This window comes from Janthinobacterium pasteuri, assembly GCF_051380775.1.
Lineage (GTDB): Bacteria > Pseudomonadota > Gammaproteobacteria > Burkholderiales > Burkholderiaceae_D > Janthinobacterium.
Window position 1 is genome coordinate 110,720 of sequence record NZ_JBNYXS010000009.1, and the last position, 57,060, is coordinate 167,779.

Below are 57,060 nucleotides of genomic sequence, written 5' to 3' on the forward strand. Positions count from 1 at the left end.
CGTGACGCTGTCAGGATCGCTGGTGCCGGCCACCAGCACGCTCTTGCCGACGTGGTTCGCATGGGCGATGCCCAGGGCCACGTTGGTCAGCGCCGTGCCGGCGCCCATTTCGCCCAGCAGGGCTGGCGTATTGAAGGTCTGTGGCAGGAAGTCGAAGTCCGGCACTTCCAGGGTCAGCGCCTGCGCCAGCTGACCCAGCCGGTCGGAGGAGGTGGGCAAGGTCTTGTTGTCGTCGTGGATGACGTAGCCAATATCGGCTTCCGTCTTGCCGCCATGGCGCGCCGCCTCGGCAAATACCGCCTGCCACGCCTGCACGGCGCGCGGCGGCTTGTCCTTGGCCAGTTCAAAGTCCGCCACGCTTTTCGTGGCCGGCTAGCCTATCCACGCCAGCGCCGCCCGCTCCGTCTTGTAATCAGGGCCGGCCAGCACCAGCAGCACCAGGTTTTTATTGATCTGCATGGTTTTCGGCCGGCTCGGCGCATCCCAGTTCATGACCCACACGGTTTGCTGCGGATGCACTTCCAGGTAGGCCAGCGCCGCTTGCAGGGAGACGAAGCCCGCATTGTTGCCACCCAGGGTGATGCGCACGTCGGGTGGCGTGGCGCGGGTCCAGAGGGTGGGGGAGCGGGGGTTGCCGATGTTGAAGGTATCGGTGATGCGTTCGCGCGTAGTGTTTCTTGCCTCTTCTGGGTCCAACTTGCCCGCAGGAAGGGCATATTCGACGCGGATGCCTGCCAGTTCGCGCCAGTTCTGTTTTTGATCCTTGGGATAGACCCGATAAAAGTAGGTGGGGCTGGAGTAGTAAATGTCATGAAATAGGCTGGTTAATTTGTGCACATATTTATAGTGATAGCCCTTGAACGTTTCCGTGCCATCGAGATCGTGAGCCATGGGGGCGACTGCCTGCAAGGTGCTGAACCCCCTGGGATCTGTCCTGACCATATCGTCATTTTTGTTGGGCTTGGCCAATCCCACCGTCCATAGCAGTTGCCACTCGGTCGGATAGTCGAGCCGCTGCAGTGGATTGAGCCACTGCAGGCCCACGACTTGTGCCCGGAAAGGAGCATGGGCCGTGATTTTCGGGAGATCGTCTTCTTTCTGCGCAGGCTTCACGGCGCAGGCCGTCTATAGCGCAAACATGGCGGCGCGGTCCTTGTGCAGGGAGTCGGCCAGGGCATCGCAGCCTTCATCAAACTGATCGCTGATGTCGGCAAAGCGCTTCGAGTGCGGCGGGAATGCCTCAGGCAGCTTGGGCGCCTTCATCGGCAGCCGCCAGGACTTGGGTGGCAGGGCATTGATGCGCGTGCCGGCAGTCTTGGCGAGAATGATGACGATGGGCGCGAACAAAAAGGTCAGTATCTTGCGCCCGATGCCTTTGCTGGTCCGCATGCCCTTTTCGATCGAGTACTCGGCGACCAGTGAACGCGGGTCTTCATCTGCCCGCCGGCCGGGCCAGGTATCACCAGGTCCTCATCGCGGCGTTTCAGGCGCGCATTCAGGCCGTCACACAGGCCTTGTTCGGCCTGCTCATACCATTCGCCGTCGGAATTGACGCCGTGCACAAAGATGATGATGCCGGGACGCGGCATTCGCGTGACGGCCTGGAGCAACGCATGGCTGAACAAGGTCGTGCCTTCGGCTTCGGCGAGCAGGATGCAATTGGTATCGAGCGTAGGGTCGGGCGACATGCGGGCGCTCCGTCAGCGTTAAGCAGGAAAAGGCGGCGCCAAAGTGAACTCAGGCAATCTGCACTGTATGCCGATTGCCTGAGGTGGAACTTGCGTGGGGTCAAGAAAGGCGGTGCGAGGGGCGGGGAGTGCCGGGGAAAATCAGATCGCGTTCAGCGGTATTTTGAGGTAGCGCACGCCGTTGTCTTCCGGCTCGGGCAGCTTGCCCGCGTTGATGTTGACCTGGATGGCGGGCAGGATCAATGTCGGCATGTCCAGTGTGGCGTCGCGGCCCGTGCGCATGGCCACGAACTGTTCTTCCGTAATGCCGTCGCGCAAGTGGATGTTGCTGGCGCGCTGTTCGGCCACCGTCACTTCCCAGCGCGGCGCGCGGCCGTTGGGTGGGTAGTCATGGCACATGAACAGCCGGGTTTGCGGCGGCAGCGACAGCAGGCGCTGTGCGGAGCGGTACAGCAGGGACGCGGAGCCGCCTGGAAAGTCGCAGCGGGCCGAACCCACGTCCGGCATGAACAGGGTGTCGCCCACGAAGACGGCGTCGCCGATCTGGTAAGCCAGGTCGGCTGGCGTGTGGCCGGGCACGTGCAGGGCGCGCACTTCCAGTGCGCCAATATGAAACACCTGGTCGGGCGCGAACAGCTGGTCGAACTGCGAGCCGTCGGCCCGGGCGCCATCCTGGTGGTAGACCGCGGCGAAGGCTTGCTGCACTGTCTGGATGGCGGCGCCGATGGCCACGTCGCCGCCCAGCTGCTGCTGCAGGTAGGGCGCGGCGGACAGATGATCGGCGTGCGCATGGGTTTCCAGCAGCCAGCGGCACTGCAAGCCGTGTTCGCGCACGAAGGCGATCACCGTGTCGGCCGACGCGGTCGAGGTGCGGCCCGCCTTCGGATCGTAGTCGAGCACGGAATCGATGATGGCACAGTCCTGGCCATCCGCTTCGTACACGACGTAGGTGACGGTGGCGGTGGCGGGGTCGAAGAAAGCTTGGATTTGTGGAGTCATCGCGGCGGCAGGGGACGGGCAAGGAAGGGCATTATATCGCCAGAGCAGGCTAAAAAAATGCTGCGAACTCATATTTAATATGCGGAAAACAGATAAGCAGGCAGGCCAGGCACGCGACTACCGTGCGCACCCTGTGCCTTGCCGCGTGCTAACCTCATTCTTACAAGGAGGAATTCATGAACGATATCACTGCACGCAGCGAACAGTACCGCGGTTTTACGATTTCGGTGACCGCGCAAAAAGACAACGACGATTTATGGGATTTTACCTACCGCCTGCAACGCGAGGGCGAGAGCGCGGTGCAAGCGATTACACGCAGCCGCACCCTGGGCGGCTATGCGGCACCTGAAACGGCTTGCACGGCCGGCCTGGAAGTGGCCAGGACGGAAGTCGATAATCTGCTGCGCCCTTGAGCCAGCGTAAATCGTTTAGCCGGAAAGTCAGCCTGACCGCGCGCTGGCACCTGAAACACGTCGCTAGCGGCCGCGCTTCATGCTACGATTTCCACTATTGAGTCAGTCACGAAGGAGGCACCGCATGGAAAACAATTCTAAAATTCACTATAAAGGCTGGGAAATCGTTCCCCTGGCCGTGCCCACCACCGATGGCAAATGGTCGGCCAGTTGCGACATCGAACGCGCCACCGCAGAAGGCCTGGAAGTGTTTGAAGGCTCGACCATGCAATTCGTGCGCGACGACGAGGATGGCGCCATTGCCGCCGCCTGCGAAGAGGCCGTGCGCCAGATCGACAACATCATTGCCAATCCGCTGGTGCGTCTGGCCTAGTGTGGTCTTGTAGTTTCAGTTGTATCAGTTGTATACATCAGCCGGCGCCCGCCGGCTGTTTTTATTGTTGCGTCTTGCTGCTTGTTGCATGTTTCAAAAAATGTTTCAAAATGGAGTGGATGAAACAGACTTGAAACGTTTTTGACGGCAAACGTGATGTCGCTGTTGCCTGGCGGGACATCCCTGGTGGGCGTCTTAGCTCCTGTTTTCACTCTGCCGTCAGGTGTTTTTCGCAGCGCCGCGCGGCCCTGGCACGGCATTTGCAATACTGGTACTCATAGCCACTCCGTGAAACATTCGGGACCATCCGAAACCCATAAGGTGAACACATGACTCAATACTCCGCAGGCGCAGCGTTCCGCAAGGCCGTCCAGGAAGAATCACCGTTGCAAGTCGTCGGCGCCATCAATGCCAACCACGCCTTGCTGGCCAAGCGCGCCGGTTATAAAGCCATTTATTTGTCCGGCGGCGGTGTCGCGGCCGGCTCGCTGGGCTTGCCCGACCTGGGCATTTCCAGCCTGGACGACGTGCTGACCGATATCCGTCGCATCACCGACGTGTGCGACCTGCCGCTGCTGGTCGATGCCGACACGGGCTTCGGTTCGTCCGCCTTCAACGTGGCGCGTACCGTGAAATCGATGATCAAGTTCGGCGCTGCCGGCCTGCACATCGAAGACCAGGTGGGCGCCAAGCGCTGCGGCCACCGTCCGGGCAAGGAAATCGTGAGCAAGGAAGAAATGGTTGATCGCATCAAGGCCGCCGTCGATGCGCGCACGGACCCCAACTTCGTCATCATGGCGCGCACCGATGCGCTGGCCGTCGATGGCCTGGAAGCGGCACTGGAACGCGCCGTCGCCTGCGTCGAGGCGGGCGCCGACATGATCTTCCCGGAAGCGATCACGGACCTGGAGATGTATGCCACGTTCGCCAAGGCCGTCAATGTGCCTATCCTGGCCAACATCACGGAATTCGGTGCCACGCCGCTGTTCACGCTGGACGAATTGCGCAGCGCCCACGTGGGCCTGGCCCTGTATCCGCTATCGGCCTTCCGCGCCATGAACAAGTCGGCCGACAACGTCTACCGTGCGCTGCGCCGCGACGGCACGCAAAAGAATGTCGTCGATACCATGCAGACGCGCATGGAGCTGTATGAATCGATCAACTATCATGATTTTGAACAAAAACTGGACGCGCTGTTCGCCGCGCAAAAGAAATAAGTAAAGAAGCGGGGACCGCATGGCGGTCCCGCAGTGACGCACCCGAGACTATTCAATCTGGAGAACACAATGACCGCACCGCAAGTCGCTACTTTCAAGCCTAAAAAATCCGTCGCCCTGTCTGGCGTTACCGCCGGCAACACGGCGCTGTGCTCGGTCGGCAAGACCGGCAACGATTTGCACTACCGCGGCTATGACATCCTGGACGTGGCCGACAGCTGCGAATTCGAGGAAATCGCCTATCTGCTGGTGCACGGCAAGCTGCCGACCGCCGCAGAACTGAAAGGCTACAAGGCCAAGCTGAAATCCCTGCGCGGCCTGCCGTCGGCAGTCAAGTCGGCCCTGGAAGCGCTGCCGGCCGCCGCCCACCCGATGGACGTGATGCGCACGGGCGTGTCCGTGCTGGGCTGCACCTTGCCGGAAAAAGACGACCATAACGCGCCTGGTGCGCGCGATATCGCCGACCGCCTGATGGCGTCGTTCGGCTCCATGCTGCTGTACTGGTACCACTACAGCCATAACGGCAAGCGCATCGAAGTGGAAACGGACGACGACTCGATCGGCGGCCACTTCCTGCACCTGCTGCACGGCGAAAAACCGTCCGCATCGTGGGAAAAAGCCATGCACACCTCCTTGATCCTGTACGCGGAACACGAATTCAACGCTTCGACCTTCACCAGCCGCGTCATCGCCGGCACGGGTTCCGACATCCATTCGGCCATCACGGGCGCCATCGGCGCGCTGCGCGGCCCGAAACACGGCGGCGCGAATGAAGTGGCGCTGGATATCCAGAAACGCTACGACAATGCCGATGAAGCGGAAGCGGACATCCGCGAGCGCGTGGCCAACAAGGAAGTGGTGATCGGCTTCGGCCACCCCGTCTACACGATTTCCGACCCGCGCAATAAAGTCATCAAGGAAGTGGCCCGCTCGCTGTCGCAGGAAGCCGGTTCCACGAAAATGTTCGACATCGCCGAGCGCCTTGAATCGGTCATGTGGGAAATCAAGAACATGTTCCCGAACCTGGACTGGTTCTCGGCCGTGTCCTACCACATGATGGGGGTGCCGACGGCGATGTTTACGCCGCTGTTCGTCATTTCGCGCACTTCGGGCTGGGCTGCCCACATCATCGAGCAGCGCATCGACAACAAGATCATCCGCCCGAGCGCCAATTACGTAGGCCCGGAAGACCTGGAATTCGTGCCGATCAAGGACCGCAAATAATGACCTCTAATATGAACACCCTGCATCGCAAGCCCTTGCCGGGAGCCCAGCTAGACTACTTCGACACGCGCGCCGCCGTCGATGCGATCCAGCCAGGCGCCTACGCCACCTTGCCCTATACCTCGCGCGTGCTGGCCGAAAACCTGGTGCGCCGCTGCGATCCGGCCACCTTGAACGCTTCGCTGAGCCAGTTCATCGAACGCCGCCGCGACCTCGATTTTCCATGGTTCCCCGCCCGCGTCGTTTGCCATGACATCCTGGGCCAGACGGCCCTGGTCGACCTGGCCGGCTTGCGCGACGCCATCGCAGCCCAGGGCGGCGACCCGGCCCTGGTCAATCCTGTCGTGCCGACGCAGCTGGTGGTCGACCATTCGCTGGCCGTCGAATGCGGCGGTTTCGATCCCGATGCCTTCGCCAAGAACCGCGCCATCGAAGACCGCCGCAACGAAGACCGTTTCGACTTCATCGACTGGACAAAGAAAGCGTTCAAGAACGTCGATGTGATTCCGCCAGGTAACGGCATCCTGCACCAGATCAATCTGGAGCGCATGTCGCCCGTGATCCAGGTGCAAAATGGCGTGGCCTATCCCGACACCCTGGTCGGCACGGATTCGCACACGCCCATGGTCGACGCGCTGGGCGTGATCGCCATCGGTGTGGGTGGCCTGGAAGCGGAAAGCGTGATGCTGGGCCGCGCCTCGTGGATGCGCCTGCCCGACATCATCGGCGTCAAGCTGACGGGCAAACCGCAGCCGGGCATCACGGCCACCGATACCGTGCTGGCGCTGACGGAGTTTCTGCGCAAGCAGAAGGTCGTCTCGTCCTACCTGGAATTCTTTGGCGAGGGAGCATCGCACCTGACCCTGGGCGACCGTGCCACGATTTCCAACATGGCGCCGGAATTTGGTGCCACGGCCGCCATGTTCTACATCGATGCGCAAACCATCAAGTACCTGAAACTGACGGGCCGCGACGATGAGCTGGTGAAACTGGTCGAGCTGTATGCCAAAGAAACGGGCTTGTGGGCCGACAGCCTGGTCGACGCGCAGTACGAGCGCGTGCTGACGTTTGACCTGTCGTCCGTCGTGCGCAATATCGCCGGGCCATCGAATCCGCACAACCGCGTGCCGACGTCGGAACTGGCTGCGCGGGGGATTTCCGGCGTGGTGGAAAATGAGCCGGGCAAGATGCCCGATGGTGCCGTCATCATCGCGGCCATCACCAGCTGCACGAATACGAACAACCCGCGCAACATGATCGCTGCCGGTTTGATCGCGCGTAATGCGAATCGCCTGGGCCTGACGCGTAAACCGTGGGTGAAATCCTCGCTGGCACCAGGCTCGAAAACCGTGGAACTGTATTTGCAGGAAGCGGGCCTGATGACCGAGCTCGAAACACTGGGCTTCGGCGTGGTGGCATTTGCCTGCACATCATGCAACGGCATGTCGGGCGCGCTCGATCCTGTCATCCAGGAAGAAGTGGTGTCGCGCGACCTGTACGCCACGGCTGTCCTGTCGGGCAACCGCAACTTTGACGGCCGCATCCACCCGTACGCGAAACAGGCTTTCCTCGCCTCGCCGCCGCTGGTGGTGGCCTACGCGATTGCCGGCACCATCCGCTTCGACATCGAAAAGGATGTGCTGGGCATCGCCCCGGACGGTAAGCCTATCCAGTTGAAGGATATCTGGCCATCGGACGAGGAAATCGACGCCATCGTCGCGTCCAGCGTCAAGCCGGAGCAGTTCCGCAAGGTGTATATCCCCATGTTTGCCGCGCAGGCGGACGACGGCATCAAAGTCAGCCCGCTGTACGACTGGCGACCGAATACCACGTATATCCGCCGTCCGCCGTACTGGGAAGGCGCGCTGGCTGGCGCACGCCCCTTGAAAGGCATGCGTCCGCTGGCCGTCCTCGGTGACAACATCACGACCGATCATTTGTCGCCATCGAACGCCATCATGCTCGATAGCGCGGCTGGCGAGTATCTGGCGAAGATGGGCTTGCCCGAGGAAGACTTCAATTCCTACGCCACGCACCGGGGCGACCATTTGACGGCGCAGCGCGCGACCTTTGCCAATCCGACCCTGAAGAACGAGATGGTGATCGAAGATGGCAAGGTGAAGGCCGGTTCGCTCACGCGCATCGAGCCGGAAGGCACCATCTCGCGCATGTGGGAAGCCATCGAGGTGTACATGGAGCGCAAGCAGCCCTTGATCATCATCGCCGGCGCCGACTATGGCCAGGGTTCCTCGCGCGACTGGGCCGCCAAGGGCGTGCGCCTGGCCGGCGTGGAAGCCATCGTGGCCGAAGGTTTCGAGCGCATCCACCGCACCAACCTGGTGGGCATGGGCGTCTTGCCGCTGGAATTTTTGCCTGGCGTGAACCGCAAGACCCTCGGTCTCGATGGCAGCGAAACCTACGACGTCGTGGGCGAGCGCATGCCGCGCTCCACGTTGACCTTGCTCATCCATCGCAAGAACGGCGAAACGCTCGACGTGCCCGTCACCTGCCGCCTCGATACGGCGGAAGAGGTGTCGATTTACGAGGCCGGTGGCGTCTTGCAGCGCTTCGCCCAGGATTTCCTCGAGTCGTCCAAGGCAGCGTAAGCAGTTCGTCATTCACCGGGTGGCGCGCAAGCGCGCGCCGCCCGGCTTTTCAGGAAATCTCATGACCCACGTACCCCAAATCAAAATCCCCGCCACCTACATGCGCGGCGGCACCAGCAAGGGCGTGTTCTTCCGCCTGCAGGATTTGCCCACCAGCGCGCAAGTGCCTGGCGCGGCGCGCGATGCCTTGCTGCTGCGCGTGATCGGTAGTCCCGACCCTTATGGCAAGCAGATCGACGGCATGGGCGGCGCCACCTCCAGCACCAGCAAGACGGTGATCCTGGCAAAAAGCGCCAAGCCGGAGCATGACGTCGATTACCTGTTCGGCCAGGTTTCCATCGACAAGCCCTTCGTCGACTGGAGCGGCAATTGCGGCAACCTGTCGGCGGCCGTCGGCTCGTTCGCCATTGCCAGTGGGCTGGTGGATGCTGCGCGCGTGCCGCAGAACGGCGTGGCCACGGTGCGCATCTGGCAAGCCAATATCGGCAAGACCATCATCGCCCACGTCCCCATGACGCATGGCGAAGTGCAGGAAACGGGCGACTTCGAGCTCGATGGCGTGACCTTTCCGGCCGCCGAAGTAAAGCTGGAATTCATCGACCCGGCAGCCGAGGAAGAGGGCGGCGGTGGTGCCATGTTCCCTACAGGCAACCTCGTCGATGACCTCGACGTACCCGGCATCGGCACCTTGAAAGTCACCCTGATCAACGCCGGCATCCCGACGATTTTTGTCGACGCGGACGCCATCGGCTACACGGGCACGGAACTGCAGGACGCCATCAATGGCGACCCGGCCGCGCTGGCCCGCTTCGAAACCATTCGCGCGCACGGCGCGCTGCGCATGGGGTTGATTTCCCACCTGGATGAAGCGGCGAAGCGCCAGCACACGCCGAAGGTGGCCTTTGTCGCCAAGCCGGCCAGCTATGTCTCGTCCAGCGGCAAACAGGTGGAAGCGGGCGAGATCGACTTGCTGGTGCGCGCCATGTCCATGGGCAAGCTGCACCACGCCATGATGGGCACGGCGGCGGTCGCCATCGGCACGGCGGCAGCCATTCCCGGCACTCTGGTCAATCTGGCGGCGGGCGGCGGGCCACGCAATAACGTGCGCTTCGGCCATCCGTCCGGCACCCTGATGGTGGGCGCGGAAGCGGCGCTGCTCGATGGCCAATGGAGCGTCACCAAGGCCATCATGAGCCGCAGCGCGCGCGTGCTGATGGAAGGGGCTGTGCGCATTCCCGGCGACGCGTTTTAGGAAGAAATACGCAGGCAGATGGTAGGTAGATGGCACACAGGCCACACACATAAAGTGGTGGCCAGGCCAGTTCGCCCAGGCCCGATACAGATTGCACGCATACCGGAGGAGATATGAATTTCGCAGCATTTTATCAACGCTCGATCGACACGCCAGACGCTTTTTGGCGCGAAGAAGCGGACAAGATCGACTGGCATACCCCGTTTTCGCAAGTGCTCGATTATTCGCGTCCGCCGTTCGCCAAATGGTTCGTCGGCGGCACCACCAATTTGTGCCACAACGCCGTTGACCGCTGGGTGGACAGCCAGGGCGATGCCGCCGCGCTGATCGCCATTTCCACCGAGACCAATACCGAGCACACCTACAGTTTTCGCGAGCTGCAGCGCGAAGTGGAGCGCTGCGCCGCCATCCTGCAGTCGTTGGGCGTCGTCAAGGGCGACCGCGTCCTGATCTACATGCCGATGATCGCCGAGGCGGCCTTCGCCATGCTCGCGTGCGCCCGCATCGGCGCCGTGCATTCCGTGGTGTTCGGCGGCTTTGCCGCCAACAGCCTGGCCAGCCGCATCGACGATGCACAGCCCAAACTGGTGTTTTCCGCCGATGCCGGTTCGCGCAATGGCAAGGCGATCGCCTACAAGCCGCTGCTTGACGAAGCCATCCGCATTGCCGCGCACAAGCCGCAGCAAGTGCTGCTGGTCGACCGTCATCTGGTGCCAATGGAACTGACGCCGGGCCGCGACGTCGATTACGCGACCCTGCGCGAGCAGCACCTGGACGCGCAGGTGCCCGTCACCTGGCTCGAATCGAACGAGCCGTCGTATGTGCTGTACACCTCGGGCACGACGGGTAAGCCGAAGGGCGTGCAGCGCGACGTGGGCGGCTATGCAGTGGCGCTGGCGTCGTCGATGCAGTACAACTTCTGCGGCAAGCCCGGTGAAACCTTCTTTGCCACCTCGGATATCGGCTGGGTGGTGGGCCATTCCTACATCGTGTATGGCCCGCTGATCGCCGGCATGGCCACCATCCTGTACGAGGGTTTGCCGGTCTGTCCCGATGCGGGCATCTGGTGGAGCATCGTTGAAAAATACAAGGTCACGCGCATGTTTTCGGCGCCCACGGCGATCCGCGTGCTGCGCAAGCATCCTGTGGAACTGATGCGCAAGCACGACCTGTCTTCCCTGAAGGCGCTGTACCTGGCGGGTGAGCCGCTTGATGAAACCACCTCGCAATGGATCGCCGATGAACTCAAAGTAGACATCATCGACAACTACTGGCAGACGGAGACGGGCTGGCCGATTTTGTCGGTGGCGAAAGGCGTGGCCGATACGCCGACGCGCCTGGGCAGCCCGGGCCTGGCCATGTACGGCTACCAGGTCAAGCTGCTCAACGAAGCGACGGGCGAGGAATGCGGCACCAACGAGAAGGGCGTGCTGGTGCTGGAAGGCCCGCTGCCACCGGGCTGCATGCAGACCGTGTACGGCGATGACGAGCGTTTCGTCGACACCTACTGGTCCACCTTCAGCGGCCGGCAAGTGTATTCCACCTTCGACTGGGGCGTGCGCGACGCGGACGGCTATTACTTCATCCTGGGCCGCACCGATGACGTGATCAACGTGGCCGGCCACCGTCTGGGCACGCGCGAAATCGAGGAAAGTATCACCAGCCATCCGAACGTGTCGGAAGTGGCGGTGGTGGGCGTGGAAGACAAGCTCAAAGGCCAGGTGGCGATGGCCTTCGTGATCCTGAAGGACCCGCAGGGTTTCGACAGCTTGGACGCGAAAGCGGCGCTGGAACGCGAAGTGATGGCCGTGGTCGACCGCCAACTGGGCGCCGTGGCGCGGCCCGCGCGCGTGCTGTTCGTAGCGCAGTTGCCGAAGACGCGCTCGGGCAAGCTGCTGCGCCGCTCGATCCAGGCCATCTGTGAAGGGCGCAGCCCGGGCGACCTGACGTCGATGGACGATCCGGCATCGCTGCAGCAGATCCAGGCAGCGCTGGCTTAAGCGGCGTGGCGAGAACGAAGTTTATCAATCGGTAAATTTCGTTCTCAAATCCGGTCGCTTTCCTTGCGCACGACCCTGCCCACGATCAGGCATTCATTGCCGCGGCACAGCTTGCGGTGGTATTTGCGCTGGTCCGGGTTGTCCGAGGTCAGCCACCATTCGCCGATATCGCGCGCCATGCGCTTGACCACGGCTTCGCCTTCGTAATTGATGGCAAACACGATGCCGTCGGCCGGCCGCTTGTCGGCTGTATTGATGATCACCACGTCGTCCTCGTACAGGGCCGGCTCCATGCTCTCGCCCTTGACCTTGATAGCCACCAGTTTTTCAGGATAGTAGCCATTGCGCTCGACCCAGCTGCGCGGCACGCTGATGGTGCTGCCGTCGTGCGTTTCCGGCTCGATCGCAAAACCCGTGATGCCGGCCGAGAGGCGCAACTTGACCTTGCGGATCGGGTAAAAGCGCGCATCTTCGCCATCGACCACCACCACCGGCCGCGCGTCACCCAGCGCACGTGCCGCCAGCGCCGCCTGGTCGGGCGCCGCACCCTGGTCGAAGTACATGCTGTCCAACTGCAAGTCCGCTTCCAGCTTGCGCGCGATTTTTTCACTGAAAGCGCGTCCCTCGCGGTACGTGGGTGAGAGGATTTGCGAGATGCGCGCCTCGCTCCAGCCGCTGACATCGGAAATTTTCTTGCGCGTGTTGTCGTAGTGCTCGCGGATCAGGGCCAGCAGGCGGTCGCGTCTGTATTGATACATATTCATCTCCACATTAAACCTGAAATTTACCGTTTGATAAATTACCAAATGCTTGACTTTAACATTAGCGATTGATAAAGTCCACTCGTTGCCTGTCGCAAACGCACTACAGCGTCTGCCGGCGGGCAGCACCATGGGAGATCAGGCAGATGTTGAACAGCAGTCAGTGGGTGGAAAGCAGGGCGGCGCCACGGCAGGGGCGCCAGTTACAGGGACGCAGCAAGAAGTCGCAGCTGCATATCGCCCGCATCGCGCAGTACATTCGCGAGCAGGGCCAGGCCAGCGCGGCGCAATTGTCCGCCTTGCTGGGACTCGATGCGGGCACCATGAGCCGCTATTTGCGGCACATGTGCGGCATGGGACAGATCCACCTGGCGCAGCGCCACCTTACGGAGCCGGGACGCCAGCGGCCCGCCCTGTACGCGCTGGGCGAACAGGATGAGCAGGTCGATGGCTGGGCCGAACTACCGCCGCAGGTGCGTCGCACGGCCAATTGGCCACGCGGCACGGCGCACCGCGATCCGCTGGTGGCGGCGCTGTTTGGCCCGGCACAAGTTTAGGGCGGCAAGCCGCCCTCCCAAATGAATGACAGCAAGCTGCCAAGCGCAGTTCTTTTTTTCCGCAACTGAAAGCACATCATGCATATCGATATCACCGCCGCAGGGGCTGCCTGGATCAAGCTGCTGGGCGTCCCCTTGCTGGCCGCCTTTTTTGCCACCTTGCTCAGCTTCATGGTCATGTGGCCACGCAATTGCAAGGAGGCGCTCATCCGTATTTGTTCCAGCATCATCATTGCCACCTTTGCCGGTCCCGTCCTGGTGTCGGCGGTGCTGGCGTGGTGGCCCGGCTTGTTTGACAGTGCGCAAACGGTGGCGGCGCTGTATGGCTGTGATCCGGCCACGGGTTTCCTGTTCATTGCCGCACCGCTGATGGCGCTCGTCGGTTTGCCGGCGTGGTGGCTGGTGAGTGCCAGCGTGCGCTGGTTCGACCGGCGCCGCGACAAGGATATCGGTGAACTGGCGGCGGACGCTGCCGCTGCCGTCAAGGAGGTACGGACGCGACGTTGACGGCGCTGGCGTCCTCTTTTAGTGCATGGACCAAGCGGCGCGCCTGAAATCGGTGCGAAGGGGGGGGCACCATGCACAGTCATGGCAGCGATTGAGGATGCGCCGCGCGCCGCATGCTGATCAGCCATCGGGCAACACCTTGAGCACCGCGCAATTGCGCCCTGCATCCTTGGCGTGGTACAGCGCGGCATCGGCCAGGCGCAGCAGGGCATCCGGATCGGCTGCACCCGGTGCCGAATGGATCGCGATGCCGACGCTGATCGTCACTTGCAGCGCATCCGCACTTTCATGTGGGATGCCCAGTTCTTCGATGGCGCACCGCAGCGCTTCGCCGATCTGGCACGCTTCGTCCGCGCCAGTGTTCGGCAACACGATCGAAAACTCTTCGCCGCCGTAGCGCGCCGTCAGGTCGCCCGCGCGCCGCATGCCGGTCGCCAGCGCGTGCGCGACACGGATCAGGCATGCGTCACCTGCCTGATGGCCGTAGCGGTCATTGAAGCGCTTGAAGTAGTCGACATCGAGCATGATGACGGCAAGCGGCTGGCCGACGCGCGTGGCACGTGCACATTCGGTGCGCAGCACATCGTCGAAATGGCGCCGGTTCGCCAGGCCGGTCAGGCCATCGGTGATGGACAGGGTTGCCAATTTTCGGTTGGCGTCTTCCAGCTGTTCGGTGCGTTCTGCAACGCGCTGCTCAAGGCTGTCATGCAGCCTGGCGCTGGAGATCGAGATCATTGCCTGTACACCTAGCATGCGCAGGAACGCGACGCGCTCCTGCGTGAACGAGGCTTCGGCGAGCCGGTTCTCGAAGTACAGGATGCCCTCGATCTGACCGCCGTGCCGTATCGGCAGGCACATGACGGCACGCGGCCGCTGCAGCTGCACGTACGGGTCGGCGGCAAAGCGCGAGACGCCTGTGATACTGTCTTCGATCACCTCCGCGCCAGTGCGAATCACATAGCGCAGCAGCGACAGCGGGAACTGCGGGTCGCTGGCGGCGTTCAGGTCGAGCCGCCGCGCTTGCAGGACGGTGGTGACATCGCCATCGATATCTGCTTCCAGCTGGTAGCTGCCCTCGGACAGCAGCAGCAGGCGCGCTACCTGCCCGCCAGCGTTTTCGCACACGATGGAAATCAGGCGCGTCAGGACATTGCGCAAGCCGACCTCGTTCGACAGGATCTGCGCCGCTTTCAGCAGCGACACCAGGTCGAGCGCGGAACTGCCGTGCGTGTTGAGGCCCACATGCGACAGTGTGGCGCGGCCATCCAGCCTCGGCAGCAGCGCAGCGTGTCGTGCCCGCAGTTGCTCCACTTTGCCCTCTGCGCCCCACTGGCCGTAGTGCGCGATGGCGTCCTGGATGAATATGGCGGCCACGCGCGCGTGACCCTGTTCGCACCAGTATTCGCCGCACAGTTCATTGCCCAGCGCTTGCACGTTGACGTAGCCAGCCAGGCCGGCAGCGTCGATCGCCTGCCGGTAATGGCGCGTGGCCAGCTGCAGATTGTCCCGGTAGCGTGCCATTTCAGCCATCACCAGCAGATGCTTGGCTGCGCTATTGTCCGAGCCTTGCCTGGCCCACTCTGTGAGGCTGGCCTGCAGCGCGTCGATCACGGCAAGCACAGCGTTTGCATCTGAGCGCTCCGGGTCGCGCCGCAAGGCGCGGATCAAAATCAGCGCGGCGTAGAAGCTTGATTCGGCGACCTTGGCCTGGCCGCGCATGATCTGGGTGACGATGCCGAGCTGGCTGGCCAGCAGCTCGGCGTCGGCGCCGTCGAACAGGTAGGCGTTGCGGATTTTCCCTTGCAAATAGTAGGCGCGGTATAGTTGCGAGTCGCCATAGTGTTCGAGGAAGCGCGCCTCGCTGAACGTCGCATCATCGTAGCTGTCGTGACGGGGCAGGAGGCCCATCAGGCATTTGATCGGCTGGATCGCCGCGGCGACGCAACAGTCGGCCATCGCCTGCTGGCCGTTGGCGCGCATCAGCGCCAGGTCGTGCTCGATGTCGTGCATCAGATGCGGCAGGTAGTCGCCGAGGATCACCCGCTCGGTGGCGCGCACGGCCACCACCACGCCAACCTGCACGAAATCGGCAATTTCCAGTGCCCAGCCAAAGGCTTCTTCGTACAGGGCATCGGAGCTGCGCAGGGGCTGCGTCCAGTGGCTGATGAGCGCACCGAACATCAGGCCCGTGAGTGTGCGCGTCTGCAGATTGGCACGCCGCCTGGCCATTGCCATCGCCATCGCGCCGAAGTCGTAGCCGCGCGCGACGTCGCCGCCGTACAGCGCCAGCATCATCGCGTAGCCGACATAGGCGACGGCGCTGAAATCGCTGTTCCCCCGCTGCATGGACAGCCGCGTCATCGATACCACCATCAGCGCGCTGAGGTCCTGCTGGCCGGCGTAATAGCTGGCCATCCACAGGCCCTGCATCATCTGCATCGCGGCCACCGCGTCCGGCTCGCCCATGTCGCCGGCCGCCAGCAGGGTGTCGGGCGCCTGCGCGCCAGGCTGCCGCCCGATGTCGGCGAGGATATCGTCGAAGTGCGCCTTCATGTGCGCGACATCGTGCGGAATGGCGATGTTCAATTGCGCCAGGCCTTCGCGCTGCACGGCGATGGCGTCGAGCAGGCGGCCCTGCAATTGATACTGGTGGGCCTGGATGGCAATGCAGCGTACCTGCAGCAGCGGGTTCAAGCTGCGGGCGCGCACCAGCGGATAGATCGCCTCGGCGGCATCGAACTGCCCGCACAGGTAAGCCGCTTCGGCCGCGCCGAGCTGCAGGTCGAGCCAGAGTTCGGCCTGGACGCTCCATGCTTCGGCCGGCAGCAGGCCCAGACCAATGCGCATGTGCTCCAGCGTGGCCTGGAATGCGGCAGAACGTCGTGCCTTGACGCCGGCTTGCAGATTGAGCGTCGCCAGATGCACGCGCTCGCCGGCATCGTCGATCAGCACGCGACCGGCGTTGAGCTGTTCAACGATTTCAAACAGTGCGCCATCCTGACGCTCCGGCGTCGCATGCCGCAAGAGCAGGCGGCCGATGCGAAGATGGCTGGCCGCGCGGGTACCGGCATCAGCGATCAGGTAGGCTGCCTGCTGCACGCGGTCGTGCAGGAATCGGTAACTGACGCCACTTTGGCCGGCGCGGGTGTCGCCGTTGAGGTATTTATAGCGTTCGTCGAGCGGCTGGATCAGTCCTGCATGGAGCGCCGGCCACAAGGCTTGCTGCGTGTGCCAGGGCGCGCGGTCCACTGCCAGCGAAAGGGTGTCGAGCGTGAAGCGGTTGCCGCTGGAGGCGGCCAGTTGCAGCAGGTGCTGCGTTGCCGTGGGCAGACGGCGGATTTTCTCCAGCAGTACCTCGACCACGTTGTCGGTATATTTGACCTGTTGTATCGCGGGCAGGTCCCAGTCCCAGCAATCGTCGACGGCCCGGTAGCGCAAATGGCCCGTCTCATTGAGCGAGGCCAGGAACTGGCTGAGGAAAAATGGATTGCCGGCCGTCTTGCGGTAACAAATGCGGGTCAGGGGGGCGCAGTCAGGTGCCGCCACGCGCACGGTGGCCGACACCATTTGCGCAACCTGCTGCTCGCTTAGGGGACCCAGTAACAGCGTGGACAGGCGCACCTCGCGCGCGCGCAGCTTGTCGTGCAGCGCGATGAGTGGATGCGTGGTGCCCACTTCGTTGTCGCGGTACGCGCCGATGAACAGCAGGCAGCACTTGTCACAGGAGAGCATGAGCAGTTCGATCATCCGCAGCGTGGCCGCATCGGCCCATTGCAGGTCGTCCAGGAACAGCACCAGCGGATGCCCGGCGCAGGCGAAGACTTCGACGAAGCGGGGGAAAAGCCTGTCCAGGCGGAGCTGGGCCTGTGCCGGCGCCAACGCGGGTATCGCCTCGGTGGGGCCGACGATCAACGCCAGCTGGGGAATCAGTTCGACCAGCACGCCGATGCCGCTGCCCAGGGCGTCGTGCAGTTTTCCGGCCCATTGCCGCAGCGATTCTTCGGGCTGGCCCAGCAACTGGTGCACCAGCCCCTGGAAGGCCTGGATCAGCGAGGCATAGGGTACGTCGCGCTGGAGCTGGTCAAACTTGCCAGACAGGAAACAGCCGCGCCGGGCGATGATCGGTTTCTGCACCTCGTTGACGACCGCCGACTTGCCTATGCCCGAGTGGCCCGCCACCAGCAGCATTTCGCAGGTGCCGGCCGCACTGCGCTCAAATGCCGCCAGCAGCATGGCGATGGCATCCTCGCGCCCATGCAGCGTTTGTGGTACAAGGAAGCGGCCGTTATGGTCGGACAGCTTGAGCGCCTGCGCCGGCTTGTCTGCGCGGCATGCTTCGAGGTCGCTGCGCAGTCCTTGCAAGCTCTGGTAGCGTTGATCGGCATTTTTTTCCAGCAGGCGCTGGATGATCGGCAGCAGATGACCAGGCAAACCTGCGAGCGCCGGGTGCGACCAGTCGGGACTGAGGGCAATGTGGCAATGCACGAGTTCCATCTCGTCGCCCGCCTCGAATGGCGCCTGACCGACCAGCAGTTCGTACAAGGTGGCGCCGAGCGCATAGAAATCGGCACGCCAGTCGACGCGCCGATTCATGCGCCCGGTCTGTTCCGGCGCCATGTAGCGCAGCGTACCTTCCAGTGACTGGAGATTGACGATGCCATGGCTTTCGTAGGGCAGTTCACAGGCAATGCCGAAATCGATCAGCTGCAGCAGACGTCGATCGGCATTCCACACCAGATTGGATGGATTGATGTCCTTGTGGATCACGCCATGACGATGCACCTCTTCCAGCGCCGCGCACAGCTGCAGCGCGATGTCGAAAAAATCGTCCAGCGCCAACGCGGGCTGTGCCGGCGTGCTGCGCGCCGCCACCTGCGTGCGCAGAATCTGGTCGAGCGCCTGGCCACCGGCATCTTCCTGGATCATCGTCCAACATCCTCCGTGCCGCTGCAGTGCAAGCGGACGTACCACGCCAGGATGGCGGCAGCGGCGCGCGATTGCATACTCGCGCTTGAATTGTGCCAGTTGCTGGAAGGAAGGGAACTGCTGATTGGGTTTCTTGACGATCAGCGTGGTGCCATCGGTAGCCCTGGCGCGGTAAACGCGTGAGCGGTCACCGCTGTGCAGCTGTTTGAGGATCTCGTGGTCGAAAAGGGAGCGCATAGGCTGGGCTTGGCGGTACACAGACGGTTGCGGGAGCCTTGAGGCACACATTTCGAACGATTACTTGATTGTTAGTATTGTATCAGTAGGTAGTCGCGGCAGAGGGACGGGGCGATGGGGGATGTTGCAAAAATGTCGGCACTGCCGGGCATTCTGCGAGCGATGATTGGCGCGCTCCCCGCTGGGCGCCGAAGTGCGCCACTAGCGTGCACAAACCAAAGGTTCCGGGCTGTCTCACAGGCCTGAGTTTTCCGCCATCAAGCCAGCGGCTCGGCCGCCAGACATCATCGCAGGCCGGCTTGATGTACTCTTGCCGACGCTGCGTGCGATAGTTAAAGAGAGTACTTTCCTGGCATCATAAGTAGCGCAGGCCGTACTTTTCCTGGAGCTGGCTCAGTTGCTCCGGCGTGGGTTTTTCCGGCGCAATACTGCGTATCAATTCACCTGCGTCCTTAAAGAAACCTTCTGCTCCTCCAGGAGTAAAGGTGGTAAGAAAGCGACAATCGCTGTCACTCTCGTTCTTGAAGTACTGTTCGACGCCCCTCGGCGCGACGACATAGCTACCTGGTACAGCCAAGTAGACAGCCTCGCCAATGTGCATGGTGAGTTGCCCTTCCAGAATGAAGTTATTCTCATCCTCTTCCTTGTGGATATGCTTCGGCACGACTCCTCCAGGGGGGAGCACCGTCTCCATCAGCGAATAGACTCCCCCTGTCTCGCTTGCAAACACCTTGATGCTCATGTGCGCGCCAGTCGGGTGCAAAACATGATGGCCACCCTCTGGGCTAATCATGCGTGCCGTGATCGAATTACTACTCATGCTTCCTCCGAAAAAATTCAAGAATGGGATGGCGTGATAGCCATCTCGGGTCTGCGGAAGATTTTACTTGCATCAGACATGGCAGGATTTATAATTCAGGTCAAATTATCTGTAAAAAAGGTCAAAATGTCACAGCATCTGTCTGCGCCTCACGCGCAGTCAGCAGAAAGCGTCACTGGGATAGGCTTTACTGCCCTGAGTGAGGGACTGGCGGCAGCCAAGGCTCATCGTCATGATCAAGGACAACTGGTGATGTCTTTGGAAGGCGTCGTTTCTTGCGAGGTGGGCGATAGCCATTGGATAGTGCCACCACAATGCGCGCTCTGGATTCCGGCCGGCCTCCATCACGCGAGTCGCGCCTCTGCCAATGCCCGAGGTTATTTCCTGTTCATCGCGCCTTCAGCAGCCCCGCTTCCAGACGATTGCTGCACGTTCCGTATCACGGCCATGCTTCGAGAAATGATCATTGAGCTCTGTGCAGGTCGCAGTGACCGCAGTACGCGTAGCAAAGATCTCTTCGCTCAATTACTGCTTGAAGAGCTTGGTGCTATGCCCAAGGTGAATACACATTTCCCAATACCAAGCGACTCGCGATTGCAACGCATAGCCAAAGCCTTAATCCGGGATCCTGCTGACAGACGAACGATTGGGCAATGGTCAAGTTTTGCAGGGATGAGCGAACGTACACTTGCTCGTCAGTTGTTTAAGAAAACCGGAATGTCTTTCGGAAAATGGCGTCGACAGCTCCATCTGATGGTGGCGCTGAATTTATTGGCTGAAGGCAAAAGCGTTCAACAGGTCGCAGGAGAACTTGGGTATGTGGCTGTGACGAGCTTTATCACGATGTTTAAATTAGCATTAGGCACTACACCAGCAAAATATGTCTCATTGATGGACGTGGTACAAATGCGCAAGAAGCATCAGGAGCGACGCTAGGGAAGCGCTGATCAATTCGGGTTTCTGGCAAGGTTCCCGTGCGCCCAGGATGGCGATCTCCGCCCGCCAGCCGCCAACCCGTTTCCTGAATGAAGCCATGCATCCCTATCGTTGAGGCGTCATCATGGCGTAAATTTGGCGTAGTCGCCACTGGTTATCGTCGGGTTTAATCTGGACTAAGAGAAATGACTGGACGTAAAAAAAGCCACTAACCCGTTGATTGTATTGGATTTAATGGCTTTTTTGATGTTTCTGAATTCTGTGCGCTGGTGCCGGAGCCGGAATCGAAATCCAGCCTACAGCCCGCATGAACCAACGGCTTCAGAGGAATTGCTTTTCTCTATACCGTCAAATATACCGTCAAACGAAAATCCTACCCTATCTTGTGGCTCGCCTGCGCGATACCACCGGCATCAATATATCACTACAAGCCAGCCTTTGCCATTAGCTCGGCCAAGGATAGGCTCAATGCTTCCGCTATACGGGTAAGGTGCAGGAGGCCCGCATTCTGGTCCCCGCGTTCGATAGCGCCAAGGTATGAACGATCGATTCCACTTTTATGAGCAAGCTCCTCCTGCGAAACGCCCCGCTCCGACCGCGTCGCACGGACAGCACCACCGAACGCGACCAGGGGAAATTCTTTGGCATTTGGAGAAGTAATTGGCATCTGCCGATGTTCGGGGTATCATCGCCGTCACGCCACGGGTAATCTTCCTCATCCAGGTGTTTGCCGACTTTTCAAAATAAGGAACCCACTTGAACAAGACTTTTTTTGCTTCTCTAGCTTTGATCCTAAACGGCTGCGCATCCACCACCGGCGTTGTATCCATCGGCAAGGACGCCTACATGATCGCCCGCGAAGACAACGGCCCAGCCGCGTCGCTTGGCGCCATCAAAGCCTCCACGTTCAAGGAAGCCGGCGCGTTTTGCTCGGGTCAGGACAAGACAATGCAGGTGACGAAGGAAAGCGACACACCACGCTCATTCGGCCAGTTCCCGCAGACGACATTGCAGTTCACCTGCGCAAAGCTTTAGGCGGCCCGACCGACTAGACCATGTTTGTACCACAACATATCTCGCGCAAAGAAGCCCAAGAGCAGGGGCAGAGTCGGTACTTTACTGGTAAACCGTGCCGGTTCGAGCATGTTGACTATCGCTGCGTCTCCAGCCGCACTTGCCAAGCTTGTATACTGGCTCGTTTTGTCGCCTCTCAAACCGACGATCCAGCAACTGTCCTCAGTCTCTTGCTACGCGGAAATCATGAACGGGCAGGTGAATACATCCGCATCGTAGGTACAAAACTTCTGGTTGATCGGAGCTTCTTGCCTTGTCTCCCTTTTAGTTCGCGCTTAAAGTTACCTAACTTTATCGATGGCGAGCCTGTGACTTGGGGGCAATCGTACGGTCGGATAATTTACTTCACCAATTTTATCGAGGAAAGATTATCAAATCATCACCTTGTGCATCGGGCAACGCCGAAGTGGGCCAACAAGAAATTGATCCAGGCGTTTTATGAAGAAAGGAATCGTCGTCGAGCACAAGACAATGTCACATGGGTTGTTGATCACATCATCCCGCTGCACCACCCCAGAGTATGCGGACTGCATGTCCATAACAATTTACAGGTTATTACGATGCTGGAAAATACTCAGCGGCGAGGAATGTTTGTCGAAGAAACGACAGTCTTCAGCTATTCTCACTCGGGATGGAACAACCTGATCAAAAGGATTGTACCGAGTGACTGACTCACTGTGGACACGGACGAAGTACTGGGCCTCTTTGCACCTATTCAAGCAACCCGTGCGCCAGCAGCCCCGCCAAGCGTGCACGCACCATGCCGCCGGATGCTACCTGTGTCCACGCGAATATTGCTGCGGCGCGTTGAATGACCGTGACGACCCGGACCTTACCAAGCCTAGGCCGTCGTCATCCGGGCACTGCGTTTATCTGGGCGGTGCCAATGGCGGCTTGGGCCTGCGCCTGAGCATGACCGCTCGGGGTGCGAATGACCACTACGCGCGACAAGCTGCCGAACGGGGGTATTCAGACATCTCGACCCGCGAGATGTGTGCGGCGGACATCGACCGCGACGGTTCGCTGGAGTTGCCCTTATAACGGAAGGCCCCAATCGTGTTAAGTGGCGTGCCCGTCTGAGCCGCATACTCTCTGATCTGCGCTGGAAGCTGTTCGGGCGTGGCCATAGCGACTACCGCTGTCTTACTTGCCGGATGCCAGCCGAAAGTGATGTCGTTAATGACGGTCCGCAGCTTCCCCTGCGCGATACTCTTCGACGCAGCCGCAGCCGCAGCCGATGACTTGCTGAGCGCCGCCCTGGGATGCAGTACGCACAGGATCGATGCAACCGGTAACAATAGTGTTCAGCAATGGCTGGAGAAACATGCCGAGGACGTAAATCAACGCCATCGAATAGACGAAGAATGTGCACAGCAGAACGATTGTCATCGCGTCGATGGGTGCCATCGCACTTCCTTTTTCTTGACTGGTGAAGCCATAATCATGGCGCACCCCAATCAATTCGACCGCTCAAATATGCACTCGATGCTTTGCATGCGATAAGGCTGACCACGATTGCTTAGATGCGGCCAATGCCATTACGCCGGTTAAGGCACCGCGATGCTTTGCTTGAGACCGAGGAGGGTTCGGGTTGATGCTCCATTTTGAACGCGCTCAGCAGGCTCTGGCCAACCGACAGGCCCGACGCTAATATCGTTGGGTTAACCGATTCCTGCCAATGAAGCGCGCCGAAAATTTTTTTGATTTTCTACCGGCGAAAAATTTTGAGGCGCGAACCGATTGATCATACAGGAATGGCGGGGCCACCTTCGCCGCCCCCCCCCCGGGGGGGCGCTCCCACTCATTGGCCTAAGTGTGGCGGCTCGCGTTTGAAACCGGCCGTGCTCGCATTCGACGCCGGTTTTAGCTCGAATTAACTGCAAATGACGGAAGGCACGTGCTCACGCTATCTGCAAATGAGCTTGAAATCGAAGGCCCCGGCTCGCACTCCATGGCCGCCGCCTGAAGCTAACTGTTTAGTTTCGTGCGATCATATTCCTCGTCGCAGCATGGCCCTGTTCCGGGCCAACGCTGTGCTTGACGAGTTGATCGGCGGTTTGCCACCGAGATCGTCCCACCGGTTACAGCACATCGCATAAACTTCAGTCCATGAGCTCACGCATTCATCCCCAAGCCCGCACCATCCCGAAGATCCGGCAGGAAATCAAGGACTCCGGACTGTCTGACCGCGAAGCCGCCAAGGTCTTCAATATAACCCGTGCCACGGCTGCCAAGTGGCTCAAGCGGGACGATGTGCAAGACCGTTCGCACCGCGCCCATACGCTGCATACGACCCTGAGCGCGACACAGGAGGCCATCGTGCTGTCACTGCGCCAATCGCTCTATCTTCCGCTCGACGACCTGCTGTACATTACCCGGCAATACATCAATCCCGACGTCTCGCGCTCGGGCATTGCCCGTTTGCTCAAGCGCGAAGGCATGGCCCGCCTGGAAGACGTCATTCCCAAGGCCGAGGGAGAAACGATCTCGGCCAAGAAGACCTTCAAGGACTACGAACCCGGCTTTGTTCACGTCGACATCAAATACTTGCCGCAGATGCCAGATGAAACCTCGCGCCGCTATCTGTTCGTGGCCATCGACCGCGCCACGCGTTGGGTGTTCCTGCACATCTACGGTGACATGACAGACAAAAGCAGCGTCGACTTCCTGCGTCGGCTCAAGCTGGCCTCGCCGATCAAAATCACTAAACTGCTGACTGACAACGGTTCGCAATTCACCGACCGCTTCACAACAAAGGAGAGGAAGCTCAGTGGCCAGCACGCCTTCGATAAAGTCTGCACCGCCATGGGCATCGAACACCGCCTGGCACCGCCCCGGCATCCGCAAACTAATGGCATGGTCGAACGATTCAACGGCCGTATCAGCGAGCTATTGCAGCAGACCAGATTCGACAGTCGGGCTGATCTGGAGACTACCTTGCTCAACTATTTAAAGCTTTACAACCACCATATTCCACAACGGGCCATCGGTGTCAAAACACCCATCCAGGCGCTCAAAGAATGGCAGCAAAAGAAGCCGGAACTATTCGTCAAGCGCGTTTATGATCAAACGGGACTGGACAGCTAACGGCACACGACGGCCCGTATAGCCAGCCCCTTTTCGGCCTACGCGAAGGACCGCTTCCGCCCCATTTCCGTCACTCGGAAAGGCCAGAAAAGGGAATTTGAGTGCGATGCTCTATCGAGCAAATCGACAGCGGATTATTCAACCGTACTTTCATTAAAATTATGCTCGACTGACAGTGCAAAGCACATAGCCAAATCTAAACAATTTCGATTTTCTCGGGTACAAGGACGATGGGTGCGACTTGACCCGAGGAGTTCAGGCCAGCAGACATCTCCTGCCGAAATAACATCTCATGTTTGAACATCCTGCATACTCCGTCAAGACCTGGGAACATCGTCGCTGCAGTCAGCCCCATATAAAACAAGTCTTCGAGTGCTTCTGCGGCAAACCGAATTGGTACATCAACTGCTGTGATAACTTTCCTGCCAGTCGCCTTTTCAAAAGAACCAAAATGCCCTTCCAGATCAACGATATTAGTGACCAAAAACCTGCCCTGTTGTGCGAGCAGACGAGGATTTTTTCTCGGTGAAATATCCAAGTACGAAGCATGCGGAGATGGGTACGTTAACGAAACCGACGACCGAAACATAGACACTTCACGGCTGAGGCCATAAATTCTTACGTGCGTGTGGTCTTTCCGATTACTCAGATTTTCGAGCGCATCAGCGAATGCAAAAAAAGCGGCCACATACGGTGAGGCTGTCCAGTCTAACAAAGGCGTCGGTAGCCCGTGATGCTGTGCAAGTCCTAATACTACCGAAAAATCGTTAGAATCGGAGGCACGTAGACGGATATCTAAGATCGCCTCAACCTGCCCACGGAATCGGGGCACGGTCTCGTAGCAGAACCGCTCCATCCTTGCCCTCCCAGACCGGTGCAAAGTCGAAGTCAGCGAAAATTGGTTGCTGCCATGTCCGCGGAAATCTACGAACTCGCCGATTCGCCGTTGATCGCTGGCCCAAGCTTTGAACGCGGCCCAATCTTTTAACTTTACGCTTCGTAGCTTGCGTGGTTTCGAAGGGTTCACGAACTCAATTGACCGCATGATTCCAGTCATATCTGTCCAATGGCCCGTCAGCCCCTTCTTGGTGCGACGCAAATATGCCCTACATTTTTGGAGTTCAACAAAATTTTCTAAGTGCGCGGGCGCAATCAGTCCGCCACCAGTATCGGGGAAATAAAAAATATCCGGCCGCAGCTCGAAAGACGCGACTGTACTAGCGCTTATCTTAACTAAAACTCCACCTGACTCTATTCCTTGCCCATACCACTGGATCATTCCTTCGTTGGGACGATCTCGATCACGGCAAAACATCGCCTCGGCCATACCGCTGGACGTCTCCACCGAACCAATCATCTGTAAAGGAAAGCTAGCATCAATCATTGTTTTTAAGGCCTCTATCACTACATTCAATAAATTTGAGTCACCCACCCCAACTTAGCATAAGAACCCGAATGTGAGGCGGCTTACGCCCCATTTCAGACCTTCGCCCAATTCTTGGTTTTCCTAAAGATGAGCTTGGGCCACAAGGGCAGAGCGTTAGCGCTTAATATGGGAGGGCAGGCTTCAGCAGGCTCTGTTGATCAAATGCTTCCAGATCGCTGAGGAACGAACGCACACCGTCATTTCGCCTTGAAAAGCACTTGGCCAACGGCATATGCGAGCCATTTTTTTCAACTCGTTTCTTCATCTTTGCCACACGCTCTTCCCAGGCACCGTCAAGAAGAACGTAGTCGCAACAGTTAATCGGCATGGCGGCGTGCAGCATATCGACGATATCGTTCTCTTTAATTGGGAGGCCCGGATTCAGGTAATACTCGCGCATTAGCTCGCCTATGATCACATGCGTTCGGGGGCGAGTGTCATCAGGTTTGACCATTTTGGCTTTGGAAATGTAGGAAGGGTCGGCCCTGGCATCCTTGATCCCACCTGCGATTTGCTGAACCAGTCCTTTCATCATTTGCCCGATAACCTCCCGGTTTTCATAAGACATTCTTATGAAACCTTGCATCGTGACACCAAGCGGAGGATTTTGCGGCCGTTCGGAAAGCAGCTTCAACTGCGGCAGATCTGCAGATGGCCAGAAACGAGTCGAGTTGTCTGCCTCTAAATGCTCCCGATCAAGAACCTTGTCAAACGCAAAATCCGTCAAATATATGTTGGGAAGTAAGCGTTCGATGAATGCCTCCGCATCATCGACATGTTGAGGATCACTCGGTCCAGCAAATTCACCGAGTGAAATCATGGAAAGAAGTAACGTGCCTCCTTTACCCAGCAAAGCAGCCACTAGACGATCTTGCAGGGCTATATCATCACTGAACAGCCGAATAGCCCAATGATCAAGATATACCGTCGGGGAATCGAAGGATTGCCTAACTCGGGTTCCGGATGGCGCTTGAAAAAACTCGACAGGCATTTTCCAGTATTCCTATCAATTGTGGATCAACCAAACCCGTCTCTCGCAACCGGCAGCTCATGGCCGTTTGCTGACGGTCAGCGCATGTTACCGCCATGCGCCCCAGAAGGATAGCCTATCGAGGCGGGGCAGTATCCGTATCAACTTCTCGACTCGGCTTCACAATGGTAAGCACAGTCGCGCGTGAGACGCCGTAGATCTTCGCCAGGGCGCTCACGCTCTGCTTACTCGCGTAGCCTTGCGTCATCTCTTTGCGCTGCTCTGGCGTTGTTTTGGCTGGTCTCCCGAGGGTCTTGCCTTCCGCCTTGGCGCGGGCCAATCCGGCCTGCGTCCGCTCGACAATAAGGTCACGCTCCATCTCGGCCACGGCCGCCAACATTGCCAACATCAGCTTGCCCGCCGGCGAGGTGAGATCGAGTTTGCCGAGCTGAAGTACAACGACCTCGACGCCGAGCGCGGCCAGGGATTTAATGGTCGCCAACACATCCGGCGCATCACGGCCGAGGCGGTCCAGCTTGGACACCACCACCGAGTCCTTCCTTCTCAACTTTGCCAACATGTCGCCGAACTGCTTCCGCTGTGCTGCATGTGCCTTGCCGCTAACGGTGTCCGCATACCAGTACTCAACAGCGTAGCCAGCGTGCTCAATCTCAAGCCGTTGATTGTCGGCTGTCTGCTCCGCCGTGGAGACCCGTCCGTACCCGAAAACCGCCATGATCCGCTCCGATGAAGTGTTGGAAAACGGAATCAATATAAATCAACATGTTGAAATATGTAAAGGCTTATTTTCCAACATCAAGAAAATGAGGTGTCGATGCCTGTTGGAAAACGGTCGTTTTTCAACGGAATGATATTTTGGCATTTTGCCAACATATGACGTAAACTGCTTTACATTATTCTCCTTGCCATTGGAAACTAAATGATATTGACCGCCCTAAAAGCACAAAACTACAAGTCGTATTTTGAGGTTCAAGACATAGCAATAGAGTCAGGATTTAATTTGTTTATAGGAGGAAATAATTCAGGAAAGACGTCAATGCTAGAAGCTGTCGACTTCGACGCCAGCAAGCATGTCCCCCATTTGTCCCGAATTAACGCCCCTACTTATGGAATTCCCGCGAGCGGCTATTCTGAACTTTTTGTTGAAGTGAGGAGCACAATTCAAGAAATTGCAGATCAACAGAACGGCCAAATTTTTCTTCCGGTAGCAGAAAACTATCAGCAGTTTTTGTCTTCGGGTAATGCGGCGCCAGTTTTGACAGCCAATCCTTATGTCACCATGACTTTTGGACATGGCAGCGGCCATTACTCGTTGGTCGCTGAAAGTGCCTTGGGGCGATCCGCTTATGCGTCAACGCGAGGTGGTAATAATTTATACGCGTACGATGGGGTACTTGATCGTTCGAGCGGAGATTTGCTGGGCAGCTCCTTTGCAAATTACGGCGGCGGATATCCCGCGCCTTTGCATGAAATCGTGGAACGGTTTCGACCTCTCTTCTACCGATTTTCTGCTCACCGCCGTATATCAGGTCAATGTCACGCAACTTCACATCCTGTGAAGTTGGAATCTGACGCGGCCAATTTACCGTACTGCCTTAACAATTTCCAGTCTACAGATCCTTACGGGTACAGCACACTTTGCAAGCTCATCAACAGGGTATTTCCATCTGTTGCCTGGGTTCAAGGCGCACCTAAGCCAAATAATTTATTCGAGGCTTTCTGTCTCCCTATGGCGCCTGAATCCCGTAGGGACGATTTAGCCGTTCCTCTGAGCTTAATGGGATCCGGGATTGGGAATGTTATAGCGATATTATATGTTGTGATTACATCACGCTTCCCGCAAGTAATAGCAATTGATGAGCCAAATTCCTTCCTTCATCCCAAGGCGCTTCGAGAGCTGCTACAAATTCTCGCCGTGGAGGGCGCGCAACATCAATATATTCTGACGGCGCATTCGGCTGACGTGATGACTGCAATCAAACCGACTTTGGTAACAATGTTTTCCGCAATGGAGGGCCGTACCACTGTTCGCCAGGTGGGCACCTCGGACATCGCGGATCTCCGAGCCGACCTTTCAGATTTAGGAATAAGGATGACGGACCTTCATGGACGCGATAGGGTGCTGTGGGTTGAAGGTCAAACGGAAGAGCTAGTAATCCCAGAGCTATTGCGCTATTTTTGCCCTACTGCCGCTGCGGGAACTGCCGTACTACGGGTTGAGCACACAGGTACTTTTGAAAAGAAAAAGGGAATTAGTGCCTCGGAGGTCGCCGCTATATATAAACGCTTGAGCCAGTCCTCCGCTTTGGTCCCACCAATGGTGGGAATCCTACTAGATCGTGAGGGCAAGCTCGCAGCAGACTGTGCGAAAGTGGAAAGAGAATCCACAGGTACATTGCGCTTTTTAGATCGAACAATGCTTGAGGATTACGTCTTGGACGCTGACGCCATTGCAAGCATACTTTCTGAGTTAGGGGAAAACTGTACCTCCCAAGAAGTGGCAGACATTCTTGCGGAGTCCGGCAGCGAAGAGACTGCCGCGACGAAGCTGGAAAACATTTTTAATTCCATCTCCGAAGCCAGGCACACTTTTCGGAAAACGCGTGATACACCAAGTATCGTGACTTGGCTACTGACAAACAAGCCTAGCTACCTGCAACCGCTAGGGACATTACTCGCGAGTATAGTTGAGGCGCAAGCAACAAGCTCAACTGCTGTAGGCCTAGCACCAAACGTTTAAGTCAGTGTCTTACTGTTCATTCCCCCATCGCCAGCGGCGTAAGCTACTTACTTGGATTTTCTGAGAGCTGAAATTGAAGAACCCTGCCCATTCCAACGTGCACGATTTTTGGCTGACCACATGCGCATACGACACCCATCACTCAGGCTCTAGTTCTGCATTACTTCACACCCCATGGAACTACTTCACTCCTGACGGAGTACTTGTTTGTACGCTGTGGTGCGACCACATTGCGACGGTTTTCGATGATACGGAACAGCGTCGATTCATAACCCTTGGTGGGGAAATGGGCGCGTGGAAAGGGCTTGGCAAAAAACACGGACGTGAAGCCGAGGCGAATTTCACGTCGGCAATTGCTAACAGACGTCGCCGCATTGTCGGGTTTGAAGCCGAACCGCACGACACCGGTGATCAGCGTCGGGTCCGTCATTTCTATATGGACAGGGCGTGCGAGCTTGAACCGCTATTCGGCATCACCGGTGACGACTTGATTGCACGACTCGATTTGAAGACGGCGCTGGAGAACATCAACCCTGAATTGAAAACCGCTGTAAGGCCAGGGATCGTGTTTGAATTGCGGCCCTTGCGCGTACCACTGGCCGCTTCCGACACATCAGGCTTGCCCGAGGCACCTGAAGCGCAAGAAAACGAAAGCAATGATGACGAGTCAGAGATGGCGCCCGCAGTCACTGTGCAATTTGCCCGGGTGGCCCTGCCTGCGCTGGTGGAACATGTGCGTTGCCAGCACGACGACGTGCTGCCTACATTGACCTATAGTGATCTGGCTGAAATGATCGGCTGGTTCGACAAGAATGATAAGCCCCATGCTCGCGGCATCGGGAAGGTGCTCCACCACGTAATGAATCTGATTGATTCGGTTGGCTCTGCGTGGAAAGAGCAACTGCCGTTTCTTACGACCGTGGTCGTCGCTGCTGCCGGGGAGAATCACGGCTTGCCTGAATCTGGGATTGAGTCACGTTGGCCGCGCTATCAAAGTCTCAGCCGCGCCGAAAAGCAGGCCCGGGTCTTCGCCGAATATACGCGAATACTGGATTTCGGTGCTCGCTGGGAGCAGGTGCTTAGCGAGCTTGGACTGACCTCAGGCGAACCATGCACTGGTAGTAGAGGGGGGGGCGAATCGGACGCGCACCGGGCACTCAAGGAGTACGTACTGAACCACCCCGTCGAATTTGGTGCCCAATCATGCCAGTTCGCTCAGGCTGAATACGCTCTTCGATCCGGCGACAGTATCGATGTATTCTTCCGCTCGCCGCAGCTCTGGATCGGGGTCGAGGTCAAATCAATCGTGTCGGATCGCTTGATTGAGGACTACGAACGCGGAATATATCAAGTGATTAAGTACCGCGCCGTGCTCCAAGCCCAAGCTGGCGTGGACCATCCGCACCGACCGCCAACTATACGAGTGCTATTGGCTCTGGAAGGTCGGTTGCCCGCTACATATCGGGCCCTCGCGCAGCGTCTCGGCGTGGAGGTACGCGAAGAAGTTGGGGCACGCATCGTTGCATAGTGTGACTCGCGGTGGCCAGGCCTGTGATTTGGCGTATTCAAATGTGCTGCTTATCTAACCACGCTCGCATAACCCCGTAGTGCGCACCGCTGAGGCCCGCGAGCTGTTGCACCAGGCGCTGGTGCCGACGAAGCCATTTGTACGGCTGCCGTTCTGGCACCGCGTCGCCTGGCTGGCCTCCCATGCGGTCGAGCAGCTTGAAGCGGGCTAGGCGCGCGCGGTCGGTCGCCGACGCTGCCAAGGTGCTACGGTAGCGCAGCCCATGGCAGTGCCGGCAGGCCAGCTCGCCGCCGCGCAGGTACAAGGTCTGGAAATTCCCCTCATGTGCGCGAGGGCACTTCATGAGGGGCCTGGACCGGCCATTCAGACACTGAACCGCCACGATCTCAGCCGCAACCGTGACGCCGCCGAAACTCAACGCCATGCGCTGTGCGTCCAGCAGCACCAAGCCCGTGCCACCTTGCCACGAGATGATCAACAAACACTGGCCTGCCTTCTTCGACGCCGCCAGCAGCTTCGCCAGGTTCAAGCCCAATGTGTCTTCGATGACCGGCACCCGTTCGAGCTTCAACTTCTTCATTCTGCGTACCTAAATAAAAGGCGAACCGACGTTTTCACGGTCGATTCGCTGAGGGGGAAATTGCTATCTACCTAGCTAAGCCATTAGCGGGACGAACGTCACGCTTACCCCACCAACCGAAAAGGCGATGGGCTTGTCGAGAGGCCCGCATGCCTGTTCCAATGCCGCCAACAAGTCACGCTTGCGTTCTGGATCGATGGCATCAACAGCCGGAGCGGTCATGTGGCCAATTGCGAATTGGAGGGTTTGAGTGAGGTCGAAGTCATCGAAGTGACTCGCCTTGCCAAAAACAGCGTGCGTAAAGTTGCTGTTTACCCGCAGCACATCGAGGCCGTACAGATCGCCGAAATCGGACACCAGTGCAATGGCGCGGTCGCGCCTAATGGATTTGAAGTCGGCCTTACGGGGCCAGTGGTTGGTAATTTTAGAGGTCATAAAGATCCTTGAAAATGAGGGCTAGGCCCAATGTGTTATTACATCGCACCACCAGCAATTCGACCCACCGATGGCGCATAAAAAAATGAAATCCCGGTTCCCGGTTCTTCCCGGTTTTGCAAAATACGGGACTTTCCGGGAGGCCCATACCCTTCCCGGTTTTTCCCGCTCCCCCTATAAGGGGGAGGGGGAACCGGGAGCGGGCGGCGATGGTTAGGTGGGCTTCGCCCAGAGGAAGAGAGAATCAGCACAAATCAGTGATTTTTTAATCAGCGCCTCGATGGCCTCCTTTGCGCGCTGGTTCCTATGCTTCTGATCCGTCTCAATGACAGCCCCTACGGCCTTCACAGCGTCGTGCAGATAGATACGTGCATCCGCATCGCCACAAGCCTCAAAACCCGCATGCAGGGCGTCTAATGCGGCCTGCTGGTTGCTCGACAACGGCTTGCTTTCACGCAGGGCGAACGGCACGCCGACTGGCACCACCACGCACGACGTGATCTCGTCGCCTTCATCATCAATGCCCAGCACTACAACTTCCGCCCGGAATGGGTACACTGAGCCAGTCGCATCGTCCTTCGACTTCGCCACAACCCATGCAGGGCCACTGTTCGTCTTGCTGACCCCGATTGCGCCATCCATTGCGGCGAACAAACTGGAGTGGCCACGCATTCCCTTATCCTGATCCTTACCAGTGTGGTGAATAAGAAGGACCAGTCCACCAACCAGCTCCTGAAGTTGTTTTGCGGCCGAGAGGATAATGCCCATGTCTTTGGACGAGTTCTCGTCGGCACCGGGCGCCGCACGGTTGAGAGTGTCGAGGATGACCACGCCGTTTCCGCCGCCCACGTGCTTGATTGCCTTCGCAAGATTGAACACGTCCTCCCCGCCGGTAAGGTGTACGGGCTGGGTGACAAAGCGCAGGCGATCAGGCAGATCCTTTTCGTGAAACTGGCCCCAAGCCTTGGCCCGCTTGCCCATGCCTGCCTCGCCTTCCAGCACGCAGTAAGTGACGGGGCAGTTGGTTACACGTTTACCGAACCATTCCGTTCCACCGCCCGCGATGTGCGCAGCGAGATCCAACGTAAGAAAGGACTTGTAGCTGCCACTAGGGCCGTACAGCGCGGCCAGCCCGGATTTCGGCAGCAGTCCACGAACGGTCCATTCCAATGGGGCGCTGCTGGAAAGCTCAGCGGCAGTCCACATCTTGTAGTGCATAGGTGGTGATTGACTCTGAGTCAGCAGATCGAGGAGCGCCTCGCCGCCGCGCTCTTTGGCGAAGTCGTTGACGTCGTAATTACGCGGAGCCTCCGGCGGCATTTTGACCCACTGACAGTCCAACATATCGGCAATGGCCTCCGCTACCTCCTCCTGGCCTCGGTCAGGAACAAGAACGATCTTGGCGCCCGAATACTGGAGCACCAACGCCTGTGCCACGGTTTTCATGCGGCCAGCGCCGAAGGTGCATACTGCCGGCGATTCAGTGGCCTGTTGGCACGCCCAAGCCTGCCCGATGCCCTCGACGACGTAAATCGTACTGCCGTCCGCAATTGCGCCAACTGCGTGATAGCCATCGTTGAAGGTGCCGCCCGCCATATTCAATTTTGGACCATCGGCCGGGATGAATTGCAGCGTTTGCAGCAACGAACCGGAAAAGCATGGCACTACCAAGCAGCCGGTTACGCTTTGACCTTGGATGGCCAGGTGTGGGGCGCCGACGGGATAAATGCGTAAGCCATCGGCAGCTCCAGCTTTTTTCACAATGTAAGCATGTGAAACGGATGCCGGCTCACACAGGTCCCATACCTCTTGGGCTTTGGCGTTGAACGTCGGCGCCCTCTGTATAACCTCACTTGGCACTGCCGGCGACAACATGGGTGCCAAACGCCGCTCACCGTCCGATTGTGGGCGCCACCCGGCGTTGCGCGCAGCGTGGAACAGCGTAGCGTTAGTGATGTCGCCGTGTTCTGAAATTCCGTTCCAGTCCGTGCGGCAACGCCGCTCACTTTCATAGCCCTCGCCAGAACGGCTCCAGTTGTGGAAGTCGTCAAACGATACGCCTGTACGCTTCGCCGCCATCGCCAACGTGATCCACTCGTGCCGGGATGCCGGAGGCACCAGGCTATACATCGCGTCCGTGGCGTCCTGTGGGGTGCTCGGAAGGGTCGGCCCTCGAAGGGGCTGCTTCCAACTGATAGATTGGAGATCGCCCATTTTGCTTAACCCATCTCCAAAAAGGTGAGAGTGGAACCACTTTTGGTGGCCAAAATACCATTCATTTAATACTCCATGTAATTTATCGTTGGTGCTTCATCCCCGCTGCATCGCAGCTACCGGACGAAGAGAATCGGGTTACGTACCTAGACCTCCACCGGCGCAGACAGCCCGGTGGGGCAGATGCGGCGGTCGAGCTAATTAACAGCCGTAGACATCTTCATCAGACAGTTCGATGAACGGCAGATACGCAACCAGAATAGATTTAGGGAAAACATCCTCTTTGGTCTGGCCGCCAATAAAGAGCTTTACGGATTCACCTAAGAGGCCGCCCAAGACGAAAGCCTTGAGAAGCGCGGCGTGCGTCTTCTGTGCTTCACTTCCGGCGGGCAGGTGGAACCAGCCTTTGGGCCTCCCCTAGATTTCCGTGAACTCAACCTCAAGGTACCAATCGTCGCCAGAAGTCCAACAAGCACACTCAGTTCCCACGTAGGCGCCTTGATCGGGTTGGTAGCCCAGTGAAGGATGGCTATTTGCAAACCTGAAGCTCACGTTCTGGGCTACCTTGCTATCCGCAGGTCCTTCTTCGGCGGGCGGACCCAGCGTCTCAAGGAGCGCCGAAGCGGTACTTTGAGGCGAGGAAAATTCCTGTTCGGAAGCGAACATATTGTCCAAGAATTTCTGTTTTGCAGACAAATTCGTCATGATGCTGGTCCTATAGTTGCCGAAACTTCGGCGTAAGTTGGCCCCTGGCAGCGAGGCCATATTTCAAAAATTTTGCGGGCGTACCCGCTTTGGAAATGGAGTTAGTGCGTTGAGTCGGGTGGGATCATGCTCAGGATCATGACCTTGCTGACGCGCGAGCGCGGCTGGCCGTCATGCTGAAACGGTTGCCCCGTGTGGACCTGGATGCGCGCCCCAGTCAACTCTGCGGGAGTGTGAAATTTGATGCGCCGGTTGCTGCAAAGATCCCAGAGGCCCGTGACAGGGACTTCAAATACCCCCCATGGTTTTGAAGCCACGTATGGGAAAGTGACGGCCAAAGACAGCGTGTTGCCGTAGAGCGATGCGTGGGTGACGACGGCCGTAGAAATACCCTCGTCGGGCTGGTGGCCGTAGGCGCGATGCATCCTTGAGTTAGTCGAATGGGATGCCGGAGAACACTGTTGACTGTTGCCCAATGCGCGAGTCAAGGGAGGCCAGATTCCAGCGAGAAGTTGAACGATACCGTTTCGCGCGCTCATGCAGCCCCCGCGTTCTCTTGGGCTTCGATGAATGCGTCAACGTCTTCGCTGCGCCAAGCAGTAACGCTGCTTCCGAGCTTAAACGGCTTTGGAAATTTTCCGGTGCGCACCCAGCGCCAGATAGTGGCGGGGCTAACCGGCAGGATGCCTGCCTTGGTTGGGGTCGTTGCAATGTCCGCAACGCGGATGATACGAGATGCCATTTTGATTCCTATTGTGACCCGCAGTGCAGCGGTATGACAGTCATCATAGGCATCTCTGAACTGAAAAAAAACGTCAGGATGTGGCACATTCTGACGTTGACATCGAGTCTATTTTTTTGCGGCCCATGCTTTGGCCGTTGCGGCGCCAACCTCTTCTGCCTTCGCCGCGCGCTCCTTGCTTGCCTCAACTTTTTGCTGGTCGACTTTGATAGTTCGCTCAACTACGCTTTTGCTCATGTTATGTTTTTTCATCAGCATGTCGATTGCCTCCGTCCGGCTCATCCCCTTTTCCAAGACTGAACGGTACTCTTCGCGCACAGAAAATTTGCGCATGTTGATGGGGAATTGGAAACTGCCGTTTTCAGCAAAACGCTCTAAATAGGCCGCCACGTAGTTCAGCATTTGATACCTGCTAATCCAAGTTTGTTCCTCAAATTGATCGTCAGGGTTGGCGCAATAGTTGCCGTCTGGACTACCGTTTACAATGCGACAGAGTTCCGCCAAATCGCGGGCATCGTCACGTAACAGTTTATGTGCAGAGCGACCAATTTTGACTCCAGTTGCCATTGTCTTCCTTTAGTTAAATGTTGGATATTGGCTCGGAGATAGTCGCCCCAGAACGCAGGGAGTCGAGGTAGTCTGCCCAGCGCTGCATCATCAAGCGACGTGCCGGCAAGTGGGCGGTGCGGTTATAGGCACGGCCGTTCGGGTCTTTTACTGCATGTGCCAACTGATGTTCGATCAGGTCGGGGCGCTCCCCAAGAACCTCATCAAGGATAGTCCGAGCCATTGCCCGGAAGCCATGCGCAGTCATCACCTCCTTGGCGTAGCCCATGCTGCGCAACGCCGCGTTGATGGTGTTCTCGCTCATGCAGCGCTCTCCGGTGCGGATGCTGGGGAAGACATATTTTCCATGGCCGGTCAGTGGCTGCATGCCGCGTAAAATCTCAACCACCTGCGTAGCCAAGGGGACGATGTGGTCGTTTTTCATCTTCATCTTTTGGCCCGGAATGCGCCACTCAGCAGCGTCAAGGTCGAGTTCCGCCCATTCCATGGCGCGTACCTCGCCGGGACGTTGGAATACCAGCGGGGAGATGCACAGGGCCGCGACTGAGTAGGGGTGGCCACTGTAGCCATGGATCGAGCGCATAAGGTCGCCCACCTGCTTTGGCTCGGTAATCGCCGCATAGTTAGTCGTCACGGCAGTTGCCAGCGCCCCCCTCAAATCGGCAGTGACGTCCCGCTCGGCCAAGCCGCTGGCCACGGCGTAGCGGAACACTTGGCCGCAAACCTGTTTGACGCGATGGGCAGACTCGACGGCACCACGCGTTTCCATCTTTTGGACGGTGATGAGGACATCGCGGGGTTTGATGATGGAGATCGGCATTGTGCCAATGTGGGGGAAGACGTCTTTTTCCAGCCAGCCTGTTACCTTGATTTGGGTGGTGGCGGCGCGCTCGGCGGCGGTCTTCAGCAACCATTGGCGCGCGATCAGCTCGAACGTCTGGCTGGCTGCGATGGTCAGGGCGTCGCGCTCATCCCGTTTGGCCAGCGAGGGGTCGATACCGTCGGCCAGCTTTTCGCGCATGTCGGCGCGGCGCAGTCTGGCCTTTGCCAGCGATGTGGCAGGGTAGACACCCAGCGCCATGGTCTTGCGTTTGCCAAGGTAGCGGTAGTCCATCCGCCAGTACTTGCCGGACGCCAGAACCAGCAGATACATGCCTTCGCCATCAGTGTGCTTGTCCCCGGTGGGCTTTACGAGTTTCACTTGCTTAACGAACGTGTCGGTCAATGCCATTGTCATCCTGACGGTATACATAATTGCGTTGTTCACATATACCGTCATAAATACCGGTATATCCGTGCGATGGGATGATGTTGCTTGCGACAGCACAAGACAACAAAAAACCCGCAAAGCTTTTAGGCATGCGGGTTTTGATCTTGCTTGATACGGTATAACTCATGTTCGTGGTGCCCGGAGCCGGAATCGAACCGGCACGCCCTTACAGGCGGGAGATTTTAAGTCTCCAGTGTCTACCAGTTTCACCATCCGGGCAGCGCGGCAAGATTCTAGCACAGGTGATGCTCATTACGCCATCTTGTGCCCGAGCCACGCGGTCCGTTTTGCAGCGGCCCGCATGGTTTTATCTACCCGCCGTTAAAACGTCGCCTTGAACTGCACTCCATACGTGCGCGGTTCGTTAATGATGCCCGTCAGGTTGTCGAAGTCGATGGCGCCCAGTGACTGGATCTGGTTGGTGATGTTGCGGCCATACGCCGAGAGTTCGTATTTGTCCCATTTGTAGCCGACGCGCAAGCCGCCTTCGAGCAATTCCTTGGCCTTGTATTCCTTCGCTTCATACAGGAAGAAGTTGTAGCTGGTGCGATAGGCCCAGTCCGTGTAGGCGTAAAACTCGCCGTTGGCGACGGGAATGCTGTATTTCAAGGTGAAGTTGGTTTGCCATTCCGGTGCGCGCGGCAGCGGGTTGCCGTCGATATAGGCTGTGCCCTTGAATGGGCCGACGGGGTCGGTGACGGTGCAGCCGCTGGCCGGGTTGTTCAGTGCGTTGCCGCAGCTTTGCACGAACAGCTTCTTGTCCTGGATCTCCGTATGGTTGTAGCTGCCGCCCAGGGTCATGCTGAGCGAATCGCTGAGGTTAGCCTGGAAATCGAGTTCCACGCCCCGGCCCGTGGCCTTGTCGGCGTTGATCAGCTGGTTCATGTTGACGGCGCCGCTGCCGGCTGTCAGTTGCTTGTCCTTGACCCGGTACTGGAACACGGCCAGGCTCAGGCGCGCGCGCTTGTCGAACAGGTCTTGCTTGATGCCCGCCTCGACGGACAGCGCTTTCTCGGCGCCCGCAAACGATGGGCGGTCGGCCAGGCCGTTCAGGCGGCCCTGCATCGATGGCGCGCGGTAGCCGGTGGCGATGCGCGCGTAGGCGTTGGTTTCCGGCGTCAGCACATAGGTGCCGCTGAGGTCCCAGCTGACGTTGTGCGAGGTGTCATTCAGGTTGAACGGCCCGGCCGTGGTCGCTTCCACGCGCTTGGCCGAGAAATCTTTTTTGTCGCTCGTGTAGCGCAGGCCGGCGCGCAGTTTCAGGGCGTCCGAGACCGTGTAGTTGAGCGAGCCGAAGGCCGCGTACGACTTCGAGCTCTGGTTTTGCGTGGCATAGGCACTGTTTTGCGGATTGCCGGGCGCCAGACTGTCAAAACTGATGCTGTCGATCCGGATATCTTCCTTGAAGTAGAACAGGCCGCCTATCCATTGCAGCGGGCCGCGGGCAGACGACTCGGCGCGGAATTCCTGCGAAATCTGCTTGTGGTTGGGGATCACGTCGGCCGTTTCCACGACGAAGGGGATGAAGCCGGGCCCCATCGGCGGCGCGTACACGGCGCCATAGCCGCCGTCGACGTCGGCGCGGCTGAAGAAATCGAGTTTTTCGTAGCCTGTGATGGAATGCAAGGTAACGCCAGGCAAGTCCCATTTCAGGCGCATGCTGCCACCCTTGGTTTTCAGGTGCTGGCGGTTGATGCCATCGGTAGGGTAGGAGCCATAATCGAAATTGTCGACCAGATCGTTCGTGCCCTGTTTCAGGATATTGGCGCGGAACAAGGTGGCCGTGCCATCGAGGTTGCGCGCGTGCACGTTGAACAGGGCGGTGAAGTCGCGCGTGGGCTTGACCAGCACTTGCAGGCGGGCGGCGCTGTCTTCATAGCCTTCGAAGTCGCGCGTGCCGGTGGGGCGCGGGTTGTGCACGCGGTCGTCGCGGCGCTGCGTCTGGCCGGAAAATCGCAGGGCCACGGTGTCGCTGACGGGCACGTTGAAGGCGCCTTCCAGGTTCTTCATGCCATCCTTGCCGAAGCCGCCGCTCAGGTAGCCTTCCGTCTTGAAGACGGGCTTGGCCGAATCGAACTTGATCACGCCGGCCGGCGAGTTGCGGCCGAACAAGGTGCCTTGCGGGCCGCGCAGCACCTCGACCTGGTCCACGTCAAACACGGGGAAACCCTTGAGCATGGCGTTTTCCTGCACCACGTCATCCATCACCAGGCCCACGGGCTGCGAGGCATTCAAGTCGAAGTCGGTGTTGCCCAGGCCGCGAATGTAGAAGCGGGGAAAGGTGCGGCCGTAATCCGACTCGACCGAGACGCTGGGCGAGCGGCTGTTGAGGAAGCGGATGTCGGCGCCACCGGCCGTCAGGGTGTCGAGCTTGTCGCCTTTCAGGGTGGCGATGGACATGGGCACATCCTTGATGTTTTCCGCGCGCCGCTGCGCCGTCACGATCACCGTTTCCAGCTGGCCAGGGCCGGCCTGTGCAACTGGCGCAGCTGGCGCGTCGGCGGCTGGTGCCGGGATGCCATCCTGCGCCATCGCTTGCAGGGGAAAGGCGGCAGCGATTGCCAGGGCAATCAGGGTGTGGCGTATTGTGCTGGCATGCGGGGTCATCATGAAACGGCTCCTGTCGGTGAAGGTTATTCGTAAGGTACTGGCTGGCGCTAGTCCGCTAGACGAAAAGTCATGCTAGCACGGAAAGTTTTGGTATTCATACCATTTTCCAGGCGAGGCTATTCATATCCGTATCGACTAAATACATGAATAAAATCGTATTTGTCGTCAATATCGGGTGGGTGCATAGTGAGGTGCCACGAGGCTTTTGCCAGCGCAGACGGCCACTTGGCCACCGAAGGTCTTCCCTGCGACAGCGCAAACATGCCGACGCCATGACGTGCCGGCGGCCAGTGCGCAGTGCGGAAAATACGACAGTTTCCCCTCTTTCTTTCTGCCCTGCGATGTTGTTGTATTACCACATCATGGGATGGCATCTTGCCCGCCAGCTGCTGCAGCGCGGCGCATGCAGGCGCAATGACGTTGCCACAAGGCATCTACAGGCAAGATTTCGCGTAGAATGTAATTTATTGCAAATTAGAAACTTATATTTCTACCATGATAATTTTATCCGCAAGTGCGCCGGTCGTTGACGGCATCCGGCTCTCCGAACTGATCGCCGCCCTGAGCCAGGCCCTGGACATCACAGAGGGACAGCCGGAAGGTCATTGCATCCGTTGTTGCTGGATCGGCATGCACGTGGGACGCGAACTGGGCATGGCGGATGAAGACTTGTGGAATCTGTACTACACCCTGCTGCTCAAGGACCTGGGCTGCAGCAGCAATGCCGCGCGCATCTGCGAGCTCTACCTGACGGATGATCTGTCTTTCAAGCAAGGCTTCAAGACTGTGGGCGACAGCCTGCCGCAAGTGCTGAAATTCGTCCTCAAGCACACGGGCCTGAAGGCCGGCCTGGCCGAGCGCTTCCGCGCCGTGATGACGATCTTGCGCGACGGCCCGCACATCGCGCAGGAGCTGATCGCCACGCGCTGCCAGCGCGGCGCCGACATCGCGCGCCTGCTGCGCTTTCCGGAAGCCGTGGCACAGGGCATTTACAGCCTCGACGAGCACTACAACGGCCAGGGTAAGCCGGACAAACTGGCAGGCCAGGAGATTCCCCTGTTTTCGCGCATTGCCTTGCTGGCGCAGGTGATCGACGTGTTTCATACGGCCGATGGCGCGCGCGCCGCCCAGGCCGAGGTGCGCCAGCGCGCGGGCAACTGGTTTGACCCGCAACTGGTGCAGGCGTTCGAGCGGGTGGCGCAGTCGGGCGCCTTCTGGTCCATGTTGCGCTCGCAGGACCTGACGGCCGCCGTGGCGGCGCTGGAACCGGCGAACCGTTCCGTGCCGGTGGATGAGGACTATCTCGACGACATCGCTGCCGCGTTCGGCCAGGTGGTCGATTCGAAAAGTCCGTACACGAGCGGCCACAGCGCCCGGGTAGCCTTGTATACGGACATGATCGCCGAAGCCTTGGGTGTGACGCCGGAGCGGCGTCGCTGGCTCAAGCGGGGTGCCTTGCTGCATGACGTCGGGAAACTTGGCGTCAGCAATAGCGTGCTGGACAAGGCTGGCAAACTCGACGCGGATGAGTGGCTGGCCGTGCAGCAGCACGCACACTATACGGAAACCATTCTGTCACGCATTGATGCGTTTGCCGAACTGGCTGTCGTGGCAGCTGCGCACCATGAACGGCTCGATGGCAAGGGCTATCCGCGTGGCTTGACGGCCGATGACATCAGCCTGGAAACGCGCATTATCACCACGGCCGATATTTTCGACGCCATCACGGCCGACCGGCCTTATCGGGGACCAATCCCTATCCCGAAAGCGCTCGAGATCATGGCCGAGACGGTGGGCACGGCCATCGACGCGCAGTGTTTTGCCGCCTTGAAAGCGGCGCTGGCGTGCTTGCCCGACCTCGCGCAACCTGAAGGTGTGCGCCTGGCGGCGTGAGTCAGTGCTGGCGCGTGCTTGCTTAGATGGGAAACGCGCCCGCACCCGACACGTTCATGCAGGCGACCTTGTCGCTGGCAAAATACTTGATCTGTCCCAGGCCGATGGCGTAGCAACCGTCGGCCAGCGCGGTGATGGGGCCCGTCAGCTTTTCACCGCTGATCAGGGTGACGACCCAGGGCGTGGTGGCTGGTTTGGCCGCATGGGCCAGTGCGTGGTGTACCAGGTCAGTCATGCTGCCTCCAAATGAATATGCGTGGACAGATGATAGCAGTGCGCGGCCGTTTTACGCGTCGGCCAGCAGATTCTTGGGCAGCGCCACCGACACCAGTTTCCAGCGCCACAGGCCGTCTCGGGTCAGGGTCAGCTCGCCGATATGGCTCTTGCTATGGGCACGCTGCACCACGACGCTGTCCCATGACGTGTAGCGCAGCTTGTAGTCGGGCTTGCTATTGCGCTTGCGGCCGCTGATGTCGCTGACCTTGGCGATCGGCTTTTCGTAGCGTTCATTGAGTTTCATCAAGGCGACGATGCCTTCAGGCATCAGCATGGTATCGAGCAAGGGGGGGATGACGTCGGGGCTGATATCGTCGGCCACTTCCGACGCCGAGAACAGAGTGTGCAGTTGCTGCCCCAGGCTGCCGCGCAGCTGCTCCAGGTCGATCTGCGCAGCCAGCGCCCGTGTATCTTCGTCCATGGTGGCCGTGAGGATCTTGTTCATGGTGAAATATGGGCTGCCATACAGGGCACCGGCCAGCGCGACCAGTGCCACTACAGCGAGAAGCATCATTCTTTTCATCGTGCAATCTCTCGGATACCTGGCGACCCGGTGCGCCTGAAGTGTTGGCATTCTACATAATATTTCCCAAAATCAATATAGCAGCTTAAGTAAGTGTTGTTTTGGATCAAGTTTCTTCAGAGTAATTCTGGCGGCAAGGTGATGTCCGTCAGTTTCCAGTCCCAGATGCCATGCCGACGCAGCAAAAATTGGCTGGCGGCGGGGCCGGCGCCGCTGCGCTGCAACACCACTTCGTTCCACGAGCGGTACGCCATGCCGAAGTCGTGGCGCTTGCCGTTCGGCCCTTGTTTGCCATGCAGGATCAGCACCGTGATGCCGGGCGGCGAGACGATGGTGTCGAGCATTTCCTTGAAATCGTCTTCGCTGGCCGTTTCGCCGGCCGCCCGCAACTGGCGCGCCACGCTGGCGCGCACGGCGGGCATGTCGGCCTGCTGCGCCAGGTTTTCAAGGCGCACGGATTTCGCCGCGATGCTGATGCGGTACATGGCGATGTAGGGGCTGACCCAGGTGAAGCCGATGGCGGCGACGGTAAAAATGATCGCGGTGGCGTACTTTCTTTTCATGGTCCGTGTTTTTGGTTGAGCTGTGCCGCCGTGATTTTACCCGGCCAGGGGCGGTGGATGGTGTAGCATTCGTGCCGGCGCGGACCATCGCGCCGCAATATTGAGGACAACCATGAATATCACTATCAATCAGGTGCTGCAGTCGTATATCGACCCGCTCACCGCCAGCGAATACGCGGCGCTCGAGCGCAGCCTGCTGGCCGAAGGCTGCCGCGACGCGCTGGTGCTGTGGAACGACGTGCTGATCGACGGGCATAACCGCTACGACATCTGCCGCCAGCACGGCATCGAATTCAAGACCATTCAGAACACCAGTTTTACGTCGCTCGACGACGTCATGCTGTGGATGATCGATAATCACCTGGCGCGCCGCAGCGTGTCGGACTTCCAGCGCGGCGTGCTGGCCCTGCGCAAGAAGGAAATCGTCGCCGCGCGCAGCCCGGCTCCCGTTAGCGCCCAAGATGCGCCGGACGGCGAAAACGCGCCAAAACCGGCCATGAGCACGCGCGAAGAGGTGGCCAAGGCGGCGCGATTGAGCAGCAATCAGATCAGCCAGATCGAGAAGATCCAGAAGGCGGCCTCGCCGGAACTGGTGGAAGCGGTCCGCTCGGGCACGATTTCCATCAATGCGGCAGCCACCGTGGCGTCCCTGCCGCCGGAAGAGCAGGTGGCAGCCGTCGCCGGTGGTAAAAAACTGTTGCGCCAGGCGGCCAAGGAAATCCGCGAACAGCGCGCCGCCACGCGCACGCCGCGCGAGCCGAAGGTGCATGTATCTCAGGACACGCCGGAGACGGGCAACGAGCCGTGGGCCGAGAACGCGTCCAGTGCGCCGTCCGAAGCGGAGCGCTTGCGCGGCGAGATCGCCAGCCTGAAACAGCGGGTGGCGCAGCTGCAGGCGGAAAATGTGGAACTCAACCAGCGTATCGCAACGCTGATCGACGCATCCTGATTACTGGCGTAGTTAATGCCGGCTCGCCGCGCCTTACGTGTCGGGCAACCGGGGTGCGCTGGCTGCACTTCCAGGACCAGGCAACCCTGCGCGCGGTGAGTTCAAGGATGTGCTGTTTTATCCTGAGCAGCTGGAGCAGCACCTGGAGCGCCGCTACCATCCTGGACAATAGCAGCTGGGCCGATCAAATGGCGTCCAGCGCCGTGCGCAAGTCATGGCGCAGGTCTTCGATGTCTTCGATGCCCACGGACAGCCGGATCAAGCCATCGCCGATGCCCAGTCTTGCCCGCTGTTCGGCGGGAATGCTGGCATGCGTCATCAGGGCAGGATGCTCGATCAGGCTTTCCACGCCGCCCAGGCTTTCGGCCAGGGCGAACACTTCGCAACGCTCCAGAAAACGCCGCGCGCCGGCCAAATCCGTATCGAGTTCGATCGAGATGATGCCGCCGAAACCCTCCATCTGGCGCTGCGCCAGCGCGTGCTGCGGGTGCGAGGCCAGGCCCGGATAAAACACGTGTTTGACTTCTTTCTGCTGCTCCAGCCACTGCGCCAGCGCCAGGGCGCTTTCGCAATGGCGCTGCATGCGGATGGCCAGGGTTTTTACGCCGCGCAAGGCGAGGAAGCTGTCGAACGGCCCGGCAATCGCGCCCACCGAATTTTGCAGAAAACCCAGCTGCTCGCGCCATTCCGCCTGGCGTTCTTCTGCGCCCACGATGGCGATGCCGCCGATGATGTCCGAGTGGCCGTTCAGATACTTGGTGGTCGAGTGCACGACGATATCGAAGCCGTGTTCCAGCGGGCGCTGCACCAGCGGGCTGGCGAAGGTGTTGTCGGCCACGGCGATGATGCCCCGTGCGCGGCAGATGTCGGCAATCGCCCGCAAGTCGGCCAGTTTCAGCATCGGGTTGGTGGGCGTTTCCACCCACACCATCTTCGTTTCCGGGCGCAGCGCGGCCAGCAGGTTTTCCGGATTCGTCAGGTCGACATAGGTAAATTGGTGGCCGGCCGAGCGCCGGCGCACGCGCTCGAACAAGCGGTAGGTGCCACCGTACATATCGTCACCGGCGACGATATGGCTGCCCGCATCCAGCAATTCCAGCACGGAGGAGATGGCGGCCAGGCCCGAGGCAAAAGCGAAGGCTGCGCTGCCGCCTTCCAGGTCGGCTACGCAGCGCTCAAGCGCCCAGCGCGTGGGATTGTGCGAGCGGCCGTAATCGAGGCCCTTGTGCACGCCGGGGCTGTCCTGCACGAAGGTGGAGGTGGCGTAAATGGGCGGCATGATGGCACCCGTCGACGGGTCGGGCGACTGGCCGGCGTGGATGACGCGCGTGGCGAGGTGGCTCTTGCGGAGAGTTTCTTTGCTCAAGATAGTGTCCTGCGTAAGTGGTTGAGAAGGTCGAAGCGGGTGATCAGGCCATAAAAGGCGGTATCGTCGGCGACGACGGCCGTCAAGCCCCGGTCCAGGGTGGCGCGCAGGGCGGGCAAGCCGCTTGACGGCGCCAGCGTTTCGAGCTGCGTCGTCATGGTGGCGCCCACCAGCGAGGCGAAATGGGCGGCGTCGCCGGCGACGTGCAGCAGCAAGTCAGATTCGTCGAGGATGCCGACCAGCTGGCCGCTATCGATGACGGGCAGCTGCGCCAGGTCGCTGGCGCGCATGCGGTTGAAGGCGGTGAGCAGGGTGTCGCCCGGCGCCACGCTGACGACGTCGCCCTCGTCGTAGCGGCGCCCGATCAGGTCGCGCAAGTCGCCCGACGCGGCCCGCTGCAACAAGCCCTGGTCGCGCATCCAGCCATCGTTGTAGACTTTTGACAGGTAGCGCGTACCCGTGTCGCAGACGAAGGTGACGACGCGCTTGGGGCTCGTCTGTTCGCGGCAGTACTTGAGGGCGGCGGCCAGCAGGGTGCCGGTCGACGAGCCACCTAAAATGCCTTCGGCGCGCAAGAGGGCACGCGCGCTATCGAAGCTTTCCTGGTCCGTGATGGTGTAGGCCTTCATGACGCTGTCCATGTCGGCGATGGACGGAATGAAATCCTCGCCTATGCCTTCGACGGCCCACGAGCCGCTCGTAGCGCTCACTTTGCCCGTATCGATGTATTCGGTGAGGATGGAGCCTTGCGGGTCGGCCAGCACGAATGCCAGTTTCGGCTGCGCTTTGCGGAAATAGCGCGTCAGCCCTGTCAGGGTGCCGGACGAGCCAACGCCGACGACGATGGCGTCCACGTCATGCCCGCTTTGCTCCCAGATTTCGGGGGCCGTCGTCGTTTCGTGGGCCAGTGGATTGGCGGGATTGTTGAACTGGTCGGCGAAGAAGGCGCCCGGCAGGTCGCGCGCCAGGCGCGCCGCGTAATCCTGGTAGTACTCTGGATGACCCTTGCCCACGTCCGAGCGCGTGGTGTGCACTTCCGCGCCCAGGGCTTTCAAGTGCAGCACTTTTTCCGTCGACATCTTGTCGGGCACGACCAGAATCACGCGGTAGCCCTTGATGCGTCCCACCAGGGCCAGGCCGATGCCCGTGTTACCGGCGGTGGCCTCGATGATGGTACCGCCCGGCTGCAAGCGGCCGTCGGCTTCGGCCGCTTCGATGATGGACAGGCCGATGCGGTCCTTGATGGAACCGCCGGGATTTTGCGATTCCAGTTTCAGGAACAGCTGGCACAGGCCCGTATCGAGCCTGGTCACTTCGACCAGTGGGGTATTGCCGATCAGCGTGTATAGCGCTGGCGGCTGGGATGGGGATGGGGATGGCATTCGATCATTCATGGTGGCTCCTGTCAGAGAAACAGCCGCTCCGGATTGTGTCCCGAGCCGCCTTCCGTGCCGCGCAGTGTAGGCGGCGGGACGAGTGTGGCGAACGAATGTTTCCATGCTTGCATATGCGCGCTGCGCATATCGGCTGTAGTGCGGCTACAGCGTGCGCGATGCGAGTATGCGCCGTTTTTAGCCCGCTTGCCGCGCCAAAGACACGCGCATTAAGCTGCCGCAAGCCCATCATTGCGATTTATAATCACGCCTCGAAAAGGTACTAAACAGTATCTTTGAAAAACCAGACGAACAGGGCAGGCGGCAGTGGCAAAACTTTATTTCCGGTATTCCGCGATGAACGCGGGCAAGTCGACGGCCTTGTTGCAAGTCGCGCACAACTATGAAGAGCAGGGCCAGCAGGTGCGCCTGTACACGGCAGCCATCGACAGCCGTTATGGCGTGGGCCGCGTCACTTCGCGCCTGGGCCCGCAGCGCCAGGTCGATATCTTCCATGCCGACACGAATTTCCTCAACGATATTCCTCGGGTGGCTTGTTTGCTGGTAGATGAAGCGCAATTTCTCAGCACGGCACAGGTGCAGCAGCTGCACCAGCTGGCGCAGGTGAAGGGCGTGCCCGTCATCTGTTATGGCTTGCGCACGGATTTCAAGGGCGAACCATTTCCCGGCTCGGCCTATCTGCTGGCGCTGGCCGACGATATCGAGGAATTGAAGAATATCTGTACTTGCGGCAAGAAGGCCACGATGAACATCCGCGTGGACGAGCAGGGCCGCCGCATCAAGGAAGGCGAGCAGATCAGTATTGGCGGCAACGAGAGTTACCGCCAGGCGTGCGGGCGCTGTTTCTACTCGTAGGCTTACTCGGCGACGGGCGCGCCCACGTCCGCATCATCTGACAAGGCCAGATCGCCCCGTTCGAAGGCGGCCAGTATTTCATTGGCGCGCGCCACATCGTGTTCACGCACCATCACGCGGGCGCCGCCGATGGCGGCCGCCAGCAGCATGTCGGCCTGCATATGCTGGTCGTCCGTCAGCAGCACGTCGATGCCGGCCGCTGCCAGGCAGCCGCGGATGACGTGCGCATCCGTGGGTATCATCAATCGGGCTATCAAAACGTAGTCGTCGTGCATCGCGTCTCCTGGCAAGGTGGATTCGTCCCCATCTTAGCACCAGGCATGACCTTACAGCTTGAACACACCCACCACCTGGTTCAGCTCCTGCGCCTGCTCCTGCAAGGCGTCGGCGGCCGCGGCCGCTTCTTCCACCAGGGCCGCGTTCTGCTGGGTCACCTGGTCCATCTGGGCGATGGCCTGGTTGACTTGCTCGATGCCGCTGCGCTGCTCGTCGCTCGCCTGCGCGATCTCGGCCATGATGGTGCTCACTTGCTGCACGCTCGACACCACGGTATCCATGGTGGCGCTGGCCTGGCTCACTTGCGCATGGCCCAGGTCCACCGTGCCGGCGGACGCCTGGATCAAGTCCTTGATGTCTTTCGCGGCGGCCGTCGAGCGCTGCGCCAGGGTGCGCACCTCGGTGGCGACGACGGCAAAGCCGCGCCCCTGTTCGCCGGCCCGCGCCGCTTCCACGGCTGCGTTCAAGGCCAGGATATTGGTCTGGAAGGCGATGCCGTCGATGACGCTGATGATGTCGGCGATCTTGCCCGACGAGCTGCGGATGGCGTCCATGGTGCTGGCCACCTGCGCCACGGCCGCGCCGCCTTCGGCTGCCAGGCCGGACGATGCGTGCGCCAGCCGGCTTGCCTGTTGCGCGTGATCGACGTTCTGCCGTACGGTGGAACTCAGTTCTTCCATCGAGGCGGCCGTTTCTTCCAGCGAGCTGGCTTGCTGTTCCGTGCGGCTCGACAAATCCAGATTGCCGCTGGCAATTTCACCGGACGCCGTGGCGATTTGTCCGGCGCTGCCGCGCACGTTGCTGACCACTTGCGACAAGTTGTCGCTGATGCGGTTCATGGCGCGCAGCAGGCGGCCGATTTCGTCGTGGCTATTGGTATCGAGGTGCACCGTCAGGTCGCCGGCGGCGATTTGTGCGGCGGCCGTTTCGGCGGCGGCCAGCGGGCGCGACACGAGCGCGCGCACCAGCCAGTACAGCAGCAGGGCGAAGACGAGCAGGGCGATGAAGCCGGAAATGGCCAGCTGGTTGCGCAGCTGGCGCGCTTCCACGGTGATTTCGTCCGTGAACGTGCCGCCCGCGATGATCCATTGCCAATCCTTGAATTGACGATAATACAGCTGCTTTTCGCGTGCGCTGGCGCCCGTTTCGCCTGGCGCCGTCCAGGTGTAGCGTATGGCGCCATTTTTTTGTGCCAGCATTTCCTGGATGAACAGGCGACCGTCGCTGGCCTTGAAGTCGAGCGCGCTCTTGCCTTCGCTGTTCGGGTGCAGCACCAGGTGGCCGTAATTGGCGCCGGGGGCCGTGTCGACGATATAGATGTAGCCCGTCTGGCCGATCTTGACCTGGCGAATCTTTTCTTTCAGCATGGCCAGATTCTTGCTGATATCGAGGCCGATGAACAGCACGCCCACCACCTTGCCGCCCGCATCGCGCACGGGGTCGTACTGGGTGATGTATTGCTTGCCAAACAAAGTGGCCATGCCGACGAAGCGCTGGCCCGCGCGCAGGGGTGCATAGCTGGGGTGGTTGTGGTCGAGCTGCGTGCCGATGGCCCGTTCGCCATCCTGCTTTTTCAGCGAGGTGCTGATGCGCACGAATTCATCGCCGTTGGCGGCAAAAATGGTGGCGATCACGCCCGTCTGGGCCGTGTAGCGGTCGACCAGGGCCGTGTCGAGGTTGAGCACCTTGCCGCCATTGGCCAGGGCCGGCGTGGCCTTGCCGGCCACGGCCACCATGGCGCCAGTATCGACCGTGAACGGGCCGGGAAATTCCGCCGCGAACAGGCGGGCGAAGCTGGCCGCCTCGTTGACCATGGCCGTATGGAATACCTCCGTGGTCGTCATGACGCTATTGAGTTCGCTGGTGACTGCCGCTTCGGCGCGCTGTTCCAGCACGCGCGAGGTATTGATGCTCATCATGGCAGTCAGGCTGGCGAGGATCAGGCTGACCAGGGCAAACGTGAAGACGGTAATTTTGCCGCCGACACTCCAGTGGCGGGGGGAGAACGAAATTGTAGGCATAGTTTGAGTCTGGCAAAGGGTAATCAGCTCGGCCATTCCTGGTCATGACATGACAGGCAGGGGATCTGGTAGGGGAATGCGCTTGAAACGGGGGCGTGCCAGCTTGGGAGCCGTGCACAGGCAAGCAAAATTTCAGGGTACGATGATAGCATGTTTCTTGCGTTTTGTTACTAAGTGTTTCCCGCTGGAATTATTTTTTCGTATAAAAACATCATCTGCATCAAGGATTGCAACATCAGCCCATTGACGTTTTTTGATTTCAATGGTGAGTTTGTGTATTCATCAATGCAGGGCGATGCGATTTTTGTCACGAATGTTTCACTTTGTAATGAATGGGACGCCGCCTTTAACCCGCGTTTAAGCTTCCAGGAAGAAACTGATATTCCATGGGAGACTGCCAGGCCGTATCCTGTAGAATAATATGCAGACCAGTCGTGTATTCCCCTTACTGTCTTGCTGGCTGGCGCATGCATAGCTGCGCCGCCTGGAATTGATTTAACTAATTTTCGGAGAAGCCGATGAAGAAGCAAATGATGCTGGTCACCCTGGTGCTTGCCCTGTCAGCCCACGCTGGCGCAGCCCAGACGGACAAGAGCGCCGCTCCTCCGCTCACCATGAAGCCGCTGGCCCAGCAAACGCAGGCCGCCTTGTGGGCATCGCGCGTCCTGACGCGCGTCCATTACAAAGCCATGCCGCTCGACGACGCCATGTCGGAGAAAATCTTCGACCGTTACTTCAAGTCACTGGACGCGGAAAAACTGTTCTTCGTGCAAGCCGACATCGACCGCTTCGCCCCCTTGCGCACCAGGCTCGATGACGCCATCATCAATGAAGACCTGACGGCGCCATTTGCCATCTACAATCTGTACCAGCAGCGTTTCGACGAGCGCATGGCGTATGCGCGTGAATTGCTGAAAACCAAGTTCGACTTCACCGCCGACGAGAGTTATCAGCTCGACCGCGAAAAGGCTGCCTGGCCGAAGAATGACGAGGAAGTGCGCGACCTGTGGCGCAAGCGCGTCAAGAACGACTGGCTGCGTCTGAAACTGGCGGGCAAGGAAGACAAGGCCATCCGCGAGACGCTGGACAAGCGCTATGAAAGCTACACGACCCGTGCGCGCAAGCTCAACAGCGAAGACGTGTTCCAGATCTTCATGAACGCCTACGCCATGTCGATCGAACCGCATACCAATTACCTGGGCCCGCGTGCCTCGGATAACTTCGACATCGCCATGCGCCTGTCGCTCGAAGGCATCGGCGCCGTGCTGCAGACGCGCGATGAATACACGGTGGTGCGCGAAGTTGTGCCGGGCAGCCCGGCCGGTTTGTCGGGCAAGCTGAAAGTGGGCGACCGCATCGTCGGCGTGGGGCAGGGCGAAAGCGGCCCCATCACCGAAGTGCTGGGCATGCGTATCGATGACGTGGTGCAGCTGATCCGCGGCGCCAAGGATTCCGTGGTGCGCCTCGATATCCTGCCGGCCGACGCCGGCCCGGACGCCAAGCACCTGGTCTTGCCGCTGGTGCGCAAGAAAATCAGCATGGAAGAGCAGGCGGCGAAGAAATCGATCATCGAAGTGCGGGAAAACGGCGTCAAGCGCCGCATCGGCGTGATTTCCCTGCCAACGTTCTACCAGGATTTCGAAGCGCGCCGCCGTGGCGACAAAGACTTTAAAAGCGCCACGCGCGACGTCAGCCGTTTGCTGGTCGAGTTGAAGAAGGACAAGGTCGACAACGTGCTGATCGACTTGCGCAACAACGGCGGCGGTTCGCTGAACGAAGCCGTCGAACTGACGGGCCTGTTCATCGACAAGGGCCCGGTCGTGATGCAGCGCAATGCCGAAGGCAAGGTCGACGTGGAAAGCGACACCAATGCCGGTCTGGCCTGGGATGGCCCGATGGGCGTGCTGATCAATCGCGGCTCGGCTTCCGCGTCCGAGATTTTCGCCGCCGCCGTGCAGGACTATGGCCGTGGCGTCATCATCGGCGAGGGCAGCTTCGGCAAGGGCACGGTGCAGACTCTGTTTAACCTCGACCGTTTCGGCGGCAGTGAGAAAGCCCGCTTCGGCGAGCTGAAAATGACCATCGCTCAGTTCTTCCGCATCAATGGCGGCACCACGCAGTTGCGCGGCGTCACGCCTGACATCAAGCTGCCAGCCATGTCGGACACGGAGAACTTCGGCGAATCGAGCTATGACAATGCCCTGCCATGGGTGGCCATCAAGCCGGCGCAATACATGCCGACGGGCGACCTGAAAGACATCGTGCCGCTGCTGGACAAGAAACATGAAGCGCGCGTGGCCAAGGACAAGGATTTCCAGTACTTGCTCGATGACATCGCCCTCGTCGTCAAGCAGCGAAAGGAAAACCAGATTTCGCTCAATGAAACCGTGCGCCGCAAGGAGCGCGATGCCCAGGAAGCGCGCGCCAAAGCCCGTGAAAAGCGCCTGATCGCGCAGATTTCGAATCCTGCCGACGACCTGGTCGTGATTCCCGATCCGAAAGACGTGCTGAAAGGCACGAAAGCGGCCAGCAAGACGGCCAAGCAGATCGCCGCCGTGAAGGGTGCCTTGCGCACCGACGACGGCTTGCAGGGCGACGAGCGGGCCCTGAGCGCCGAGCTGGACGCCGAAACGGCCGCCAAGAGCGCCAAAGACGTGCTGCTGAACGAAGCGGCGCGCATCCTGGCCGACGAAGTGGCGCTGATCAAGGCCGATACCCGCATGGCATCCAAGGTCTTGCCATATGGCGCGGATACCAAGGCGACGCCGGTGACGGCAGCGAAGTAAGGCTTTTCACGCAGTAAAAAGCCGGTTCCTGGCGGAGCCGGTTTTTTTTCGCCCCGATCAGTTATCTGTTTGGCGTATTTCTATCATTCCAACAATCAATTGGATCAATATGCCGCGATGCAGCATAATTCACTCGTCTCCTCTATTCTCCTCCAAGAAAATAGATTCAGCCCGCTCTCGTAGCGGGCTTTTTTTTGGTTCAGATTTTGTGCACGTGCGCTTGTACGTCGGGCTGGGAAGCCAGCAGTGCCGTGATCCAGCTGGCAAACGCCTGCAGCTTGGGCGTGGCCAGCCGCCCTTGCGGCGTCAGCAGCGACATGGGCATGGGCGTCGGCGGGTGATCTGTCAGCACGGCGACCAGCGCGCCGCTGTCGAGGTGCTCGCGCACCTGGTACAAGGCCGATTGCGCCAGGCCCAGTCCCTGCAGCGCGCAGGCGACGCTGGCGTCGGCATCGTTGACGGCGATGGGGCCGGCCATCTGCACGCGCAGCACTTCCTTGCCATGCAAGAAATCCCAGTCGAAGGCGCGTCCCGTGCGGCCCGAGTAATGCATGATGCCCTGGTGCGTAGCCAGGTCGGCCAGGGTCTGCGGCGTGCCATGCCGTGCCAGGTAAGCAGGGGACGCGCAGGTGACAAAGCGCATCAGGCCGACCTGTTTGCCGATGAAGGCGGAATCTTGCAAGGTGCCCACGCGCAAGGCGCAATCGATGCCTTCCTGCGTCAGGTCGACCAGGCGGTCCGTCAGGCTCAGCTGCAATTGCACATCCGGCCAGGCGGCGTGGAATTGTGCGATATGGGGCATGACGAGGCGTCGTCCCACCGTATTGGGCAGGTTGATGCGTAGCAAGCCGCGCGGTTTTGTCGCGTCGGGGCCACGGAACGCCAGTTCCGCCATGTCGACGGCCTTCAGGATATCGATGCAGTGGCGAAAGTACTCGGCGCCCTCCGGCGTCAGGGACAAACGGCGGGTGGTTCGCTGCAGCAATTGCGTGCCCAGGTAGGCTTCCAGCTTTTGCAGGGTGGCCGTCAGCGCGGCGCGTGGCAAATTCAAGGTCTCGGCCGCCTTGGAAAAACTGTTGGCTTCGACGATGCGCACGAAGGTTTGCATGGCCTTGATCTTGTCCATCGCGATTGTTCATCTTATGTGAAAAGTGTAAGTAGATTATGCCCTAATTATCTTTGCCCCGGTTTTGCCTAGAATGGCCACATCCCTATCGAACCGAGGAAACAACATGAACAAGGCCTCATCTTCTGCTCCCCACGACATTGCGCCCGCCATGGTGCTGCTGCTGGCCATCGCTTCCGGCCTGATCGTCGCCAATCTGTATTACGCGCAAACCCTGGTCGGGCCCATCAGCGCTTCGACGGGCCTGTCGGCCAAGGCGGCCGGGCTGATCGTCACCCTGACGCAGGTAGGGTATACGCTGGGCCTGCTGTTTGTCGTGCCGCTGGGCGACTTGCTGGAAAACCGGCGCCTGATCATCACGGCCTTGCTGGTGACGGCCACGGCCCTGGTGGCGGCGGCCCTCGCCACGGGCGCCGTAGTGTTCCTGGCCGCTGCGCTGGCCATCGGCCTCGGCTCCGTGGCGGCGCAAGTGATCGTGCCGTTTGCCGCCCACCTGTCGCAGGAAGCGACGCGGGGACAAACCGTGGGCAAGGTGGTCAGTGGCTTGTTGCTGGGTATCATGCTGGCCCGTCCCGTGGCCTCGCTGGTGGCCGCGCACGCCAGCTGGCACGTGGTGTTTGGCGGCGCTGCCGTGTTGATGCTGGCCTGGCAGCTGTCCTGCGCCGCGTCTTGCCCGTGCGTCAGCCGGTGTCGGACATGCGCTATCCGGCCCTGATGGCTTCGCTGTGGCACTTGCTGCTGGGCACGCCCGTGCTGCGCCGCCGCGCCGCCTACCATGCGGGCCTGTTTGGCGCCTTCAGCCTGTTCTGGACCGTCACGCCGTTGGTGCTGGCCAGTTCCGCATTCGGCCTGTCGCAAACGGGCATCGCCATCTTTGCCCTGGTGGGCATGGCGGGCGCCGTTGCCTCGCCCATCGCGGGCCGCCTGGCCGATGCCGGCCACACTTTGCCGGCCACGGCTGCCGCGCTGGCGCTGGGCATCGTCGCCTTTGCCTTACCCATGTTCGCACCAACATCGAAGCACTTGGCGCTGGGCTTGCTGGTGGTGGCATCCATCGTGCTCGACATGGGGGTGGCGGCGAATCTGGTACTGGGCCAGCGCGCCATCTTCAGCCTGGGCGCGGAAGTGCGGGGCCGCCTGAACGGCTTGTATTTCGCGCTGTTCTTTGCCGGCGGCGCGGCCGGCTCGGCTATCGGCGCCTGGGTGTACGCCAGCTACGGCTGGCCAGCGACCTTGCTGACAGGCATGGCATTTCCGGGCCTGGCCTTGCTGGTGTGGTTGCTGGAATTCTTGCCGCTGGCCACGCATCGCACGGCTTGAAACCCTGATGTCGCCTCATTATCACTGACAGGTATTTCTATCATCATGAATATAAAGTGGCGTGATATGCCGCAATGCCGCAAGATACATCTGTCTCCTCTATCTCCTCCAAGGAAATAGATTCAGCCCGCTCCCGTAGCGGGCTTTTTTTTGGTTCTTCGCGTTTGGTGGGGGAAGATGGGCTTGACGTTTTTGCTGGAAGGGGGGGGGCAGCGAGGGTTTTGAATTGGTAAATTGATGTCGCCAAACAAAACAATTACCTTACCACCCTCGCCGCCATGCTCAATGTTATGTCGTCCCTTCCATGTTGGGAAGGGTATCTTGTCGATTCCGTCGTCGGACAAGACGATGATTCGCTGCTCATCGTTCTCAATGCCTGCCCGAATGCCGACGCTCTTTGCGGTAGTTGTCGCCAGCCCTGTGCGCTGGTGCATGAACGGCGCTGGCGGCCCATACGGGACCGGGATATTTTGGATCGGCGGGTTTGGCTAAGGGTGCCAATCCGACGCCTGGACTGCCACCACTGCGATGCTCGCGTCACCGAGCATATCGCTTGGCTGGACCGGCGATCGCGCATGACCCACCGCGTTCGCATCTGGGTCGAGGCGCTGGTACAACTGCTGCCAATCAAACACGTTTCCCAATTGACAGGCCTGCACTGGCACACGATCAAGGCCATTGACCAACAGCGGTTAGAACACCTTAACCTCGATGATGAACATGCTATCAAACTCAACGAACTGCTCGCGGCCAACGCCCCTCTGTCTACCGTCTATTTGCTCAAAACCGAACTCAAGGAAATATGGTTGCTCAATCGCTTTGGTGGCGCGGCTACGCGCATGGCCGGCACCGAACGGACGACCTGCTCATCGAGGGAGCGAGAGCAGCACCAAGGCGTGGAAAACGAGCTGGAACAATGCCCAAGCCGCCACACTGACCGCTATATCCCCCGAAATTACCAAACAAAAAGAAAGGTAGTCACCCAAAAACTGGACAAATCAACTACTATTGCACACCGCAAATATCAATCTTACAAAATAGGTTTTTAGCTATGGATTTCAGCAGATTTATCGGTTGGCTACTCTTGAACGTTGGGGTTCCATTACTGGGTCCAATTGCGCTATTGCCACTATTGGGTGCGGGCAAGAAGTACAGAGGGCGCGTCCGCAAGCTTATCAGGCGGTCTCTTCAGGAAGGCCAGCTTTTCTGGACGGTGATTGCCATGTG

General features: G+C 59.5%; 51 protein-coding genes, 1 tRNA gene and 1 pseudogene (2 of these 53 only partly in view). 22 read left to right on the top strand and 31 right to left on the bottom strand.

Annotation, left to right across the window (positions count from 1 at the left end):
• From ACQ4WN_RS11810 to ACQ4WN_RS11830, 5 genes are all read right to left on the bottom strand, one after another.
• Window positions 1-357: the 5' portion of a hypothetical protein gene (locus ACQ4WN_RS11810; protein WP_436551707.1), read on the bottom strand. The gene continues 147 nt to the left of window position 1, outside the view; only the first 357 of its 504 coding nucleotides appear in the window; it begins with the start codon at window positions 355-357; its stop codon lies off the left edge, out of view.
• A 15-nt stretch (window positions 358-372) separates the two neighbouring features.
• Window positions 373-1,113 carry a hypothetical protein gene (locus ACQ4WN_RS11815; protein WP_436551708.1) on the bottom strand — a complete coding sequence of 247 codons (741 nt, stop codon included), beginning with the start codon at window positions 1,111-1,113 and terminating at the stop codon, window positions 373-375.
• A 12-nt stretch (window positions 1,114-1,125) separates the two neighbouring features.
• Window positions 1,126-1,389 carry a hypothetical protein gene (locus ACQ4WN_RS11820; protein ID WP_436551709.1) on the bottom strand — a complete coding sequence of 88 codons (264 nt, stop codon included), beginning with the start codon at window positions 1,387-1,389 and terminating at the stop codon, window positions 1,126-1,128.
• The gene (locus tag ACQ4WN_RS11825) at window positions 1,353-1,688 is read right to left on the bottom strand and encodes a T6SS effector phospholipase Tle3 domain-containing protein (protein WP_436551710.1); all 336 of its coding nucleotides are present in this window, start codon (window positions 1,686-1,688) and stop codon (window positions 1,353-1,355) included. The genes ACQ4WN_RS11820 and ACQ4WN_RS11825 overlap by 37 nt, the downstream gene beginning before the upstream one ends.
• Window positions 1,689-1,829: 141 nt before the next feature.
• Entirely contained in the window at window positions 1,830-2,687 is an 858-nt protein-coding gene (locus ACQ4WN_RS11830; RefSeq protein ID WP_436551711.1) for an MBL fold metallo-hydrolase, read from the bottom strand.
• A 176-nt stretch (window positions 2,688-2,863) separates the two neighbouring features.
• Here ACQ4WN_RS11830 and ACQ4WN_RS11835 point away from each other — a divergent pair, with 176 nt between their 5' ends.
• The 7 genes from ACQ4WN_RS11835 (at window position 2,864) to ACQ4WN_RS11865 (ending at window position 11,772) form a co-directional block, all read left to right on the top strand.
• Window positions 2,864-3,100: a hypothetical protein gene (locus ACQ4WN_RS11835; RefSeq protein ID WP_436551712.1), complete on the top strand. Its 237-nt coding sequence runs from the start codon at window positions 2,864-2,866 to the stop codon at window positions 3,098-3,100.
• 124 nt (window positions 3,101-3,224) lie between these two features.
• Window positions 3,225-3,473, top strand: a complete 249-nt coding sequence (locus tag ACQ4WN_RS11840; protein WP_436551713.1) for a hypothetical protein — start codon at window positions 3,225-3,227, stop codon at window positions 3,471-3,473.
• A gap of 329 nt (window positions 3,474-3,802) precedes the next feature.
• Window positions 3,803-4,690, top strand: coding sequence for a methylisocitrate lyase (gene prpB, locus ACQ4WN_RS11845; protein WP_436551714.1), 888 nt, complete (start codon window positions 3,803-3,805; stop codon window positions 4,688-4,690).
• Window positions 4,691-4,759: 69 nt separating this feature from the next.
• A complete protein-coding gene (gene prpC, locus ACQ4WN_RS11850) occupies window positions 4,760-5,914 on the top strand; it encodes a bifunctional 2-methylcitrate synthase/citrate synthase (RefSeq protein WP_071076692.1) in 1,155 nt (384 codons plus the stop codon).
• 11 nt (window positions 5,915-5,925) lie between these two features.
• The gene (gene acnD / locus ACQ4WN_RS11855) at window positions 5,926-8,520 is read left to right on the top strand and encodes a Fe/S-dependent 2-methylisocitrate dehydratase AcnD (RefSeq protein WP_436551715.1); all 2,595 of its coding nucleotides are present in this window, start codon (window positions 5,926-5,928) and stop codon (window positions 8,518-8,520) included.
• A gap of 61 nt (window positions 8,521-8,581) precedes the next feature.
• Window positions 8,582-9,772, top strand: a complete 1,191-nt coding sequence (gene prpF / locus ACQ4WN_RS11860) for a 2-methylaconitate cis-trans isomerase PrpF (RefSeq protein WP_436551716.1) — start codon at window positions 8,582-8,584, stop codon at window positions 9,770-9,772.
• A gap of 113 nt (window positions 9,773-9,885) precedes the next feature.
• Complete coding sequence (locus ACQ4WN_RS11865) at window positions 9,886-11,772, top strand: propionate--CoA ligase (protein WP_436551717.1); 1,887 nt, start codon at window positions 9,886-9,888, stop codon at window positions 11,770-11,772.
• Window positions 11,773-11,816: 44 nt separating this feature from the next.
• Here ACQ4WN_RS11865 and ACQ4WN_RS11870 read toward each other — a convergent pair whose 3' ends face one another.
• Window positions 11,817-12,530 carry a S24 family peptidase gene (locus tag ACQ4WN_RS11870; protein WP_436551718.1) on the bottom strand — a complete coding sequence of 238 codons (714 nt, stop codon included), beginning with the start codon at window positions 12,528-12,530 and terminating at the stop codon, window positions 11,817-11,819.
• A 149-nt stretch (window positions 12,531-12,679) separates the two neighbouring features.
• Here ACQ4WN_RS11870 and ACQ4WN_RS11875 point away from each other — a divergent pair, with 149 nt between their 5' ends.
• Together ACQ4WN_RS11875 and ACQ4WN_RS11880 are read left to right on the top strand one after the other, a co-directional pair.
• On the top strand, window positions 12,680-13,090 hold the full coding sequence (locus ACQ4WN_RS11875; RefSeq protein ID WP_436551719.1) for a FeoC-like transcriptional regulator: 411 nt from the start codon (window positions 12,680-12,682) through the stop codon (window positions 13,088-13,090).
• A gap of 78 nt (window positions 13,091-13,168) precedes the next feature.
• Window positions 13,169-13,597 carry a hypothetical protein gene (locus ACQ4WN_RS11880; RefSeq protein WP_071076698.1) on the top strand — a complete coding sequence of 143 codons (429 nt, stop codon included), beginning with the start codon at window positions 13,169-13,171 and terminating at the stop codon, window positions 13,595-13,597.
• A 120-nt stretch (window positions 13,598-13,717) separates the two neighbouring features.
• On the opposite strand, the gene ACQ4WN_RS11885 is transcribed toward ACQ4WN_RS11880, so the two are convergent.
• Window positions 13,718-18,760: a diguanylate cyclase domain-containing protein gene (locus ACQ4WN_RS11885; protein ID WP_436551720.1), complete on the bottom strand. Its 5,043-nt coding sequence runs from the start codon at window positions 18,758-18,760 to the stop codon at window positions 13,718-13,720.
• Window positions 18,761-19,115: 355 nt separating this feature from the next.
• Window positions 19,116-19,502 carry a cupin domain-containing protein gene (locus tag ACQ4WN_RS11890; protein ID WP_436551721.1) on the bottom strand — a complete coding sequence of 129 codons (387 nt, stop codon included), beginning with the start codon at window positions 19,500-19,502 and terminating at the stop codon, window positions 19,116-19,118.
• A gap of 24 nt (window positions 19,503-19,526) precedes the next feature.
• On the opposite strand from ACQ4WN_RS11890, the gene ACQ4WN_RS11895 reads away from it, so the two are divergent.
• Window positions 19,527-20,516: an AraC family transcriptional regulator gene (locus ACQ4WN_RS11895; protein ID WP_436551722.1), complete on the top strand. Its 990-nt coding sequence runs from the start codon at window positions 19,527-19,529 to the stop codon at window positions 20,514-20,516.
• A 424-nt stretch (window positions 20,517-20,940) separates the two neighbouring features.
• Here the strand turns inward: ACQ4WN_RS11895 and ACQ4WN_RS11900 are convergent, their stop codons facing one another.
• A complete protein-coding gene (locus tag ACQ4WN_RS11900; RefSeq protein WP_436551723.1) occupies window positions 20,941-21,183 on the bottom strand; it encodes a helix-turn-helix domain-containing protein in 243 nt (80 codons plus the stop codon).
• Window positions 21,184-21,272: 89 nt separating this feature from the next.
• Here ACQ4WN_RS11900 and ACQ4WN_RS11905 point away from each other — a divergent pair, with 89 nt between their 5' ends.
• Window positions 21,273-21,551, top strand: a complete 279-nt coding sequence (locus ACQ4WN_RS11905) for a hypothetical protein (protein WP_436551724.1) — start codon at window positions 21,273-21,275, stop codon at window positions 21,549-21,551.
• Window positions 21,552-21,571: 20 nt separating this feature from the next.
• Window positions 21,572-22,261, top strand: coding sequence for a hypothetical protein (locus ACQ4WN_RS11910; RefSeq protein ID WP_436551725.1), 690 nt, complete (start codon window positions 21,572-21,574; stop codon window positions 22,259-22,261).
• Between the two features lie 505 nt (window positions 22,262-22,766).
• On the opposite strand, the gene ACQ4WN_RS11915 is transcribed toward ACQ4WN_RS11910, so the two are convergent.
• Entirely contained in the window at window positions 22,767-22,997 is a 231-nt protein-coding gene (locus ACQ4WN_RS11915) for a hypothetical protein (protein WP_436551726.1), read from the bottom strand.
• A gap of 702 nt (window positions 22,998-23,699) precedes the next feature.
• Here ACQ4WN_RS11915 and ACQ4WN_RS11920 point away from each other — a divergent pair.
• Complete coding sequence (locus ACQ4WN_RS11920) at window positions 23,700-24,677, top strand: IS481 family transposase (RefSeq protein ID WP_436551727.1); 978 nt, start codon at window positions 23,700-23,702, stop codon at window positions 24,675-24,677.
• Window positions 24,678-24,873: 196 nt separating this feature from the next.
• On the opposite strand, the gene ACQ4WN_RS11925 is transcribed toward ACQ4WN_RS11920, so the two are convergent.
• The 3 genes from ACQ4WN_RS11925 to ACQ4WN_RS11935 all read right to left on the bottom strand — a co-directional run bounded on the left by ACQ4WN_RS11925 (window position 24,874) and on the right by ACQ4WN_RS11935 (window position 27,809).
• A complete protein-coding gene (locus tag ACQ4WN_RS11925; RefSeq protein ID WP_436551728.1) occupies window positions 24,874-26,061 on the bottom strand; it encodes an FRG domain-containing protein in 1,188 nt (395 codons plus the stop codon).
• 163 nt (window positions 26,062-26,224) lie between these two features.
• Window positions 26,225-27,094, bottom strand: a complete 870-nt coding sequence (locus ACQ4WN_RS11930) for a hypothetical protein (protein ID WP_436551729.1) — start codon at window positions 27,092-27,094, stop codon at window positions 26,225-26,227.
• A 115-nt stretch (window positions 27,095-27,209) separates the two neighbouring features.
• Window positions 27,210-27,809 (bottom strand): recombinase family protein, encoded by a 600-nt coding sequence (locus ACQ4WN_RS11935; RefSeq protein ID WP_436551730.1) that lies wholly within the window; start codon window positions 27,807-27,809, stop codon window positions 27,210-27,212.
• 204 nt (window positions 27,810-28,013) lie between these two features.
• Here ACQ4WN_RS11935 and ACQ4WN_RS11940 point away from each other — a divergent pair, with 204 nt between their 5' ends.
• Together ACQ4WN_RS11940 and ACQ4WN_RS11945 are read left to right on the top strand one after the other, a co-directional pair.
• Window positions 28,014-29,834, top strand: coding sequence for an AAA family ATPase (locus ACQ4WN_RS11940; protein ID WP_436551731.1), 1,821 nt, complete (start codon window positions 28,014-28,016; stop codon window positions 29,832-29,834).
• Between the two features lie 73 nt (window positions 29,835-29,907).
• On the top strand, window positions 29,908-31,362 hold the full coding sequence (locus tag ACQ4WN_RS11945; RefSeq protein ID WP_436551732.1) for a hypothetical protein: 1,455 nt from the start codon (window positions 29,908-29,910) through the stop codon (window positions 31,360-31,362).
• A gap of 37 nt (window positions 31,363-31,399) precedes the next feature.
• Here the strand turns inward: ACQ4WN_RS11945 and ACQ4WN_RS11950 are convergent, their stop codons facing one another.
• The 9 genes from ACQ4WN_RS11950 to ACQ4WN_RS11990 form a co-directional block, all read right to left on the bottom strand.
• Window positions 31,400-31,942, bottom strand: a complete 543-nt coding sequence (locus tag ACQ4WN_RS11950) for a hypothetical protein (protein ID WP_436551733.1) — start codon at window positions 31,940-31,942, stop codon at window positions 31,400-31,402.
• 75 nt (window positions 31,943-32,017) lie between these two features.
• The gene (locus tag ACQ4WN_RS11955; protein ID WP_436551734.1) at window positions 32,018-32,377 is read right to left on the bottom strand and encodes a hypothetical protein; all 360 of its coding nucleotides are present in this window, start codon (window positions 32,375-32,377) and stop codon (window positions 32,018-32,020) included.
• 213 nt (window positions 32,378-32,590) lie between these two features.
• A complete protein-coding gene (locus ACQ4WN_RS11960) occupies window positions 32,591-34,507 on the bottom strand; it encodes an AAA family ATPase (protein WP_436551735.1) in 1,917 nt (638 codons plus the stop codon).
• A 501-nt stretch (window positions 34,508-35,008) separates the two neighbouring features.
• The gene (locus tag ACQ4WN_RS11965; protein ID WP_436551736.1) at window positions 35,009-35,296 is read right to left on the bottom strand and encodes a hypothetical protein; all 288 of its coding nucleotides are present in this window, start codon (window positions 35,294-35,296) and stop codon (window positions 35,009-35,011) included.
• 535 nt (window positions 35,297-35,831) lie between these two features.
• On the bottom strand, window positions 35,832-36,038 hold the full coding sequence (locus ACQ4WN_RS11970) for a helix-turn-helix transcriptional regulator (protein ID WP_436551737.1): 207 nt from the start codon (window positions 36,036-36,038) through the stop codon (window positions 35,832-35,834).
• 108 nt (window positions 36,039-36,146) lie between these two features.
• On the bottom strand, window positions 36,147-36,605 hold the full coding sequence (locus tag ACQ4WN_RS11975; protein ID WP_436551738.1) for a hypothetical protein: 459 nt from the start codon (window positions 36,603-36,605) through the stop codon (window positions 36,147-36,149).
• A gap of 13 nt (window positions 36,606-36,618) precedes the next feature.
• Window positions 36,619-37,836: a tyrosine-type recombinase/integrase gene (locus tag ACQ4WN_RS11980; protein WP_436551739.1), complete on the bottom strand. Its 1,218-nt coding sequence runs from the start codon at window positions 37,834-37,836 to the stop codon at window positions 36,619-36,621.
• A gap of 171 nt (window positions 37,837-38,007) precedes the next feature.
• Window positions 38,008-38,094 (bottom strand) — tRNA-Leu (locus ACQ4WN_RS11985).
• A 102-nt stretch (window positions 38,095-38,196) separates the two neighbouring features.
• Window positions 38,197-40,482, bottom strand: coding sequence for a TonB-dependent receptor (locus ACQ4WN_RS11990; RefSeq protein ID WP_436551763.1), 2,286 nt, complete (start codon window positions 40,480-40,482; stop codon window positions 38,197-38,199).
• A gap of 498 nt (window positions 40,483-40,980) precedes the next feature.
• On the opposite strand from ACQ4WN_RS11990, the gene ACQ4WN_RS11995 reads away from it, so the two are divergent.
• Window positions 40,981-42,378 carry an HD-GYP domain-containing protein gene (locus tag ACQ4WN_RS11995; RefSeq protein ID WP_436551740.1) on the top strand — a complete coding sequence of 466 codons (1,398 nt, stop codon included), beginning with the start codon at window positions 40,981-40,983 and terminating at the stop codon, window positions 42,376-42,378.
• A gap of 22 nt (window positions 42,379-42,400) precedes the next feature.
• On the opposite strand, the gene ACQ4WN_RS12000 is transcribed toward ACQ4WN_RS11995, so the two are convergent.
• The 3 genes from ACQ4WN_RS12000 to ACQ4WN_RS12010 all read right to left on the bottom strand — a co-directional run bounded on the left by ACQ4WN_RS12000 (window position 42,401) and on the right by ACQ4WN_RS12010 (window position 43,740).
• Window positions 42,401-42,613, bottom strand: a complete 213-nt coding sequence (locus ACQ4WN_RS12000; protein WP_436551741.1) for a hypothetical protein — start codon at window positions 42,611-42,613, stop codon at window positions 42,401-42,403.
• Between the two features lie 51 nt (window positions 42,614-42,664).
• Complete coding sequence (locus tag ACQ4WN_RS12005) at window positions 42,665-43,168, bottom strand: DUF2939 domain-containing protein (protein ID WP_436551742.1); 504 nt, start codon at window positions 43,166-43,168, stop codon at window positions 42,665-42,667.
• A gap of 125 nt (window positions 43,169-43,293) precedes the next feature.
• Complete coding sequence (locus ACQ4WN_RS12010; protein ID WP_436551743.1) at window positions 43,294-43,740, bottom strand: DUF2939 domain-containing protein; 447 nt, start codon at window positions 43,738-43,740, stop codon at window positions 43,294-43,296.
• Window positions 43,741-43,852: 112 nt separating this feature from the next.
• Here ACQ4WN_RS12010 and ACQ4WN_RS12015 point away from each other — a divergent pair, with 112 nt between their 5' ends.
• Window positions 43,853-44,689 (top strand): hypothetical protein, encoded by an 837-nt coding sequence (locus tag ACQ4WN_RS12015; RefSeq protein ID WP_436551744.1) that lies wholly within the window; start codon window positions 43,853-43,855, stop codon window positions 44,687-44,689.
• A 184-nt stretch (window positions 44,690-44,873) separates the two neighbouring features.
• On the opposite strand, the gene ACQ4WN_RS12020 is transcribed toward ACQ4WN_RS12015, so the two are convergent.
• Both ACQ4WN_RS12020 and ACQ4WN_RS12025 read right to left on the bottom strand, forming a co-directional pair.
• Complete coding sequence (locus ACQ4WN_RS12020) at window positions 44,874-46,055, bottom strand: trans-sulfuration enzyme family protein (RefSeq protein WP_436551745.1); 1,182 nt, start codon at window positions 46,053-46,055, stop codon at window positions 44,874-44,876.
• A complete protein-coding gene (locus ACQ4WN_RS12025) occupies window positions 46,052-47,449 on the bottom strand; it encodes a pyridoxal-phosphate dependent enzyme (RefSeq protein WP_436551746.1) in 1,398 nt (465 codons plus the stop codon). The genes ACQ4WN_RS12020 and ACQ4WN_RS12025 overlap by 4 nt, the downstream gene beginning before the upstream one ends.
• A 306-nt stretch (window positions 47,450-47,755) precedes the next feature.
• On the opposite strand from ACQ4WN_RS12025, the gene ACQ4WN_RS12030 reads away from it, so the two are divergent.
• A complete protein-coding gene (locus ACQ4WN_RS12030; RefSeq protein ID WP_436551747.1) occupies window positions 47,756-48,304 on the top strand; it encodes a thymidine kinase in 549 nt (182 codons plus the stop codon).
• Between the two features lie 2 nt (window positions 48,305-48,306).
• Here the strand turns inward: ACQ4WN_RS12030 and ACQ4WN_RS12035 are convergent, their stop codons facing one another.
• Entirely contained in the window at window positions 48,307-48,579 is a 273-nt protein-coding gene (locus ACQ4WN_RS12035) for a putative signal transducing protein (protein ID WP_101481782.1), read from the bottom strand.
• Window positions 48,580-48,630: 51 nt separating this feature from the next.
• A complete protein-coding gene (locus ACQ4WN_RS12040; RefSeq protein ID WP_436551748.1) occupies window positions 48,631-50,601 on the bottom strand; it encodes a methyl-accepting chemotaxis protein in 1,971 nt (656 codons plus the stop codon).
• 518 nt (window positions 50,602-51,119) lie between these two features.
• On the opposite strand from ACQ4WN_RS12040, the gene ACQ4WN_RS12045 reads away from it, so the two are divergent.
• Complete coding sequence (locus ACQ4WN_RS12045; RefSeq protein ID WP_436551749.1) at window positions 51,120-53,387, top strand: carboxy terminal-processing peptidase; 2,268 nt, start codon at window positions 51,120-51,122, stop codon at window positions 53,385-53,387.
• Between the two features lie 199 nt (window positions 53,388-53,586).
• On the opposite strand, the gene ACQ4WN_RS12050 is transcribed toward ACQ4WN_RS12045, so the two are convergent.
• On the bottom strand, window positions 53,587-54,513 hold the full coding sequence (locus ACQ4WN_RS12050; protein WP_436551750.1) for a LysR family transcriptional regulator: 927 nt from the start codon (window positions 54,511-54,513) through the stop codon (window positions 53,587-53,589).
• A gap of 106 nt (window positions 54,514-54,619) precedes the next feature.
• Here ACQ4WN_RS12050 and ACQ4WN_RS12055 point away from each other — a divergent pair.
• Window positions 54,620-55,833 (top strand): annotated as a pseudogene (locus tag ACQ4WN_RS12055) (MFS transporter).
• A 122-nt stretch (window positions 55,834-55,955) separates the two neighbouring features.
• Here the strand turns inward: ACQ4WN_RS12055 and ACQ4WN_RS12060 are convergent.
• Window positions 55,956-56,267 (bottom strand): hypothetical protein, encoded by a 312-nt coding sequence (locus tag ACQ4WN_RS12060; protein WP_436551766.1) that lies wholly within the window; start codon window positions 56,265-56,267, stop codon window positions 55,956-55,958.
• Between ACQ4WN_RS12060 and ACQ4WN_RS12065 the strand changes: the two genes are divergently transcribed.
• Window positions 56,262-56,882, top strand: a complete 621-nt coding sequence (locus ACQ4WN_RS12065) for a helix-turn-helix domain-containing protein (RefSeq protein WP_436551764.1) — start codon at window positions 56,262-56,264, stop codon at window positions 56,880-56,882. The genes ACQ4WN_RS12060 and ACQ4WN_RS12065 overlap by 6 nt on opposite strands.
• Window positions 56,883-56,884: 2 nt before the next feature.
• A protein-coding gene (locus ACQ4WN_RS12070) for a hypothetical protein (protein ID WP_436551751.1) crosses the window boundary here: on the top strand, window positions 56,885-57,060 show its beginning. The gene runs 298 nt beyond the window's last position; only the first 176 of its 474 coding nucleotides appear in the window; the start codon lies at window positions 56,885-56,887; the stop codon falls past the right edge of the window.

Coding starts and splice junctions, on each gene's coding strand:
- ACQ4WN_RS12045 (WP_436551749.1), top strand. CDS start 51,120: ATGAAGAAGCAAATGATGCTGGTCACCCTGGTGCTTGCCCTGTCAGCC.
- ACQ4WN_RS12000 (WP_436551741.1), bottom strand. CDS start 42,613: ATGACTGACCTGGTACACCACGCACTGGCCCATGCGGCCAAACCAGCC.
- ACQ4WN_RS11910 (WP_436551725.1), top strand. CDS start 21,572: ATGTTTGTACCACAACATATCTCGCGCAAAGAAGCCCAAGAGCAGGGG.
- ACQ4WN_RS11925 (WP_436551728.1), bottom strand. CDS start 26,061: ATGATTGATGCTAGCTTTCCTTTACAGATGATTGGTTCGGTGGAGACG.
- ACQ4WN_RS11900 (WP_436551723.1), bottom strand. CDS start 21,183: ATGCCAATTACTTCTCCAAATGCCAAAGAATTTCCCCTGGTCGCGTTC.
- ACQ4WN_RS11820 (WP_436551709.1), bottom strand. CDS start 1,389: ATGCGGACCAGCAAAGGCATCGGGCGCAAGATACTGACCTTTTTGTTC.
- prpC (WP_071076692.1), top strand. CDS start 4,760: ATGACCGCACCGCAAGTCGCTACTTTCAAGCCTAAAAAATCCGTCGCC.
- ACQ4WN_RS11960 (WP_436551735.1), bottom strand. CDS start 34,507: ATGTATAGCCTGGTGCCTCCGGCATCCCGGCACGAGTGGATCACGTTG.
- ACQ4WN_RS11915 (WP_436551726.1), bottom strand. CDS start 22,997: ATGGCACCCATCGACGCGATGACAATCGTTCTGCTGTGCACATTCTTC.
- ACQ4WN_RS12005 (WP_436551742.1), bottom strand. CDS start 43,168: ATGATGCTTCTCGCTGTAGTGGCACTGGTCGCGCTGGCCGGTGCCCTG.
- ACQ4WN_RS11965 (WP_436551736.1), bottom strand. CDS start 35,296: ATGACGAATTTGTCTGCAAAACAGAAATTCTTGGACAATATGTTCGCT.
- ACQ4WN_RS11920 (WP_436551727.1), top strand. CDS start 23,700: ATGAGCTCACGCATTCATCCCCAAGCCCGCACCATCCCGAAGATCCGG.
- ACQ4WN_RS11865 (WP_436551717.1), top strand. CDS start 9,886: ATGAATTTCGCAGCATTTTATCAACGCTCGATCGACACGCCAGACGCT.
- prpB (WP_436551714.1), top strand. CDS start 3,803: ATGACTCAATACTCCGCAGGCGCAGCGTTCCGCAAGGCCGTCCAGGAA.
- ACQ4WN_RS11935 (WP_436551730.1), bottom strand. CDS start 27,809: ATGGCGGTTTTCGGGTACGGACGGGTCTCCACGGCGGAGCAGACAGCC.
- ACQ4WN_RS11830 (WP_436551711.1), bottom strand. CDS start 2,687: ATGACTCCACAAATCCAAGCTTTCTTCGACCCCGCCACCGCCACCGTC.
- ACQ4WN_RS12025 (WP_436551746.1), bottom strand. CDS start 47,449: ATGAATGATCGAATGCCATCCCCATCCCCATCCCAGCCGCCAGCGCTA.
- ACQ4WN_RS11930 (WP_436551729.1), bottom strand. CDS start 27,094: ATGCCTGTCGAGTTTTTTCAAGCGCCATCCGGAACCCGAGTTAGGCAA.
- ACQ4WN_RS11840 (WP_436551713.1), top strand. CDS start 3,225: ATGGAAAACAATTCTAAAATTCACTATAAAGGCTGGGAAATCGTTCCC.
- prpF (WP_436551716.1), top strand. CDS start 8,582: ATGACCCACGTACCCCAAATCAAAATCCCCGCCACCTACATGCGCGGC.
- ACQ4WN_RS11955 (WP_436551734.1), bottom strand. CDS start 32,377: ATGACCTCTAAAATTACCAACCACTGGCCCCGTAAGGCCGACTTCAAA.
- ACQ4WN_RS11980 (WP_436551739.1), bottom strand. CDS start 37,836: ATGGCATTGACCGACACGTTCGTTAAGCAAGTGAAACTCGTAAAGCCC.
- ACQ4WN_RS11890 (WP_436551721.1), bottom strand. CDS start 19,502: ATGAGCATCAAGGTGTTTGCAAGCGAGACAGGGGGAGTCTATTCGCTG.
- ACQ4WN_RS11970 (WP_436551737.1), bottom strand. CDS start 36,038: ATGGCATCTCGTATCATCCGCGTTGCGGACATTGCAACGACCCCAACC.
- ACQ4WN_RS11875 (WP_436551719.1), top strand. CDS start 12,680: ATGTTGAACAGCAGTCAGTGGGTGGAAAGCAGGGCGGCGCCACGGCAG.
- ACQ4WN_RS12050 (WP_436551750.1), bottom strand. CDS start 54,513: ATGGACAAGATCAAGGCCATGCAAACCTTCGTGCGCATCGTCGAAGCC.
- ACQ4WN_RS11990 (WP_436551763.1), bottom strand. CDS start 40,482: ATGACCCCGCATGCCAGCACAATACGCCACACCCTGATTGCCCTGGCA.
- ACQ4WN_RS12015 (WP_436551744.1), top strand. CDS start 43,853: ATGAATATCACTATCAATCAGGTGCTGCAGTCGTATATCGACCCGCTC.
- ACQ4WN_RS11950 (WP_436551733.1), bottom strand. CDS start 31,942: ATGAAGAAGTTGAAGCTCGAACGGGTGCCGGTCATCGAAGACACATTG.
- acnD (WP_436551715.1), top strand. CDS start 5,926: ATGAACACCCTGCATCGCAAGCCCTTGCCGGGAGCCCAGCTAGACTAC.
- ACQ4WN_RS11975 (WP_436551738.1), bottom strand. CDS start 36,605: ATGGCAACTGGAGTCAAAATTGGTCGCTCTGCACATAAACTGTTACGT.
- ACQ4WN_RS11880 (WP_071076698.1), top strand. CDS start 13,169: ATGCATATCGATATCACCGCCGCAGGGGCTGCCTGGATCAAGCTGCTG.
- ACQ4WN_RS12010 (WP_436551743.1), bottom strand. CDS start 43,740: ATGAAAAGAAAGTACGCCACCGCGATCATTTTTACCGTCGCCGCCATC.
- ACQ4WN_RS12060 (WP_436551766.1), bottom strand. CDS start 56,267: ATGCACCAGCGCACAGGGCTGGCGACAACTACCGCAAAGAGCGTCGGC.
- ACQ4WN_RS11885 (WP_436551720.1), bottom strand. CDS start 18,760: ATGCGCTCCCTTTTCGACCACGAGATCCTCAAACAGCTGCACAGCGGT.
- ACQ4WN_RS12040 (WP_436551748.1), bottom strand. CDS start 50,601: ATGCCTACAATTTCGTTCTCCCCCCGCCACTGGAGTGTCGGCGGCAAA.
- ACQ4WN_RS11870 (WP_436551718.1), bottom strand. CDS start 12,530: ATGTATCAATACAGACGCGACCGCCTGCTGGCCCTGATCCGCGAGCAC.
- ACQ4WN_RS11895 (WP_436551722.1), top strand. CDS start 19,527: ATGATGGCCACCCTCTGGGCTAATCATGCGTGCCGTGATCGAATTACT.
- ACQ4WN_RS11835 (WP_436551712.1), top strand. CDS start 2,864: ATGAACGATATCACTGCACGCAGCGAACAGTACCGCGGTTTTACGATT.
- ACQ4WN_RS11995 (WP_436551740.1), top strand. CDS start 40,981: ATGATAATTTTATCCGCAAGTGCGCCGGTCGTTGACGGCATCCGGCTC.
- ACQ4WN_RS12035 (WP_101481782.1), bottom strand. CDS start 48,579: ATGCACGACGACTACGTTTTGATAGCCCGATTGATGATACCCACGGAT.
- ACQ4WN_RS11825 (WP_436551710.1), bottom strand. CDS start 1,688: ATGTCGCCCGACCCTACGCTCGATACCAATTGCATCCTGCTCGCCGAA.
- ACQ4WN_RS11940 (WP_436551731.1), top strand. CDS start 28,014: ATGATATTGACCGCCCTAAAAGCACAAAACTACAAGTCGTATTTTGAG.